The organism is Sphingosinicella humi (assembly GCF_003129465.1).
GTDB classification, from domain to species: Bacteria; Pseudomonadota; Alphaproteobacteria; order Sphingomonadales; family Sphingomonadaceae; genus Allosphingosinicella; species Allosphingosinicella humi.
This window is the reverse complement of the sequence record NZ_QFFF01000001.1, coordinates 278,463-334,937: the sequence shown is the minus strand read 5'-3', so window position 1 is coordinate 334,937 and position 56,475 is coordinate 278,463. Positions and strand designations below refer to the sequence as shown.

Genomic DNA, 56,475 nt, shown 5'->3' with positions numbered 1-56,475 from the left:
GCATCCTGCACCCCGGCAAAGGCGGAGTAGGATTTGGAGCCCACCAGCGAGACCGGGATGGCGAGGTTGTTCACCACGTGCAGCAGCGCGATCGTGATGATGAAACTGAGGTAGAACCAGTTGGCGACGTAGATGTGCGGCTCGTTGCGCTTGGCGAGCGTGCCGACGAAGACGACGAGATAGGCGACCCAGACGATGGTCAGCCACAGGTCCACATACCATTCGGGCTCGGCATATTCGCGCGCGCCGGTGATGCCGAGCATATAGCCGGTGGCGGCGAGCACGATGAAAAGCTGGTAGCCCCAGAAGACGAAGCGGGCGAGGCCGGGAAAGGCGAGCCGCGTCCGGCAGGTACGCTGGACGACGTAGAAGCTCGACGCGATCAGGATATTGCCGCCGAAGGCAAAGATGACGCCCGAGGTATGAAGCGGCCTCAGGCGACCGAAGCTGGTGAACTCGCTGCCGAGATTGAGAACGGGGAAGGCGAGCTGGAGGGCGATGAACAGGCCGGCGGCGAGACCGACGATGCACCAGCCGACCGTCGCCGCGACGCCCCAGCGGACGGGATCGTCGTCGTAGCGGCTTTCGTCCGGCCGCGCGCCTGGCAGGCCGAGCGAGAAGGCGCCATAGTCGGCGCGCCCCAAGGTTGCGGCCATGGCCGCGAGCGCCGCCAGCGCGACGATGCCCATGTGCACCGCAAAGCCGAAATCGGCCGCCACGACGGCCGCCATCAGCGCCAGCAGCGCAGCGAGCAGCCAACCGCCGCCCTTGAATATCAGAGTGTCCATCGTGCTCCCTGCCGTCGCTCGTCGCGCCGCCCTGACGGGGCGGCCGGGACCCTTCTTTGATCCAGATCAAAAATGTGTCGGCGGCGCCCCTTGCGGATGGCCGCTCCTTCGCCGGGCGATTAGATTTCTGACAGAAAAGCGAAATTCAGGACTTCCACCTAAGGACAATCCCGGAGGCGCATTCGGACGCCACGCGTGCGAAACACGCCAGCCGAATTGTTGAAGGAGGCCGTCGTGAGGCCAGAGATACTGGCGCGCTACGCCGACCGGCCGCTGCCCCGCTACACCAGTTACCCGACCGCGCCGCATTTCGGCGCCGACGTGAACGCGGACCGCTACGGCGAGTGGCTGGCGGGGTTATCCGCGGATACGGCCGTTTCGCTCTATCTTCACGTGCCCTTCTGCCGGTCGATGTGCTGGTATTGCGGGTGTCACACAACCATCACTGCCCGCGACGAGCCGATCGCGCGCTACCTCGACGCGCTGCACCGCGAAATCGACCTGGTTGCCGACGCCATCTCCGGGAAGCTCCCGGCCCGGCACATCCATTTCGGCGGCGGCACGCCGACGTTGATGAAGCCGGAACAATTCGTGGCGCTGATGGACGCGCTGCGGAGCCGCTTCGGAATTGGGCCGGACAGCGAGGTGGCGATCGAGATCGATCCTCGCACGCTCGAGCCCGAGATGGTCGAGGCGCTAGCGAAGGGCGGGGTCACCCGCGCCAGCCTGGGCGTCCAGAGCTTCGATCCCGTCGTCCAGCGCGCGATCAACCGCGTCCAGACGTGGGAGCAGACGGCGGTCGCGACCCGGGGGCTGCGGGCGGCGGGCATCGGAGCGGTCAATTTCGACCTCATCTACGGCCTTCCTCACCAGAGCGTCGCATCTTGTCTTGAGACCGTGGAGCAGGCGGTCTCGCTGGCGCCGGACCGGTTCGCCGTCTTCGGCTACGCCCATGTGCCGAGCTTCAAGCTCCACCAGCGCAAGATCGAGGAGGCCGCCCTGCCGGACGGCGCCGCCCGCCACGCCCAGGCGGAGGCGATCGCGGCCGCGCTCGTCGATGCCGGCTATGTCCGCATCGGCCTCGACCATTTCGCCCGCCCGGACGACAGCCTCGCCCTCGCATCCGCGCGCGGGGCCCTCCATCGCAATTTCCAGGGCTACACCACCGACGACTGCGACACGTTGATAGGCTTCGGCGCTTCCTCGATCGGCCGGCTGCCGCAGGGCTATGTCCAGAACGCGGTGCTCATCGGCGATTATCAGCGCCGCATCGCCGAAGGCACGCCGGCGGTGAGCAAAGGCCGCGCCTTCGCGCCCGAGGATCGGCTGCGCGCCGCGGTGATCGAGCGGATCATGTGCGATTACCGCGTCGACCTCGATGCGGTCTGCGCCCGTTTCGATGCCGACCCCGACCGGCTAGCGCGAAGCGCGGACGGCCTCGAGGCGCTGATCGCTGACGACATCGCCCATCGCCGCGACAATGTCATCGCTATCGCCGACGAGGCCCGACCCCTTGTGCGGGTCCTCGCCGCCACCTTCGATCAATATCTCGGACAGGCCCCCGCCCGGCATTCGAGGGCCATATAGACGCCGGATCCGGATAAGCGCCGCCGCGGTCTTCAGACCATCATCGTGCCGATATCGATGAACCGTTGATGCCAGGAAAGCGCCTCCTTCAACAGGCTCGGTGACTGTTGCCCATAGGAGCCCTCCCGGGCGCGTCGATAATAGTCGGCGAGCATGGGTCGGTAGTCCGGATGGGCGCAGTTGGCGATGATCAGCTTCGCCCGCTCCTTCGGCGAGAGCCCTCGCAAGTCGGCCAGGCCCTGCTCGGTGACGATCACCATCACGTCCTGCATGATGTGGTCGACATGGCTGGCCTGCGGCACGATGGCCGAAATCTTGCCGCCCTTGGCCGTCGAGGGAGTCATGAAGATCGAGACATAGGCATTGCGCGCGAAGTCGCCGGAGCCGCCGATGCCGTTCTGGATGCGTGAGCCCATGATGTGGGTCGAATTGACGTTGCCGTAGATGTCGGCCTCGATGAGGCCGTTCATGGCGATGCAGCCCAGGCGCCGGATGAGCTCGGGATGGTTGCTGATCTCCTGCGGACGCAGGATCATCCTGTCGCGGAAGCGGGGCATGTCCGCGTTGAGCTCGGCCGCCGCTTCCGGGCTCAGCGAGAAGGAGGTGGCCGAGGCAATCCGCAGCTTGCCGGACTTGAGGAGATCGAGCATTCCATCCTGTATGACCTCGGTATAGGCGGTCATGTCGTCGAACGGCGCCTCGACGAGGCCGGTCAGCACCGCGTTGGCGATGTTGCCGACGCCGGACTGGATGGGGAGGAGCGAGGCGGGAAGGCGCCCCCTGGCCACCTCGTGACTGAGGAAGTCGAGCAGGTGGCCGGCGATCGCGCGGGCGGCATCATCAGGCGGGTTGAAGGGCAGGTTCCTGTCCGGTGCCTCGGTTTCGACGATCGCCACGATCTTGTCAGGATCGCAGCGAAAGCCGGTCTCGCCGATCCGGTCGTCAGGCCGCACGAGAGGAATGGGCACGCGGTTCGGCGGCAGCGCCGTGCCGTAATAGATGTCGTGCATCCCTTCGAGAGCAGCATTCTGCCACCGGTTCACCTCGAGGATCACCTTCTCCGCGCGGTCGAGCCAGGTCTTGTTGTTGCCGACGGACGAGGAAGGAATGAGCGTCCCGTCTTCGCGGATGCCGGTCACCTCGATGACGGCGATGTCGAGCGAACCGAGAAAACCCTGCCAGGCCATGGGCGCCACCTGCGAGAGGTGCATGTCGAAATATTCCATTTCGGCCCGGTTGATCTGTTCGCGCGCCACCGGGTCCGAATTGTAGGGGAGGCGGAACTCGATGCCCTTCGCCTTGGCCAGAGCGCCGTCGAGCTCCGGCCCCGTCGACGCGCCGGTCCACACGCGGATGCGAAACGGGTTGCCCGCCTGATGCTCGGCTTCGATCCGGGCAGCCAAAGCGAGCGGAACGGCCTTGGGATAGCCCGACCCCGTGAAACCGCTGAGGCCGACGGTGCTTCCCGGCGGGATCAGCGCTGCCGCTTCTTCCGCGCTGGTGACCTTCGCTTCGAGCGTGGCGCTCGCGATCCGCCTGTCCATTTCAACTCTCGCCCATTGCCGTTCGGAGATGATGGAACGTCGTGGGCGAGCGTCGGTTCGTTCATGATCGGAAAAGAATCAGGAAGGGTGGTTCATGGTCGACAGTTCATCCCTCACGCCCCAAGCCGGCGAGACGAGCCTGACCACGTGGAAGAACTTCAAGTTCCGCGTCCGGCCCGCGACGCCGGAGGACGAGCCGCTCCTCGCCGAATTCTTCACGCATGTGTCGCCCGACGACCGGCGCTTCCGCTTTCTTTCGAGCGTCGCGAAGGTGAGCGACGCCATGCTCGAGCAACTGGTCTCGGTCGATCACGAGGGGAGCGAGAATTTCCTCGCCTTCGATGATGAGACGCTGATCGGGACCGCGATGCTCGCGCCCGATCCGAACCTTCAGCGCGCGGAAGTCGCCATCTCACTTCGCGCTGATTACAAGGACATGGGGATCGGCTGGGCCTTGCTCGACCATCTCGCCCGAACCGCACAGGCGCGCGGGATCAAGCGGATCGAATCGGTCGAAAGTCGCGAAAATCGGCAGGCGCTTGCAGTGGAGGCCGACATGGGATTCCGGGCCGAAGCCTATCCGGGAGATGCCAGCCTCGTCCTCGTCAGCAAGGACCTGGCCGGCTGATCGTCGCCCCCTGCTTTTCTTGTGCTGTGCCAGCCTCTTACAATGGTTATAGAAGCCATGGGATGGGGAGGGGCGAAGCAGAGGCTCCTCTCATAAACGGGGGTAATCGATGAAATATGGCTTGCTCATCTTCGGCCTGGTCGCGGCCCCGCTAACGGCCGCCGGTCCCGTGGGCCCCAATGCCGGGCCGATGCTGGGCGAAGGCAGCCTGTCGGACAGTGACGGCAACACGGGCAATTGGGCTGTCGAAGCCGTGCTAAGGGATGGGAATTTCGAGGGCAGCGGCCGCGCCGTCATCGGCGATGCGGTTGTCGAGGGCCCGCTGACGAAGAGCGCGTCATATCTTGAGAATGGCAAATGCTACTTCAAGTTCGAGCAAGGCCGAAACCGGGTCGAGATCGGAGGGCCATGCACCACGACCAGCATCGAGGGGCGCCTGGGCGGGTTCGTCGCGGGCGACAGCAAGGTGGGGACGATCAAGGGCAGTCTCGCCTTCGGAGCGTCGGGCGAGGCGGCGCCAGCGACGGCGGGCATCCTTCCGACCGCGAAGCTCAGCTGCGCCTGGATGGAGCGCATGGGAGGAAACGTGGCCGGGGACCTCCCCAACTACGAACTGCGCATTTCGAACATGGTGACGCTCACCCTTGCGTCGGACGGAAGCTACAAGACCAACAAGGCCAGTGGCCGGTTCCTCCGCGAAGGCGACAGCATCAGGTTGACGAGTGGCGCCTTCGCAGGCGCGCGTGGCCGCCTGGAGCGCGACAGGTCGGGCGAACCCGCCGTCTACTTCGACATCGACGACAATCGCGGACCTGACGGAGTGCACATCGTAGACCCCGCCCGCACCTCATGCACAAGGCCGCGCTAGGCGCGAGCCTTCACCCGCACTTTACCGGCTATCCTTCGGCTTCACTTGCGCTGCGTTGCTGGCCACAATTCCTCGCTGGCCGCGACGCTGCTAGGACCAAGGCAGTGATGAGGCTGGCCTATCTTGCAGGTGGAGCGATCTCGCTCCTGCTGGGTCTGGTGGGAGCGTTTGTCCCGCTGCTGCCCACCGTGCCGTTCGTGATCCTGGCGGCGTTCTGCTTCGCGCGCAGTAGCCCGAGGCTGGAGACATGGCTGGTCGGGCATCGACGCTTCGGTCCTCACATCCAGGCCTGGCGGAGCCGCGGCGCCATCAGCCCGGCAGGAAAGCGCGCCGCCCTGTTCGCCTTTGCACTTAGCGCCCTGTTGGGGCTCATGCTGCTGGCCTTGCCATGGTCCCTGATCCCGCTGCTCGTCGCCCTAGTAGGCGGACGCTGGATTTGGACGCGCCCCAGCCAGTGAAAAGGTCGGCGCTACAGGGGCAGGGGATAGGCGGTCGTGCTCTTCACCCGTTCCATCGCGAAATGGGAGGTGACGTTTTTCAGCGGGACGCGCTCGATCAGCGTGCGGTAGAAATCGTCATAAGCGGCCATGTTCGGAACGGCGATGCGCAGCATGTAATCGACCTCGCCGGCCATGCGGTACACCTCCATCACCTGCGTCAGGGCCGAGACCGTCTCGGCGAAGCGGGACAGCCACTCGGCGGAGTGGTCGCCGGTTTCGATCGACACGAAGATGGAGAGGCCGACGCCGATCGCGTCCGGATCGACGATCGCCACCCGCCGTTCGATGACGCCGCTTTCCTCGAGCCGCTGGATGCGGCGCCAGCAGGGCGTCTGCGACAGGTTCACGCGGCTTGCTACCTCCGCCACCGACAGCGACGCATCCTGCTGAAGGATGGCGAGGATCTTGAGATCGGTGCGATCCAGCTTCGACTTTGGCTTCATATTGGAAAATTCTTCTAGCCCGCACCCTAGAATCAAAGGAAATAGAAGAAAATTCTCCTGGCGCCAATCGGTAGAACGATGGCCGGCCTCAGCTGAGTGTGCTGCCGGAGGGATCGAGGATGGTGCCGCGTGTCCGACTCGAACGGACGACCTACCGCTTACAAGGCGGTTGCTCTACCAGCTGAGCTAACGCGGCTTGGCCTTTCCATGCTTTACAAGACGCCGAAGGTCCAGCCCTCGGTTCGCGCTATATTGGGGGTGAGGGCAGGCGGGTTCCAGTAGGCGGCATCGCCGGCGATACGGCGAAGGCCGGCGGCGGCGATCAACACATCGGTTTCATGGTCGTTGGGGTCATGGGCCAGCGCCGCAGGGCGGCTGCCGAGGGCGGTCAGCGCCTGGTTCAGCGCATCAAGGCTGCGGACCTTGCGGCCGCTGAGCCCGGCGAGGCGGATGAAGACGCGGGTGTAGATTTCGACGACGAGACTGCCCGAGGCGGGGAAGGGGTCCATGGGCCAGATCGGGACTCGTCCTTCCAGGCGGTGGAGGAGGCGCATGCCGGCGAAGCTGGCCTTGGCCACCTGCGCGGCTCCGATGGCGTCGTAGAGGGTTGAGGCCTTGCCGCCGCCGCCCGCGTTGAAGGCGTGTTCGCAGACGCGGTGGTGGAGGAAGTCGGCCTTCACTCCGTCGGCGGCGCCGAAATAGAAATGGCGTCGATGATGCTGCTCGAGGAAGCTGGCGGCGCCGAGATCCTCGTCCTCGCAAAGGCTGTCGACATAGGCCCAGAAAGCCTTGGCTTCCTCCGGCGCCGTGTCGCCCGGCAGATAGGCGCCGCGCTCAATGATCGGCGGGGCGTAGCTGAAATCGAAGCCGTAGAGGGTCGGGGCTTCCTCCGCCGTTTCCATCAGCCATTCCAGCACGTGCGTCCGCGACCAGGGACTATTCCGCTCGATTAGCCGCGGCGCGGCGTCACCGTCCTCGCAGACGGCAACGGCAATGCCCTTGTGCCGACGCCCCTTGGCGCCCGACCAGTCGATGGCGGCGAAGCGTTGAATGTGGGTCATGTGCTATACGTCATCCCGGCGAAGGCCGGGATCTCCGGACGAGATGTCACGGCCCTTCTCCACGAGACCCCGGCCTTCGCCGGGATGACGCCCTGCCTCACACTAGCGGCGGCTGGTCGTCGCTGGGGGGCTTGGGGGTGCGCGGGCGCGCCGGGGCTTTGGGCGGCTGGTTGCGCTCCGTCCATTCCTCCAGCAGCTTGTGCGCGGTCGGTCGGCCGCCGAGGCCGAAGGCGAGGGCGCAGGCGACCGCCGCCGAGCCGATGATCGAGGCGAAGGCGATGATCACGATCTCGTTGGCAAGACCCATGAACCGGAGGCCCATGGCGACGGCGAGGGCGATGATAGACCATTTGAGGATGGCCGGAAGCCAACCTTCCGTGCCGGCACCGCTCACCAGCCGCGAGACGATGCGGGCGATGATCACGCCCGCCAGGATGATGCCGGTGCCGAACAGGATCTTGGTGCCGAGCTCCAGCGTCTGCGCCAGCATGATCGCGATGATCGGGGAGTTGAGCAGCTCGGCGGCCTTGATCGCGAAGAAGATGAGGATCGCGATCATCACGATCGTGCCCACGGTGCGCGAGGGCGTCGTGCTGTCCGACGAGAAGCCGAGCGCGTTCACCGAGCGGTCGAAGCCCATGGAGGGAAGGATCTGCTCGATCGCCTGCTTGGCAAGCTTGCCGAGGAAATAGCCGATGGCGAGCAGGATCACCGCGCCGAGCACGTTGGGGATCGCATCGAGGATGGTCCGCAACATCTCGGTGGCGGGGCCGGAGATGGAGGAGATCTGAAGTGCCTCCAAAGCGGCGATGGCGAAGGGGATGATGACGAGGAAGAAGGCGATGAGGCCGGCCGAGCGACTGATCGAGGCCCTTCCGGTCACCGCCGGCGGCGCCTCGGCGGGCTGAGCGGGGACGGTGCCGGCGCCGTCGATGAGGCCGGTCTTTCGCAGCCATCCATCGGCGTTGGCGGCGAGCAGCGAGCCTTCGACCACGCGCTGCACGATCCGAGCGATGACGAGGCCCAGGAAGAAGAGCAGGCCGCCGGCGACGAGATTGGGGATGAAGGCGAAGGTGTTGGTGGTGAGCTCGCGCACCGGATCGAGGACCTGGCTGAGGCCGAGCGGCTGCAGCGCGAGGAGGATGCCGACCAGCAGGATCAGCCAGAAGGCGATGTCGCCGATGAGGCTGCCGACCGTCTTGCCGGGCTGCGCCTCGCTATGGCGCTTGAGGGCCGGGATGCGATCGACCATCTTGGCGATCGCCCATTTGGCGGCGCGCGCCAATATCCAGGCGATGAGGAGGATGGCGATCGCGCCGATGATGCGCGGCAGCCATTCCAGCGCCTGGTCCTGCCAATAGGAGCGCTCCGGATAGGTCTCGTACATCCTCATTCCCCCTTGCATGATGTCGTAGGCATAATTCGTGCCGCTGCCGAAAGAAATGCCTTAGCCGCGCCCTGGTTCCTCCGCCCGATCATTCGAGGGCGGCGAGCAGGTCGCGGGTGAAGCTGTCGAGATCGAAGCCGGTGCCCGGCCCGTCATAGCCGCGGCGGACGATGACGATGTTTCGCGAGGGGACGATGACCAGATACTGACCCCTATTGCCGCGGCCGATATAGGCGTCCTCCGGCAAGCCGCTGCCCTTGGGGAAGGTCCAGAAGCCGGCGCCATAGCCATAGCCGCCGGCGGGCGGCTGCGCCGACCCCAGGCGGGAGACGTAATCGCCCCAGCCCGGCGGCAGGATGCGCTCGCCGTTCCAGACGCCGTCATTCAGGTAGAGGAGGCCGAGGCGGACGAGGTCGCGGGCAGTGGTCCAGACCTGGCTGGAAAGGATGAAATTCCCCTTCCAGTCGGTCTCCGGGACGGTGCGCGTCATGCCGATGCGCCAGAAGAGGTCCGTCATCGGAAAGGCGAGCTTTGCCTCGCCCTCCAGCTTCGCGCGCAAACCCCGGATGGCGAGCAGGGTGTCGTTGTTGGCATAGCGCCAGCGCGTACCGGGCGCCGCCTCCAGCGGCCAGGCGACCGCCTGTTCGGTGACGGCGGTGCCGCCGAAATAGAGCGCGTCGGTGCGGTTGCCGGCATGATCCGAATGGAGGCCGCTGGCCATGCGCAGCAGCTGGTCGGTGGTGATGGCGGCGCGGGGATCGCCGGGGCTCTGCCACTCCGGGACCGGCGCGGGCGCCTCGACGTCGATCAGGCCCTGCTGGACGGCGGCGCCGATCAGAGTGGCGGAGATGCTCTTCGCGACCGACCAGGTGCGCTGCGACATGTGCATGTCGAAATCGTGGCGATAGCGCTCGGCGACGATCTTGCCGTTCTGGACCACGAGCACCGCCGTCGTTTCGCTGCCCTGTCCATAGGTGCGGCGGTCGAAGGCATCGTCGACGGCTTCGGCAAGCGCCTTGGCGTCGCCCTTCGGCTTCGCCGCCGCCTTCTGATCACCGTGGGGCCAGGGGAGGCGGTCCGAGCGGTCGATCGCCGGATCCACCGACAGCCGGGGCAGCAGCGAGGCGCTGGCGGGATCGGCGCCTATCGGGAGCTGGGCGCAGCCGAGATGCGGGCGCCAGGCGGCGACGCGCGGCGGCAGCGTCTCGTCGAAGGCGACTCTGACGGTCCTGGCTTGGCGGTCGATGTCGGCCTTCAGCTCGGGGAAAAGCGGCTCAAGGCTCGCATAGGTACGCTGGAGGTCGTCGCGCTCGACCTGCTCCACCGTCTGGCCCGCGTTGAACAGATCGCTGCAGAGAAAGGAGGCCTTGTAGCCGGCGGCCAGCGCGCGGGTGTAGCGGTCGCCGTCCTGCGCCGCTGCCGGCGTTGTCGCCAAGGCAGCGGCGAGGAGAAGCTTACTTGCGCATTTCAGCGCGACGCTCCTCCCACCAGGCGATGCGTTCGGCGATGCGCTTTTCGAAGCCGCGGTCGACGGGGGCGTAGAAGGTCTGCGGCTCCATTTCCTCGGGCCAGTAATTGTCGCCGGAAAAGCCCTCCGGAGCGTCGTGATCATATTGGTACCCCCTGCCGTAGCCGACCTGCTTCATGAGCTTGGTCGGCGCGTTCAAGATGTTCTTGGGCGGCTTCAGCGAGCCCGTGTCCTTCGCCGTCCGCCAGGCTCCTTTCTGAGCCATGTAGACCGCGTTCGATTTGGGCGCGGTCGCGAGATAGAGGCAGGCCTGGACGATGGCGAGCTCGCCCTCCGGAGAGCCGAGGAAATCATAGGCGTCCTTGGCCGCGAGGCACTGGACCAGGGCCTGGGGATCGGCGAGGCCGATATCCTCGGTGGCGGCGCGGGTCAGGCGGCGCAGGACGTAGAGCGGCTCCTCGCCGGCGACCAGCATGCGCGCGAGATAGTAGAGCGCCGCCTGCGGGTCCGAGCCGCGTATCGCTTTGTGGAGGGCGGAGATGAGGTTGTAATGGCCCTCCCGGTCCTTGTCGAAATCACCCCCACCCGGTCTACTCACTTGACGGCGCAAAACCGTCTCGAGGCCCGAAGGAACCCTATTTCGCAGTCCTTCTGGTGCCTTGACGCAGTGAGAAATAACCCTCAAGGTTTATACCCAAGATAAGGAAGCCTGGTGCGCTCAGTTCGTGGACGAGTAGCGACATACGTTATCGCACGGGATAGGGCGCGCGAGAACCGCCTTACTGCGGTCGTCCTCATCAATGGCGAAATATTTCAACCCTTCGGGGAATATCTCGCGGAGCGTAGCCTCAGCCTCAGCAGGGAAAGGGCGTACGCTCAAGCCATCGTTCGTCTCATCGAGTTCATGGCTGCCCGAGCTGCTGATTTCGCAGAGGAAAGGAACCGCCATCAGCTTTTCACGAGCTTCTCACATGCTCTGCACCGAGGCACCTTGGGCGCGGGAGAAGAAGACCCGCACGGGCTATACTGGCTGCCCTGCAGCTCTGACACCGTTGAGAGTCTCACCGTGGCGGCATGCGAATTCTCGGACTGGCTCGTCGACAAGTACAAGACGAGGCCGCTGAACCCATATCGCCAGGCTTCACATGCAGAGCGCATCGCGTTCTGGCGTAGCTGGAACAAGATGCGCTCCGCAGCTCTGCTTGCACATACCAAGGATCGCGCCGTGGCGGAGGCAAATGCGTCCGTGGCTCGGCGGTTTGCCCTTCCATCAAGAGCTCCAGCTGTCGCGGGCCGGCCAAAATTTTTTCCACACGAGCGATTTGGAGACCTCATAGGGTCCGGCTTCATCAATCCAGGAAAGTCGAAGTCTACTATACCTTGGGTGAAATATAATATCCGTGATCAGATGATATGTATCCTGATGTACGGCGCTAGCGTCCGCGTCTCGGAAGCGTGTCATATGTTCGTCGGCGACGTCTATGAGGACCCATTTGATAAGACGATGTCTCACGTTAGAATGTATCACCCCTCTGAAGGTGAAATAGAATGGATCGATCCAAGGACTGGGAAGTACATTTCGACTAATCGAGCAACATTCCTGAAGGTGATGTATGACAGGAGTCCACTCCATTGGGATGATAAAAGTGGATGGAAGGGAATGCTACTAAAGAGGCACGGGAAGTTCAGGCCTCTGCTTTGGCTTCCTGCGGAGTACGGAAGGCTATTCCTTCAACTTTACCGGCTGTATGTACGATACGTTCGTCCAGCCAATGTTAACCACCCGTGGTTGTTCGTCACCAAAGAGGGTGAGCCGATGAACCCAGAGGCCATTCGTCGTAGCATGGCTGCCGCCTGCCGGAGAATTGGTCTTCGAAGCCGCGAAGCCGACGGCACCACGCCGCATGGGCTTCGTCACGGCTACGGTCAGCGGATGCAGGATCTCGTCGACGCTGGTCTGATTGACAAGAAGATTTTCCAAGTGGGCATGGGGCAGACTTCGATACTGTCGCAGGAGGTCTACAATGACCGAGAGGCCCATCTCGTGCAACGTCGCCTTGCCGAGGTTGGCGCGGCAATTCCTGTAGCTTCGATACCTTAGGGGGCGGCGATCAATCAGCGCTCTTTTCATGACGCAGAACTAGTACCGTTGCGGGTTGAGCAGACTGGCAACCTAATCGGGGTCAACCCGAGCCTCAATCAGTTCTGGCTCAGTAAGTCATTCGATCCGTCAGTTGTTCGTAGAGCGTTCGAGGCCTGGGACGACTACCAAAGGTTTGTGGATCGGCCGGGCTACTCGATGTCTGCCACCGGCCGCGCCCTAGTTGCGAGAGCGCGTGCCGCCGAGACGCGGGAAGAATTTGCAACCGTCCTTGACGACATCGCTCTCTCCTTTCGTCGGGCCAAGGTAGGAGCGGACAAGGGGAGGCTGAGTGAGTACCTCCTCGAGCTGTGGAGAGAGGGCTTGATAGTCTGGCCTCGGGATCCAAGCGCGATCGTCGGCGTCGTTCGACTAGGTAGCTTAGCCTGGATCAGCTCGGGTCGGTGCATGCCGCACATCAAGGCGATCCTTGATGACTTCAAAGCGCATGACGACAAGGCAAGTGGAACGAACAAGAGTCCGCTTAACCGGTATCGCGGGCTGATAGACGTCCTGATTTCGACACAAGGAGTGCAGGAGGTCGGTGACCTCACCCCGGAGGTTTATCGACTCTGCCTTGAAGGCCGAAAAATTAATACCAACACGCACCGGAGTCTTCCACGGCTCATAATCGCGGCCATGACTCGCGCGTATGGCCAAACGGCGGTCACGTCGACCGTGACCGACTACGTTGGCTGGGTAAGGCCCGTCTCGAAAAAGCAGGACGTCAGATTCGAATGGGTCGTCAAGCGCGAACCGGAAATGGAGGCGTGGCGGTCCGCATCTGAAGAGTGGTTCGCGCAGCGGCAGCGGAGCCGAAATGGAGCACTCAGCGCTCTCACGGTTTTTCTGGAGCATCTCCTCGACGACTCGCGTCTGCCGAGAGAGCCGATCGAATACTTGAGGGGCACCACGTGGGCGCGTTCAGATATCAAGCCCTTCAGAGCGGAAGTTGAGCGGAATACCCGCAACGCTCACTCGTTTCTGGAATGGCTAATCGTCACTCGTTGCGTGGAAGAAGGCGAGGACGGTCACCCGTATATTCTGCCCGGCTTTCGTAATCCGATTATCATTTCCGGCGAAAGGCGCCAGAACCTACCGGAAACATATCGCGAGGCGATGCCTACAAAATATGTCACCCTGCTGAAGGAAATCCTGACGGCAGATGATGCAGCTACGCCTAAGGTAATCGGAAGATCTAAACTCGGTTGGAAGGGCGGCGACTGGCTCAATTGGTTTGATGAGCAACTCGGCTGCTATGTGGAAGTTTGGTCGCCAGTCCGTAATTCAGCCATATTGCTCAAGCTAGAGACGCCGCTTCGTACATTCCAAGTGAGGATGTTGAACTCTGGCGAGGCAGATCGTTCGCGCTTCAACATCGCTACCGGAAAGTGGGAAGAGAACTCCCATGAGTTAGCCGGCGAAGCGGATCCCCCAAAGGGGGTCATTCGTCGCCGTGGTGATGACCTATGTCTATATATCAACACAAATAAGACGGCGGACGTGGGCCGGAGAGATCAGGAGCGGGGCTACGAAATACCTTGGAATCATGAGCCTGTCGTCAGACTGCTCGATGAACTCAGGCAGTGGCAGGAAAAATACAACCCAGTCTCTCACCAAACACAATGGCAAGACCTCGCCGCGAGGGAGCTCATGATCCGCCACACGGCAGAAGCTCTCGCTGCACGTGGGGCGGAAACTTTCCTCTTCCGCGACCCATGCTCCGAACATCGGGATCAGCCGGTGACCGACGGCCGGCTTCGGAGCTATTGGATCAAGCTGCTCACCGAGCTCGAGCGTCGACTGCGCGACATGGGCATCGAGGACAAACTGATCCTCTCGCGCAGAGCTGATGGTGCTCCTTCTGCAGTCGCCTACGACCTGCACTCCCTTCGCGTCACGTGGATTACCGCCATGGCGGAGAAGGGTGTCGATCTGGCCATTCTGATGAAGGTGGCGGGCCACTGCACCGCAATCATGACGGCCTATTATCAGAAGCATTCAATCGGCCATATCTCGCGTGTTCTGAACTCTGCCTCCGCTGAGATGCAAGCTAGGCAACAGGAGGGCTGGGAGGCACATCTAAAATCCAAGGCATACGATGAGTTGAAATCGGCAATCGCCTATAACGATGTCGATGCGGTTGATGCTGCAGCGAAGGGTGCACGGGCGTCCTGGGTCCGCATTGACTACGGCATTTGCCCAGTCGGTTGCATGCGGTGTCACGAAGGAGGCCCACTCCTCCACCGTCGGGCGGACGGCTACACCGTCCACGGGCCGGTGCCGGGCCCAGGCAGCAAGAATTGCGTGCGGTGCCGGTTTTTCATGTCTGGCCCTGCCTTCCTGATTGGATTGCACGCGCGGTTCAACGAAGTGGGCTTCAGGTTCCGCGAGGCCTCCCGCCGCTACAAAGAAGCTCAGCGTGAGTTTGAGCAATTGGACCACCTCCGTGTTCAGGCAGCCCAAACTGGCTCTATTTTCGACAAGGTAAAACAATGGGATACTGCTTCGGCGGTCCTCGACCAGCGCACGAACGAGGCTGATGATTGGGCGCTCACATGGCACGCCACCTACAACCTGATTATGCAGTGCCAACAGCTCCTGCGTGGAAGTGACGGCGGCGGTGCGGAGAGAAACGTCTCACTAATCACTCTGGGCAGCGCAGAAGATTTAGAGTTTGTCGTGGAGCTGGATGACCGAGGAGAACGGGAATTCGAGCTGATCGATAACGTATGCCAGGCAGCCGTTTTCTACCAATCGATCGACGCAAGCGTTCCCAATTTGAAGCGACTGAGGATGTTCGACGCCTTCCTGGCCCGGGCTGGCCTCGAGGCGCTCTTCCTTCATATCTCTGAGGAAGATGGACTAAGGATCGCCAACGAATTGGCAAAATTCATGTACACACAATTTGGTCGGGATGAGACAAACGCCCTCATGGCTGGCGAACGATTGCTCCAATCATTAGGTTATGAGGAGCAAACAGCATTTCGGGCTAAGCTGGAGGGGCTTACCGGCACCCGGCTGTCGAGGCGCGGACAGAATCTCCTCATCGAGCAGACAGCTACGGAGGCTGCGGAGTGACGAGACGCGCGGTGGTGCCCGCCATACTTGAGGTGCTGGAGCCGTGGCTGGAAGGCATCGAAAAGGAATATGCGGCGCAGCCGCCGACCGAACTACGGCCGACGCTCCCGTTGACACCTGACGGCAAGGTGAACGTCGTCGCGATTGTCCGAGAGTTGAAACTTAAGCCCGCTGATCAGAAGTGGTTCCATACGAAGCCCGAAATCCGCGATCTTGTAAATTCGTTCGCAGAGAGCCAAGGCGTAAAACCGATTGGCAGCAGAACCCAGCTGGATCAGGTAGACGACGTTGTAAGGCAGAAAGTCAAACGCCTTGGCGGTGACGCGCGGAGAGCTCAATCCGATCTGACAGAGGCCCAGCGCCAAATTGAGTTCCTCACGGCAAAACTCGAGAAGGTCGTCGTTGAGCGGGATCGCTACAGATCGGCTCTCCGCGAAATCTACTCGTCCGGCGATCTTCCCGCTCCCGTGATCGACGAAGTCATCGAATGAGCCGCCTCACATTCGACTACGGCAAACTCGACGGCCGCCGATTGCGCGCGACTTTCCTAGAATCTTTCCCCGGTATTGGACCCGTAAGGGCTGAGAAACTGCTGGATCGCTTCGGGACGGGGCTGCCGGAGATACTCGCCAGCGAAGAGCTCGTACTTCAGGAGCTTATACCCGCCTTAGACGAGACGCGTGGCGTAGTTGCCACGCGGATTGGCTACGCCATGCACGCACGCTGGCCGCGTGAGGCAGCCGGGTATGCTGCTCACGAATGGCTCGAAGGGCACGGGATACATGAGGTAGGTCTTGCGCGAAAAATCGTTGGTATCTGCGGCCCGAACGCCATCGAGATCCTGGCCGACAATCCATATGTCCTCGCCAGAACCGTGCCTTGGCTGAAGGTCGACAAGCTCGGGTTGCAGGTACTCACAACTAGAATGCCACTTGCTGAAGCGCGAGCATCACCCGAGCGGCTGCAAGGTTGTGTCGATCGCTTCATGTCAAATTGCACGCAGCGCGGGCACACTGCTGTCGGTGGCATTGAGCTTAGGAAGGGCCTCGCAGGCCTCCTATGTGTCCACCCGCAGTCTGAGTTGGTGGAGCGCGCGGTTCGATTTGCGGTCCACAGACGCCGGCTTATCATGTGCGGTGAGCTGTTTCGCTCTCCTGGCTTTGCCTGGATGGAGGGGAAGATCGCAGTACGCATCTCTCGTTGGTCAACAGAAGGCGCGATCCTCGGATCAGCGATTGATCGTGCCTTGGCTCATGTTGAAAGAACGATGCCGCACTCGCTCCACCAAGAGCAGCGGCAGGCCGTAATAGCCACATTAAGCCGCCGCTTCTCTATCATGTGCGGAGGGGCTGGAACGGGCAAAACCTCCACCATTCGTGCGATAGCGAACACTTGGGCGGAGTTGGGCGGGCGAGTTCTCCTGGCTACATTGTCCGGAAAGGCAGCACTCAGGCTCGGGCAGGCCACGTCGCGGCTTGCAAGAACCATTCACCGACTACTGCGAGAACTGGATGAACGCGACGAGCGGATTGAGGAAGGGAAAGCCGCGCCGGAGGGATTGTCACTGCTAGACGCGACGACGCTGCTCGTCATTGACGAAGCCAGCATGGTGGACGTCGGTCAATGGATGCACATCACGGACCGCGTGGAAGCGTCAGGTGCTCGCCTACTGATAACGGGCGATGTGGCGCAGCTGCCGCCAATTGGCCCGGGCACCATCTTTCACACGCTCGCGCAGGAAAAATCTCGAGTAGCGCAGCTCGAGACGATCCATCGACAAACCGGGGAAAGCGGCATTCCTGAGGTCTCGCTGGCGATCCGAAAGCGAATTGAGCCAGCACTGAAGAGGTACTCTGGCGCGGCAGACGGAGTGTCACACATCGGGTGTGGCCTACCAGACATTGATCGGGAAGTTGTTCGGGTTGTGGCTGACCTCGGGGGGTTCACCTCCGACCGTCATGACCTCCTGGTCATCGCTGCCCTGAACAGGACCGTAGACCGCCTCAACAGCCACTTCCATGACCGCCACAAGGCGGGAAAGCCAGAAGTGAAGGGGCACTTGGGATCTTGGTTCTGCGTCGGTGACCCGGTGGTTCACCTGGAGAACGATTATCAGAAGGCGCTGTTCAACGGCATGCTAGGTCATGTTGTAGAGGCCGACGTAGAACGCCGTGGATTGACCGTTCGGTTCGAGGAACGGCTGGTTTCGTTCGACGCTAAGGCCACTGTCCGGCTAGCGCTGGCATACGCGCTCACCTGCCATAAGCTTCAAGGTAGCCAGGCAGCGCGCGTCGTGATCGTGGTGGAGCCATCCACGCTCTTGGATCCGACCTGGCTGTATACAGCTATCACACGTGCGGAGAAGCAGGCCGTCCTTGTCGGCCCCCCTGAGGCGTTGGCGGACGCCCTACGTAGGCCACCGGCGTTCAGGGGGCGGGTTACGGCGTTTGCTCACGACCTATTCCGCACATCATCGATGGACAAGTAACATGCCTCCTAAGCCCTCCGTCGCCAGCTTTCCGCCTACTGATGCAGAGAAGTGCTTTGCCCGCTTACTAGAGGGCTCGAAGGGATCGAGGAGGAGTAATTTAGAGACGTTGTGGAAAGCGCTGAGCCAGCTACGTGACGAGGGAGTTACCGACTTTAGCATCTCTGCAGTCGGCAAACGCTCGCAGGATTTGGGAGGTGTGCAAGAACAATCGATTAGAAATAAAAATGGTGCCGTTTACCGTGAGCTAATCGACGCATTCGCTGGTGAACGCGGAAAAACGCAATCCAAGTCGGCTGCTCCACAAGGAAATCAGATAGATAGGCTCATCGACGAAATAACGGACCTCGGTGTGCGGACGTTATTCAAAATGGAGCGCGAGGAGGCACGAAGGCTCAAATCTGAAAACGACATGCTTCGCCTGGCCTTCAGGCGCCTCTCAATCGACACCTCCGAGCAGGGAGCTCGAGACGCGGGGCCGGCGTCGATCGCGCTCAAGGAAGATCAAGTTTCGAAGACACAAATCGGTTCCGTAAGCATCGTGGATCGGCGCGCCGTCGATACATTTCTGTCCTCCGACTGGCTCGAAGCAAGAGGGTGGCGGATCGACCCCGACGGATCGATCTATGATGAGACGACAAATTGGCTCGTCGCACCGGCGGGATTTGCGGACGTTCTGCGGCGGATGCTCTGACCCGAGCAAGCAATCCTAAGGGCACGTGGCCGTTGCGTCGGCCGTCTCACTTTGCACGTCGCCTGTTTCGCTGAGTGTAAGTTGAGGTGAAAGGTGAGTTTCTGCTTCCGGCGATAGAAAGCTTCAAATGATGCCTTTCAAAGGGTAATCTGCGCCATGGATCGCTCGCGGAACATTCTACAGGCAATCAGCGATGGCGACCGTCGCCGTTTCCTTGAGATACTCGAGCACGGCGTGCGTTCTGCCACTCGCATGGCGTCGGAAGAGTCACACGCTCTGGGACTTGAGGTAGCCGATGGCCATGCTTGCAGAAAGGCGAGTTTGATGGAACAAAGTGGCTCAGGCTGGGATCTCAACGATAGCAAAGCACAGCTCGGTGCGCCTGCGCTGCTTGCGTTCTTCCAACTCGTCACAGTCTGGCGCCTGACCGAGAAGGAGCAGATGAAGCTGCTCGGACTTACGTCCCGATCAACACTGCAGAGATGGAAGGCTGGTCAGGTCTCGGAGGTGAATCACGATACCGTCAAACGCATCTCGTACCTGCTCGGGATCTTCAAAGCCATAAACACCCTGCTGCCGGAGCAGAAGAGGGCGGACGCTTGGATCCGCGCTCCGAATACGGCACCACTGTTCGGCGGTCGCAGCGCTCTGGATCGCATGACATCCGGAGACGTGGGCGACCTCTCCCTGGTCCGACAGTATCTCGAAAGCCAGCTCAGCTGAGACTCGAAAGGCTCAGCCGTGGCTCGCAGCCGCCGTCCCGACTGAGGCCCGATATTTCCGCTATACACCCATTGTGGCCTTTAACGGGCCGGCGCCGCTTCCCAGATGCTGACAGTCCGCTTCATGTTCGTCGGCTGCACAACGATGACTTCGGAATAGTGCCGACTTGATGGAGCTTGGCCGCGTTAAGCCAGTGCTGCCGCAACATTCGGCGACGTTCAAGCCGGCAGAGCGTAGCGCTTCTCACGTGTCTTGAAGGGGTCTCGACCACCTTCCAGCAGCTTGACTGTCTGTGCTCGGATTGCCTCCTCCGTTCCGACATCCTCAAGCGCACCTGCCGAATACGAGATCTTGGGGTGGCGGGCGCCCTCCGGCCGTTCGGCGCGAGCGACCAGAACCTGATCGGCGTCCGTGGTGACGACCAAGTTCGGATTATGCGAGACGAGGATCACCTGCCGCGTGAGCTTCGCCTTGCGGAGGAAAGGCACGAGCGCCTCGTAGATGGACGAGTTGTCGAGGTTGCCCTCTGGCTGGTCGATGATGAGGGGGCGGCGGTCTTGTCGGTCCATCGCCAAATAAAGGACCAGCAGGACGATCCCGCGCGTGCCGGGCGAGAGCCGCTCCAGATCCGTGCCGCGATACTTCAAACCATAGTCGAGCGTGATGTGGTCGGTGGAAAACAGCCAGTCGTAGACACGCTCGAGGGTCGCATGACCTAGCAGCTGGTCGCTGATCGCCGATGGCTTCCCCATCTGAGTGATTAGCCAGTCGAGGGACGTCCTGATTGCCTGCCTGTCGGCAGACCGCCAAGCTTCGAACAACGTGCGTCGGACGTCACGCAGGATCTCATCGTTCGCGAGCGCCACACCGTTCCTGCGCTTGTCGAACATGTCCCGACCGACCTCGATCCACTCGGCCGGAGCCGCGCTGAGTCTCACCTGAAGCTCAAAGCCAGCCTCGGCGCCGTCGCCGTCTGCGGGGATCACCTTCTCCAACGGCGCATACAGCTTCGCCAACTCGGCGCGCTCCTCATCGAGAAGATTGAAATAGGAGAGGTAGGTCGTCCAGCGCTCTTCGATCTTTGCGGCCATGTCATCCTTCACCGGACCATCGAGATTGGCGATCTCGGTTTCGAGGCGGCGCTGATCGCCCTCCATCCGTGCACGTTGTTTCTGTAACTCGATCAGGCGCTTCCTCTGCTGCTCGTCGGTCGCGAGCTTGCCGTTTAGCTTCTCCAGTCTGTGGTCCAAGTCGGCAACGGTTTCGCCAGCGGGATCAGGATTTTCGGGCAGCCCCGAAAGCGAGGCGACGTCTTGCCGCGTCCGAGCCTCTATCGGCCCGAACGGATTGAGCCCATCCGCCTGGATCACCGGCCGTAACCGGTCGGCTTCCGCCTCGGTGAAGCCGACCTCGATCAGCGCCGGCCGAATGTCCAGGAAGGCCCGCTCGGTTGCGGCGATGAAGTCGACCGCTTTAGCCCTCGCGGTCGCAAGCCTAGCAAGCCGCCGGTTTGCGCTGGCCAACTGTGAGCCCTTGTCCTTGCGGATCGCCGTCAGCCGCTCGATCTCAGCGGCCACGGCCGGGTCGACGCTCACCTGCAGGGCGGGGAGCTGGGCGTCGATGGCGGTCAGGTCGTCCTTGATGCGCTGCAGCAGCATCTCCTTCTCGGAACGGCCGGTCAGCCGCTCTTCGATCGCGAGAATCTCACGATTGAGGGTCGAGACTCGCGCGGTTACCTCGCGCTTCTTCTGCGTGACGTGATCGGTCCGCAGTCGACGCAAGCCTGCGAAGTCAGACGAATCAAGGCGGTCGCCCTCTTCGATGTAGCCGAACACGACGTCTTCGATTTCGCGAATAAGGCGGCTTCCGGAAACGTCGGTCGAGCACAGCTCCTCGACGAAGTCCTGCGATAGGTAGCGCACCCTAGCGAGGTCGGCGGCCCGACCGTCTCCTACGCGGCGGCTCGTCACGGTCCCGTCCGCCCAGGTGACCGCCACCGTCAGATCGTCGATGGTGGGCGAGGCCTTGCTGATGAAGGATGCCGGCGAGCCCTCACTCTTCCAGGCTGCGGTCGTGAACGCGATCAACTCGGCGAGCGCGGTCTTTCCTGCACCTTTTTCGCCGATAATCGTCACCAGCCCAGAATTAAGATGGATGATCTCGTCCGCGAACCATTCGGGGGCGCCGGCGAGCGCCACATGATCGATGATCTTGCTGGAGTCGGTTGGCGCTGGCGGCGTAGGTCCAATTGCGACGCGGTGTTCCGGCTCGTGAAGCAGCTGCCGCAGACCCTCAAACGTTGGCTTGGCCTTGATCCAACAGTACCGGTCGTCGTCCGGCTGAAAAAGCTTGTCCTCGTCATGCGCGTCGGAGCCGTGGATGCAAGGCTTCAGCGATCCGTTCTTCTCCTTCACCTCGTCCGGATCGTCCGACCCGTGACCGAGGAAGTAGAGCCGGTCTGCAGGATTGCCCGAGAAGACCATGTCTGCGCAGCGGTATAGCTCCTCCCTTACCGCCGCGAACCCGGCGTCCTTGGATAGGCCGGAGGGACCGTCCTTCCCGTTCGCGACGACGACGATCCCATTGCGACGTATCCAGCGGCCTTGATTGTCGAGCCAGCGCCGGATCTCCGCGAAGTCGGGCTTGAAGGCATTCACGCCCGCCTTGAAGGCGCCCCAAGGATCAGTTTGGCTACCGTCGACGGCGCGGCCGAGCCGGCGGAGGCCCTCAGTCGAGCAGGGATAGTCGATGTCGTTGTACCGAAAGGTGAGAAGACCGAGAGCCTGTTCGATCTCGGCAGTCGCGTCCGGCGCGTCCGGGTCCACCAGGATGTGCAGGTTGATGGCCTTTCCCTTCCCTGTTTCGGGATGGGTGCGGAATTCTATGTTGGGAATGACGAGGTCGAAGCTCGACAACCTTCCTTCGGCTCTGGCGGCGACGACCTTCTTGTAACCTTCGATGCTGCAGTAGTCGGTGACGCCAAGCACCGAGATGCCTTTGCCCTTCGCCTCGAGCGCGTCCAGATAGCTAGGCCAGTCTGCATAGTGGTTGGCGAGCGCGCTTTCGGGCGTGTGGACGTGCAGGTCCCAGCGTCGCCACTCCGATCCCCGATCACTCATTTCGCCCCCTTAAGTCCAAGCATGGCGATTTTTGACGCCGGATAATGATGGATACAAGATGCCACCGGCAGGTGAAGTGAGCGGGACTGTTCGATCGTGGGGCCACCATATAACCTAGGCACCTTGGGCAAGCTCGCCCGGGCACCGCTAGGAACGTCAGCCAAACGTGATCGAGGAGATCAATGTTCGACGGCGCTATTCGGGCAAAAAGCCAAGCGAAAAGACCATTGGTCGTAGCTTATCGCACAACGCGGTGTAGGCAATCTTGATCGGTTCGAAGTTGGTCAATTCGGTATCGCCGTGGGCTTCGAGTGCGCGGCGCACCTGATACCAGCCGGCGTCGGGGCGGCCGAGCTTCAACTCCTCCTTGATCCTTCGGGGGAACTGTGTCGCGTGAAACCGCCGAAATAGGCCACGACCCTCGGCGAGAACGGCCTTAGCCTCTGGCGTGAAGGTGAGGTTCGCGATGTATCGGACCATGAAGTCCGACTCGAAGCGCCCGCTCGCCCCTACCTCAGCCTCGGTGAAAGGGATGAAATGATTCACCAGCGACCAGTCGCACCCGTTCCACTGGAGTCCGTCCGCCCCGGCGGTGAGATTGCTGTTATTGAACAGCATCCAGACGAGGCAATCGGACTTGAACTCCTCGCTCAGCGGCCGCGACGGCTGGAGAAATTGGTCGCGGTCGTTGAGCCACGTCGGCTTGATGAGACGCCGGACGGCAAAGACGACGGCGGCTTGCCAAAGGTTTTCGGGAGTGACGAAGTACCCGCGAGCGCTGCCATAGCCGGACGAGAACAGCATGGTTTTGGCCGTGGCGTTCTGAAGATCATTGCCTGCGCAATTTAGCCAGCCGATGGCTCCATCCGACCAGCGATCTCCACGCAAATCCTTGGTGGCTGTAGCTGGCGTAATGGCGCTCTTCAGCGGGAGAACCTTGAGCGAGTTCGAGGGAGGCCTTGGCACCCAATCCGTCAGCAATCGAAGGCCGTCGTAGTTGAGGAATGTCTTCTCGCCGACAAGGTTGCCCATTTTGTCGAGCATGTTCGCCGTGACATGACCGATAGGAACGTCCTTGCTCGTATCCCAGATTAGAAAACCGATAGGAAAGTCGCCCTTGAGGCCCTCAAATGAACGGCTGTGAACTGCGAAGCCACCCAGATACTCGGCTCTCCATACCTGCCGAAACTCATTGAGTGTCGGCGTGCTAATATATTTTACCTTGCTAAAGATCGCGAGCTTGCAGTTCGGTAGCTCTCGGTCGATCCGCGCGATGAACTGCATAAACAGCTCATTGGTCGCTTTGCCGTAGGCCGCCATGCCGGCCCGGGCAAAGAGCGTATTGGCGACTCCAAGCTTGTTCTGGCTAACTGCCAGTGGGACCGCCAATCCACCCCCGGTTGCCTCCGCGTACGGCGGGTTGATCAGTACTAAGATCGGCTTCGCGCCCTTCTTGCCCTCCTTCGCCTCGGCGATCGCTTGGCGCAGCGAGGGCGGCAGCTTGTTGGACAGGCTGTAGTCGATCTCTCCGAAATCGGTGATGTCGTCGTTGAGGTAATCGTACTGGAATATCTCCGCCCCGGCGAAGGCCGGATTGGACTTCATGATCGTCACGTCCGCCTGGTCCAGCGTAGACATGAACACGTTGCGCAGGTTGCTGTGCTTGGCCTCCAGATTGCCGACGCCGGCGCACATGTCCCAGACGATGTAGCGGTCTTGCCAATTGTCCCCCAGCGTCGCCTTCAATTCGTCATAGGCTTTGTCGACGATGTGGAGCGGAGTGTAATAGGCGCCTTTGAACTTCTGCTCGTCGGTGGGGAGCAGGCTGTCGCGCCGTTCAAGCAAATAGTGGCGGTGTTTGGCTTCCGGCGGACGGTGATAGATCGCCCAGAAGTTGCGGTATCCGCGCTGGGAAGCCAGCTCGTAAGTCTTGCCCCCCAGCAGGAACGTCGGACCGGCGGCCGTCATCAGCAGCCGCGCGGGCAGGTTGCTCATCGCCTCGTGCGCGCCATCGTGCATGATGTCGGCGAAGAACAGCACCGCGTAATCGGCGGGATCGACCGCGCCCAATTCGCTGCCGACCATGTCCACCCAGCGATCGAAAACCTGGCGCAGATTGTCCGGCGTGATCGGCGTGCGTATAATCCGGCGTTCGCGGATCGCGTCCTTCACCGCCTTGATGAAGGCGGCCTCATCATGCGTGATCTCATATTCGACGATATGCGCCTGGACATAGGGAGCGACCTGCGCGGCCAGTTCTTTGCCCGCGCCGGACCCCGATCTGGGCCAGACGATGCTCTTATCATTGAGCAGCGCCAGCGCTTTCTCCGTCGGCATGATCGCCGCCTTGTCGCGGTCTATCACCGCCAAAAAGGCAGGGATGGCTTCGCCCCGCTTGCGCGCCGCACGGACGTAGAAGAACAGCTGCGCGAACATTACGATAGGCGGCGTGGAAACCGCCTTCGCCTCGAACCACACCTCCTCGGTCTGAATATCGACCAGCCCCTTGAAATAGGACTTTAGCCCGAGCGCCTTTATGTAGGCGTCCTTGACATCCTCTTCTGTCCGGGTGCGTGCGAGATCGTCCGCAAGACTCATAGAGTAGGTTCCTGATAGATGTGAGCTTCGAGGTGCGGCATTAGCTTGGGAGGTATCGCCCATCGCCGGCGATGTCATCATGAGCGTAACGAGCGGCCGGAACCCGCCAGCTCATGCCGCTCCGGTGAGCGTCACTTGGGGTCGTTCAGCGGGGTGGGCGAACGAGCTGCAAACGGACATTGCGACGTCCGCAGCATTGCGGGCCGACTTCTGCGATTACGGCCGATTTTTCCGCTGCTTGGCTGCGTGGTGAAGTCGGAGAGGCGCGTGGACGTCAACGATCGCAGGCGGAGCATTCCGGCCTCCGGCCATTCCGTCCAACACTGCATTCGGCGGCGCGCGGTCTAGAATGTTTTGGCCGCCGTTGCGGGCCGCAAACGCCCGCCTGATGCCTAGAAACGGCAATTCCAGGTCGCGCGGGCGGCAGCACTGGCCATACCGCCTGTCGGACCCACAGCTGCATAGCTCGTCGGGCTTGAACTGGACCAGCCGGTAGTAGGGGTCGCATCTGCCAGCTTCGTCCGGCATCGCGTATTGGCGCCCCGCCCAGCGGTCAAACACCGCTAAGTGCAGGTGCCGTAGCGCCCAAACGCTGTAGAGATCTAGCAGGGTCCGGAGGTCGCCGCCTGGTGCCCAAGCTTTGTCAAACTCGGGGTGGTAGGCGCAAACCGAGCCATCGCCCATGTTGGTGTGTCGAGGCCCGATCCATTCGACCTGTCCAGCTTGTTCCCAGAACGCCCATCCTCGCGGCTCAACGTCCGGAGTATCGGGTAGAGCGATAAGGAATATGGCTTCCCGCGCCAGTCCGTCCAAAATGCGGCTTCGCGCGAGAAGCCATACCCCGTCGTCGTCGGGGAGGAGAGATGCATTGGGGTAGGCCCGCTGCACATCCTCTAGTTGCCGGGCGTACTCGCCGGCGAGGCCGACGACCCGTGGTCCGGCACCGGGCGGCCGTGATCGACCGGACGGCCCTTGCCGTCGGGCGGACCCTTGCCGTGACCGGGCTGCGGGTCTTCCCGCTCCTTGTCGTTGCTCATCACTTTTCTCCTGGACTGCCGTTGAAGCGGGTCCTGGATCGAGGATCACAATGCCCCCGTCTTTCACCCGAACGGGCTGACGCGCGTCCAAACCGTCGCCGACCCGTCGCAACTCAGACCGTGCATCGTCGCTCAACAACACTTCCATTCTGTCTGTCGATGTGCGAATCTGTGTCACCAGCACGGATGATGCATGTTAGAAGGCGATGTGTCAACGCGTGCTGATCGCACAACTGGGTGAAAATGGACAAATTTGAGGAAAAGCTCGTCAAAGCGGTCCGCGCTAAGCGCGACCGCGAAGGTCTCAGCATCAGGGCGTTATCGGGAATCGTAGGGATCAGCTTCTCGACCTTAGCTCGCATCGAGCGTGGGGAAGGCTCGCCCGACAACAACTCTAAGATTAGGTTGCTAGAGTGGCTTGGTCCCGATGCAGAGGAGCATGAGCTTGGCTTCGATCGTGTGGCTTTCGTCCATTTTCGAGCGGGAAAGAATGCCTCCTCAGGAACGGTCCAGACATTGCTGCGCGCTGCAGTATGCCTTCGGGAGCACTACGCGGACGGTGACCCTTCGGAGCCGAGCAATCCGCTGATTGACGGTGATGTAGTCCCGATGTCGAAGGAGGAGCTTGAGGCGACTGCCGAGGACTTCCGCAGAGACCTGGGCTTAGGGAAGAATGACCCCTTGGATCCGTTCTGCCTCATCGTCGCGCCTGTCACGGTCGAGCGGCTGCGGTCGTCAACTTGTGTGGATTCCAAGACCCGCGAGACGCTGGCCGGACCGGCTTGCAATGAATGGTCCGCCATGAGTGTGCCACTAAACGCGGCGCAGGACAGGTGGGTGGTATTCCTGAATGATTGTCACACGCTGGAGAGACAGCGCGTGACGCTGTTGGAAGAATATTGGCACATACTGTCCGGCCACAAGCTTACGAAGATCGCAAAAATCGCGGGTTCATTCGGTCGCACGTATGACAGTTCTGAAGAGCACGACGCGTATTTTCTAGCCTCAGCTACGCTCCTTCCGCGAGATGCTGTCAAGCGCATGGTGAGACAAGGCAAGAGCGCCGCAGAAATCGCGTCTTTCTATGGCACCTCACCAGAGTTGGTCGAATATCGAATCAAAAGGCTTGGCCTTTGGCGGGAGCATGTTGGCACTAAGGTGAGCCTGAGATCGCCTTAGAACCTCGCATCGCTTTCAGTGGAGTCGCGCTTGCTGTCGGCCATGATCCCCGGGCGACATCCTTTTTCAGTTACGTTGATCATGCAGGGGCCTCTTGGTGAGTTTCGAGTCTCCCCTTCTCAACGCTACTGTTCGTCGTCGCTTCTAGCCGCCTCGACCGGACAGGCCCGTTTCGGCCATAGCCAAACTTTGGGCAGGAATGCCCGCTTTGCGCCCATAGCGGCCGCTCGGATACGGGTCGCTGACGCCGAAAAGCAGACGTTGTGAACCGGTCACAGTTCCGCTTCCGACCAACGCGGAACGTCAGCGAAGCGTGTGGTGTCCCAGCGTGTCTGTCCGAGAGCAAGCGGCCCGACCGATTGGGCGAGCCGCTCTTTGGCGTTCGGTCGATTCTAACTTGACCTAGTAGGCGAACGCCATCGTCGTGGCGATGACGATTACCATCGCCGTTAGCGTGAGTTGGCCGGCGACATGTCGCCAATCGGAGGCGAACGTAGGGTCAATCAGTGGTTCCTAAGTGTGCACGGTGCAGGTCCTTAGTGTCATAGAGCAGTCGCCTTCTGATCGCGGGAGGTATCTCTTGACGGCGGGGTCGGCGTATTCCGGCGGATAATTGCCTCCCCCTCGCGCATGGTCGCGCAAGTTTGCTCGGAGTTCCGACCATCCTCATGCTCGAAAACGACCTTGTAAGGTTGATCGGCATCGCCAGTCTGAACGATATGGCCACTGCGGGCGTGCTTGTGATCGCCTTCGCATGCCCGATCTCGATTAGCGGACGCATTACCGACCTCCTCCGCCGCTGAGCGAAAGGCCGTAAAATGCCTGGTTCTGGATGTAGGGGATGGGCGAATCATCTGTCTCCACTAGAGCGGGAGAACGAACGGTCTCTCAGTCGCATCTAGCTCAGAAAGATGGTGCGATGCTTATTATATGGGACTCATCCTTGCCGAAGGCTATGCCAGACCAAGATAAAGATTGGCCTTCGTGTCCGGGGTTCACCCTTTGCGTTCGTTCAATACGCGCGCCACGGCGCCGAGCGAAGCGCAAAGTCTCGACAGGCGGTGCCGTAGCGCTTCATCGATCTTCTTCGGGCGCATCCATATCACGCCGCTAGCGTCTGACATCGCGGAAGCCAGCGCTCAGGCGCATCATAATCTGGGCGCCTTTAATGAGTTCCGGATCAGCTTTCTTGCCGCCGTCGAGTTCGAGAAAATACCGGGAGGTCCATTCAGCGGCCGTGTCCTCGCATCTGTCGGCGAGGTGATGGAGGTCCTGCTCAGTCATTTATCTCTCCCTTCCTACAGACCCTCGCTATCCGGGGTTCGTTTGGGGTCCAGCAGGCCTGCGTCGGCTTACGCGCAGAGAGCGGTCTGCCGATTGTCGCAATCTGGCTGACGACTTCTCATCACGCTTCTGCCTGACGAGAAGATCAAAAACGCCGGGCTCCCGAAAATAGCCTCGGTCCAAGTGGCTGCATTCCGGGTCGGCGACGTGCCTACCGAAAAAGCGATGGAACATCTCAGCCGCCGCTTCGGCCTGCGGACGCGGCGCGTTCGGCGGCGGCCACGGCGTCATCGAGACTGGTGTATCTAAAGCCGTTCCAATGGAAATAGTCGACCGGAACACATTCGATGTGGTGACGAGCCATCGCAGCCGCAGCATCTACCGACGATCTTTCGCGCGCCCGGCTCATGTCCGCCACTCGGTTGCGCGGCTTGACCGGGGGCTCTCCTCACCCGTCTTGGGTATGTCCCCAGGCTCAGACGGACGCCAGATATTCTGGGACCGCGATGGACCTAGCCCGCCCGACGAGGCCTTGGCGCTGTAGCGCCCGGCCAGCTCGTAGTGGATCAGGCGGGCTTCGGCGCTCGTTGCCTCGCGCGCCATCATCGATGCGACACTGCTCCTGCGGAGCCAATAATTCCTGTCCATGGGAGGACCTTTCCTGGGCAAGCGGGAGCACCAGCGGGTCTCTCAGTCACAGGATGCTTGCAAAGCGGTTCAGGTGATAAAGACCTTATAACACATCCAAACGTAGGTAGCACGTGATGCCTCGCCGATTGTCGCGTCCGGCTAGGCAGAGGACGGGATGGCGAACGCATGTGGTGGCGATCGGAGCGTCTGCGCAGCAATTTTGCTGCGGTGCAGCAACAATCACTGATAAAGAAGCGTTGAAGCGGCTGAGCAGGTCCCGGACCTCTTTGGAGAAGAAACAATGTCGCTGGCGAAAACCCTGGCCCGCTTGAAGCGAGGCCGAGCAGCCTTCGCGTTCGCGCATCCCGTCTCGCCGGTGGAAGAGGTAAACAGCGGCGGGCTTCGGGAGCTCGCAGGCTTCAGGAATCCCGGCAATTTAAGAAGTCTCTTCTACGTGCCGGAGGCTCTCGAGGCGCAGGCGCCACTGCTGGTGGTTTTGCATGGCTGCACCCAAAGCGCGAGGAGCTACGATCGGGGAGCTGGCTGGTCGCGGCTGGCTGACCGGCATGGTTTTGCACTGCTCTATCCGGAGCAGAAGCGCGAGAACAATCCGAATCTGTGTTTCAACTGGTATCAGCGGGGCGACACGACGCGCGGCAGCGGGGAAGCCGCTTCGATCGCCGGCATGATCGAGGCCATGAAGTCGCGCTTTCCGATCGACGGCGAACGAGTGTTCGTCACCGGCCTCTCGGCCGGCGGGGCCATGACATCGGTGATGCTGGCCACATATCCGGAACTGTTCGCCGCTCCGGCTGCGCCTCGAATCTGGCTGAAGCGTTCGAGCTCATGGCCGGACGTGGTTTCGCAAATGGGGCCGAACTCGCGAACAAGGTTCGCGCTGCGTCGCCTCATTCCGATCCATGGCCGCGAGTGTCGATCTGGCAGGGTAGCGCGGATCGCGTCGTGTCCCCGGCCAACGCGGACGCACTGGTGACGCAGTGGACCAGCCTGCATGGAGTGAGTGAGAGTCCCCACCGCCGAGAGATCGTCGACGGGCATGTCCGCCGGGTGTGGCAGGGACCGGAGGGCCAGGACTTGATAGAGCATTTTGCCGTAAGAGGCATGGACCACGGCACCCCGTTGATGCCCGGCTCTGGACAGGGTCAATCCGGAGAAGCTGGCCCGCACATGCTCGATGTCGGGCTGAGTTCAACCGACCGGATTGCCGCCTTTTTCGGCATCGCGCCCGAAGGGGCAGTGCGAACGATTCAAGGTGGTCGGGCGGAGCGGCGATCTACGCCAAATGGCGGGACGTCTATACGGACGGACTTCGCGCCGAAGGAGCACCCAGAGCGTCCTGTGCCAGTCGCCGGGGTCCAGAAGACCATTGAGGATGCCCTGCGCTCTGCCGGACTATTGAGCGCCGCCGGACCGGACAAATAGAATACGCCCCGGACCTTGGCCGGCTCGACAACCAATATGACGGCGTTTCTCCTCGACCCTGTTGCTGTAACGCGTTCCGTACTTCGGGTGCGGGGCGACTGAGGGATCTGTTATAGTCGCCTGGAGAGGGAGCTTGCATCACCGGGATCGGCGAACCTTTTTCAGCTGAGTGGCAGAGATGACGCAGGAACTGGCAGTGCTCAACGGCGGTTACCTTGCGACGGAGGCCGGCTAGCGAGTCGGAGACAAGCCTTCAAAAGGCCTCGATGTTGGGGCCGCATACGCTGGCCAAGGAGCCTGCTAATGGCCATATCAAAATACGTCTCGGTTTTGAGCGCCTGGCGGCTCACGCCGATCCACCACTGAAACGCATCTAACCGCATGGCCGGGGAGCCATTTTTCAGCCTGTCCCCTCATCACATGGGAATGGCGGTGCTGGGTGCCGCGACTATTCTCGCCTTCTGGATTCCGCGCCTATTTTCTGGTCGCGAACCTGCAGCATCGGCGCTTTTGATACTTGGGGGCCTGCTCTCCTTTGTGCTGGTACCTGGGATGCCGGCGCGGCTTGATCCCCGTTCTGCGCCCCGCCTCTGGGAACTGGCCAGTGAATTAACTGTGATCGTCGCTCTGTTCGGAACGGGACTCAAGATCGACGACCTCTCAAGTTATCACCGCTGGCGACCGACGATTAGACTACTCGCAATCTTGATGCCTCTCACAATCGCAGCCGTGGCGCTCCTTGGCTGGTGGCTGGCCGGCATGACCTTGGCCGGGGCGCTCCTCCTCGGCGCAGCTCTGGCTCCCACCGATCCCGTCCTTGCAGGTAACGTACAGGTCGGTAGGCCAGCCGAGGGGGGCGAGCACCCGGTTCGGTTTTCGCTCACCGCCGAGGCGGGACTTAACGACGGCCTCACTTTTCCCTTCGTCTATTTGGGCCTCATCATCGCAGCCGAAGGGTTCGCCCCTCACACTTGGGGCTATGATTGGGTGGCGAGGGATCTGCTTTACCGAACTGCTGTGGGAATAGCCTCGGGTGCCGCAATCGGATGGGTGCTTGGAAGGGTCATGTTCATTGTGCCGCGAGGAAATGTTCTTGCGGACACAGGGTCGGGGGTGATCGCGCTTGCGGGAGTTCTCTTCTGCTACGGTTTGACCGAACTGGTTGAAGGCTACGGCTTCATTGCCGCCTTCGTGGCGGGGCTTACCCTCCGCCGTACCGAGCTGCAGCACAAATTCCATTCCCGATTGCACGACTTTAATGAATCGATTGAGCAGGCGCTGACAGCCTTGCTCCTGATCATGATCGGCGGCGCCCTCCCGGCGCTGTGGCCCGAACTCGAATGGCCCTACGTGGCAATCGGCCTGGCTCTGATCCTTGTGATACGCCCACTTGGTGGATGGCTGGCCCTCGCGGGCGCGGGTTTGCCCAGGCGGGAACGGGCCGTGATAGCTTTCTACGGCGTCCGGGGCATCGGATCGATCTACTATGTCAGCTACGCCACGGGACATCTAGAATTTACCAATGAGGGAAGACTGTGGGCGACCGTCGCCTTCACCATTCTCGCGTCGACAATCGTTCACGGTCTGACGGCTGGCGCTCTCGTAGACTGGGCTACCAAGAACGACCCGCAGGGGCGGCCCACCGGGTGACCAGCTCCGGCATCGTGCAAGTGCAGATTGTACTCAACGATCTTCCACTGCGCGAAAGCATGGCAGTATGCGGCGCCTACTCGAAGGCGACCTGCGCCTGGTAATCGCGGAAGGAGACCTCATATGCATGATATCGCTCCCATGTCTTGGGCACAGGGCGACTGAGAGATATTCCGTGCTCCCGCTCAAGGAAGGAGCCATGATGAATACTCTTCCCCAGACTTCCTCGGACGTGCAAAGGTCATTCAAGGCTTCCGTCGACCGCATGGGCAGGGCGTTATCAGCCGACGTTGCGAATGGCGTCGTCGGAGCGCATCATAACACCTATCAGCATCGCTTGAGGGTGCTGAGGCAGATGACGGCAAAGTTGAACTCTCCAGCGCGGATCGCCGGTGTGAACATCTCGCTTCATCAGTTGCCTACGCCTCTATCAAACTAGCCTGTGACTGATCGAGTGCACCCTCGGCCACCTTTCGCACCCCGAAGCGTTAGTTTCGCGGCTGTCCGAACGTAAGCTCGCGAGGCCAGGAGGTTGGGAATGGTAGGAGCGAGCCAAGCGACTGGCATGATGCGGCTGATCAGCGCTCGTGTGGACGACACCCCGGTTTTCGACCGTCGCGGGCGCAAGCTGGGGACCCTGTACAGCTTTCATATCGAACGCCATCACGGAAAGGTGGAATATGCTGTCATCTCGTTCGGCGGCTTGCTCGGGCTCGGTCAGAGCTACCATCCGATCCCCTTCGGCCTCCTTCAGGTGAACCAAGACAGGGGGGGCTACACCATCGCAGTTGACAAGACAGTCCTAGACGGCGGGCCGAGTTATCGCCCTGACACCGCCCCTCAATGGGATAATGGTTACGCCCGCCGCATCGACAATTATTACGCGGAACGCCTGTGAGCTAAAGGGACTATCACCTCGCTTGAGTGTGCCGCTTTCGCGTGACGTCATCCGAAAGCGGAAATTCAGCTTACGGCCAAGTCTAATCATCAAGCCACTTTCCAGCGTGAGCTATCTTTCTGCGAAAAAGCCGCTATATGGGAATCGCTGAACGTCGCCTGCGACGGATAACGGGCCGCTCCGGCTCCCCCTTTGTCCCTTTCGAGCTTCAAGACGCCGGGATGTGCCGCTGTTGGCGCATGCCCGTCATACATGGGACAAGGATATCCTCATGATCACCGGAACCGTAAAATTCTTCAACAACGACAAGGGCTATGGCTTCATTGCGCCGGAAGATGGCAGCAGCGATGCTTTCGTCCACATCTCGGCCGTCGAGCGCGCTGGCATGGTAACCCTCAACAAGGACCAACGCGTGTCCTATGAGCTCGAGACCGACCAGCGCGGCAAGACGTCTGCCGTGAACCTGCAGGACGCCTAATGTGAGTGGCGGACGCCAAGGCGTCCGCCAATTGCCTGTTCGAGAGCAGGATCCCCGCATTTCCTGGGCTACTCGGCGGGTCGTGCCTTCCCGACCCAATGATCCGCCCGATCCTAAAAGGTCGTCATGTCCACAGCTCCCGTCGCCCCGTTCCTGATCGTTCCGGATCACGCGACACACGCTTCAACTCCCAAAACTACCCGATCGTGACGTCGAGGCTGCAGCCGGAGACATTCAAGAGCGCGATGGCTGATCGTGCGCATGCCAAGCTTGAGTTCGGCGCTGAGGCTGGGCAGTTCGCGTCCAAGTAGCGTCGCCAAGGAGCTTGCATGAACGAGCGGGAACATGATCTGACGGCGCAGCAGATGCTGGAGGCTCAGCAAGCCCTCGATGTCGCGGCCTTCAACGGCATCTTGAGCCTCGCTATCATTCTACGAAAGCGAAACCTCCTCGCCGATGCGGAGACTAAGAGCCTGCACGACATCATGAGCAAGCCGCTCGCGCTGCCGGGCAATGCGAACAATCCGGTCGTTCAGGATGCCCAGCAGAATCTCGATCAGCTATTCGCGCTGCTCATGGAGCGTGGCTGAACCCCAAGAGGGGCCGTCGCACCGAACGCCTGCTCCGTGCCGCAATCGAAGCCCAGCGCTCCAGCCCGAGCCATGTTCTGCCGGGAGGCTGCGAAGCCTGATCGTGGCACCGCTCCGTCTTTATTTGGGCGCTGCGTCTGTCGCATCCAGCCGCCGCTTCCTATATCCTTAGAGCAAGGCAGAGGAGGCGAAATGCCCCTTCCCACTAATAAACAGGTCCTGAGCAACCTGTATCGGATGAAGCGCGATTGCCGCGCCTTCATGGACGAAGCCCAGAGGCGCGGAGATCAGCGGGAAGCCGACGAGTTCAAGGAACACATGGAACGGGTGGAATCCATGATCGAAATGGAAGGCGGCGACCCCGACGCATAGTGGCAAGATGCCGGACCGGTTTTCGGTTTAGGGCTGAATGCAATATCGGGGGGACAGGCTGCAGCCGTTGACGAGGCACTGCGGTTGTTGTCCTGACGTTACCGCAATTTGGCGATCTTCACCCCGTCCTGCTTGGCGCGGTCCTGGACGGATTCCTCGCTCCGCGTCAGCGCCTTGGCGATCGCCTTGAGGCCCATGCCCTTGCCGGCCAGAAGTTTGAGCTTGGCAACCTCGTCCCCCGTCCAGGGCTGCCGATGCCGGACGAACCTTTCAGCCATTCGGCTTCACCGTTGCGCCCTTCTGCGATGGCTTGGCGGCAATCGTCTTCTTGATCTCCTTCTTCGGCTTTCGCGCTTCCTTGTTGCTGCGGACCTGACCCTTGGCCATCTCTATTCTCCTTTTCCTGCGCCCGCCGAGCGTACGCCTGGGAGCCGGGCTTGCCCGGGCCAAGCTCGCTGAACACGATCCGGCCCTACGAGAGGTCGTAGGAGGTCATCTCGACATGGACCCCCATCGCCCCCCACGGATTTTGGGAATCGGCGCATCTTTCCCCCGGGTAGGCAATGATACGCGGTGCGGACATTTCTGTTGGGACGGCGCGAGCTTCGTAATGGGTCGGATGGGACACGGCGCACCTCCGGCGCTATTCGGCAGTCTTGCTGACTTCGCGCACGGCCGCGCGCAAGTCGGCCATGCCGAAGGGCTTTTGAACGATCACGGCGCGTGGGCACCGCTCCTGCACCATTACGGCTGTGCCGGTGATATAGAGGAATGGCGTTGGGTTCTCATCACAGATGCGTTGGACAGCATCAATGCCACACCCGGACGCGAGCTGAACATCCGATGTGATGAGGTCAGGGTAGCGCGCGCGAGCGGCGGCTACTGCTCCGTCCTCGTCCTCGGCAAATGAAAACGATGTGAACCCGAGATCCCGAAGGCGGTCCTCGATCAGCTGGGCTGTGAGGAACTCGTCCTCGATGATCAGCGCGTGCATGTGAAAATCAGAGCCATCTCGCTTCCTGCGAACGAGGCGGGAGCGCGGAGGCGTCTCAGCCGCCGAGGCCTCATTCTTGCTCGGCGATGAGGGTCAATGGCTGACAAGCATGATCGTTCCCACCGGCAGAAAATAGCCTCAACAATAGCAGCGCCTGGCCTACCGATGCGCGCCATCTGCCGGCCGGAAATTGGAATTCCGGTGGCTCCAGGAAGGGTACTAGCGCCGGAGGGCTCTTGCGCGCTCCATGCGATCAGCCTCTTTTCTAGCTCCACGGCTAGTTCGGAAAGGGAGGACCCGACGTCGGCATGATACTCGCGTGCATATTCGCGGCATTTAAATGCGCGCAAGCGCAGCGCGGCAATCTCCGACCTGGCCGTAGAACCATCGCGAGCGGTGCCGATATTTCTCATGCCCTGCAGCTCTACCTGTCAGGCGATTGTCATCTCAGCCCGAATCTCCGCTGCATCCAGGTATCGCGCTAACGCAGCATATCGCGCAGCGAAGCCTAAATAGGTGCTCCGCATCTCAGGCCGGCGACATTCGTTTGCCCGTGAGCGGCAAAGGGCCTCGCGATCCCGAAAATAGGCCGCCGAGTGGCGGTCCCCTGAAATAATCGGCTCCAGCGCCCCCCCTTCATTCTCCCACCCGGCTATCGCGCCCACTCTATTGAAGGTATCGTTCATTGAACCACTCCTCGACAATGGCTCGGCGCTGCTTCAGCTTCGATCCGGGCGCGTGGATGCGCCGCTGCTCCTAATGAGCCGACATTTACCCTTGGAATGACCTCTCCTGTGGCAAGCGGGAGCACATGTGTCTCTCAGTCACAGGATGCTTGCGAAGTGGTTCAGGTGATGACGCCTTTTAACACAGATTGATCGGCAGAACACACGCAAACTCGCGTATTCAAATGAGCTGCGGTAGGATCTTGAGGTGAATGCCGACTACTGTCGCGAGCGCCCCCAAGCTCTGACACATGTCCGCCTTCGCCTGGTGACTGGCAAAAAGCGGACGGTCAGTATCCGGCCAGTACCGGTCCCGAGCGTTGCAGTCTTACCAGTGAATGCCAGCGTCGACGGCCGCGAGGAGGTCCCGGACTTCCGCCGTTCGCCCTGCCATCACCAATTGCTCAGCCGTCCGCCCGCTGAAGCCTGGAAGCGGCTCCTTTTCGAACCAGTGTCGGGCTCTCTCGACTGAGCCGAAGCGTGGTTCGACCAAAGCAAGAATGGCCGCTGCGTCAGCTGTCATATCTTCCATCTCCTTGCTTATCGCCGAAGCTGGTGTGGGATGAAAGCGAAACAGAATTCGCCGATAGCGGAACATCAACAAGCGGCCATTCTGCGTCATTGATGGTCCCCTCGCCGGCGCATAGCGCGGCGTATTCCTACTTGCCCTCCCGCCGCTGCTTAAGGTTGGACCAGTAATCTAATCGCTTGCGGAGCTCTCGCTCGAACCCCCGTTCATTCGGGCTGAAGAAGCGGCCCCGGCGAGTGCCTTGCAACTGGTCGGGCAGGAATTCCTGCCCACCATATGCATCCGGCTCATCGTGGTCATACCGGTAACCGTGGCTATACCCGAGTTCCTTCATCAGCTCGGTTGGAGCATTCAGCACGTTTAGCGGAGGAGGAAGATGGGAGGTTTTTTCGGCAACATCGAGCGCCGCTGAGAACGCGAGATATGCCGCGTTCGATTTCGGTGCGGTAGCGACATAGCAGATGGCTTGCGCCAGGAAGAGTTTACCTTCGGGCCAGCCTACACGTTCAAAAGCCTGCCACGCCGCGATCACCTGCACCAGCGCTTCTGGATCAGCGGTTCCCACGTCTTCCGAAGCGGCGCACACCAAACGCCGGAAGACGGTATTGCCATCCTCGCCTGCTGCCATCATGCGCGCGGCGTAGTATAACGCGGCGTCGGCATCTGAACCTCTCAGAGATTTGTGGAACGCGCTAAGGAGGTCGTAATGCCCGTCACCTGCTTTGTCGTGCGTAGCTACACGGCGTTGAACAACCCGGCCCATGGCAGCCGTGTCGAGCGTCTCATCTCGTTGGAGGCGGAATATCTGCTCAGCGAGATTGAGCAGGTACCGACCGTCGCCCCCTGCAAGATCAATCATTGCCGTGCGAGCTTCAGAGGTGAGTGGAAGCCGCCTTCGCATGTGGGCTTCAGCTCGTTGCAGAAGACCCTCAAGCGCCGCCGGGTCGAGCGGACGAAGGACGAAAACTTGGCAGCGAGACAATAAAGCGCCGTTTAGCTCGAAGGAGGGGTTTTCGGTCGTCGCGCCTACCAGGGTAATAGTGCCGTCCTCGACTACAGGGAGGAAGGCGTCCTGCTGCGCGCGGTTGAAGCGATGGATCTCATCGCAGAAGAGCAGCGTCCCACGTCCTGCCTTGCGCTGGTCGCGAGCGGCTTCGAACACGCGGCGGAGGTCTGCGACCCCACTCTGGATCGCCGAGATCGCCTCAAACCTCAGCTTGCTCGCATCCGCGAGCAGGCGAGCTATCGTTGTTTTGCCCGTTCCAGGCGGGCCGTAGAGGATCATGGAGACCATCATTCCACTCGCAACGATGCGACCGATCGGAGCATCCGGGGCGAGCAAATGATCCTGACCGACGACGTCGGCGAGGCTTGCGGGTCGAAGAAGATCCGCAAGCGGGCGAGGTGCTTCATCCTCAAAAAGGGTCTGCATCGACATGGGATTCTTGTAGAGCCGTCTTGTCCGTGGCCATAGCCGTTTCCTGCCACGTAGAAGCTGATGGCGGTTGCCGCCACTGAGTCATAGGCTCGTTGCGCTGGCAGCTAAATTTTGCGACAGCAGAGCAGCCTCCGCAGCACGGGGGCGAGGCGTGAGAACCTCAATAGCAGTACGCCGGTCGAGAGCATCTCGGCCGGGTGGCCGTCGCGTATGTCCAAGGCGCTCTGCGTCTAAAGGCGGCGGCGCCTGGTGTACTGCACAGGGTTCTCAACACCCGGCTTTGCCGGCTCGCCTCTGGAGCCGGGAGCAGAGCATGACTTGCGTTCAGAAGAACGAGTTTCAGCAACCAGCAGCCTTGTACGGCGCGCTACACTGGCGTGGCTTGCGCGTATGGGAAAGGTGGCCATTTCGGCTCGACTGCGCGACGGTGGCCTCCGATTACGAATTGACGGTTCGTTCGATACTGGTCCGGCCGCCAGCTGACTGGCCGACTAGAGGTTCCCCCGACTTCGGACCCGGCTTGTCCGAGGAGCAATTCAACGGGCTGGCATTGGAGCCAAAAGAAGCAGCACATGAACTTAATCGACTTTTCGGTGGTGGAGCTGTGGCGATCAACCAGGTCCACATCACCGCTATCAGCAATCTGTATCGCGCGGCCAACGTTCGCCAAACATGGACCTATGACGACTGGTTTTTCCCGTTGAAGCACCTTGATGTGATGCTTGGTCGGCACTCGGTTATCAACTTCAGGTGCCGTCTTCCTTATGGCGCCGGAGGTCGCGAGGCTGTGCATGCACAAGCGATCGCATTCATCGAACTCCATAGGGCGCACCGAGCAGTAGTTAGATGCCTGGACCCCCTTCGTTCGGAACAGCCCTAGGGAACCGCTGTGAGCGAGGAGGACGCGCGCATCGAACTTGAACAATGGCTACTCGCTTAGCCGAGACCTGCAAACGTGTGCGACATCAAACGCACCGGCAGCGGAAGAATCTACGTGGTCTACGTGACCGCTGCATTCAGACGAGCCGCTGCTTACGCTGACCAGGAAAAATAGGCGCGCGCCCGAAGTGCGGGCCTCTCGCCGTCAAGCTTACAACGGAGACTCCCTGGCCGCCGAGACATTTCTGAGAACCAAACATCGGGCACTAGGCGGCGGCGTGTCACCGCTTGTTCCGGCTGTGGCATGGGGACGCAGGTGCTGAGGAGGTGACCCGGCTGATCTCGAATATGTCCAGCGAAAGCACCTGAGGCGCCTCTTGCGGCGATATGCTTCACGACCGGCTGAAAGGATGGCGAGAAGGGGATGAGTATATCAGTTCGAGTATATAACCTTACCTAAGCGACGAGAAAGGAAGGAAGAGTTGCCGATTGGGGGTTACTCTTGTCGTAGACGGCGACGCGGCGGTGCAGGAGAGCCGACAGGCCGGCGGGATCGAGCGGTTCGGTGACCTCGATCGAGAAGAGCGTTTCGGCCTGATTGAGTAGGAAGCGGCCGTCGCCGTCTGCGGTGGCGATCAGGGCATTGCGCGCCTCGGGCGTCAGGGGCAGGGGGCGCTCCATCAGCGCCTCGGCACGGTCCAGCAACTGCCCCAGCGCCGACGCGTCCAGCCGGTTCAGGATCAGCACTTGCGCGCGGGAGAGGAGGGCGGCGTTGAGCTCGAAGGACGGGTTCTCCGTCGTGGCGCCGACCAGAACGACCGTGCCGTCCTCGACATAGGGGAGAAAGCCGTCCCGCTGGGCGCGGTTGAAGCGGTGGATCTCGTCTACGAAGAGCAAAGTCTGCCGGCCCATGCGGGCATGTTCGCGCGCCTCGGCGAAGACCTTCTTGAGATCGGCGACGCCCGAGAAGACCGCCGAGATCGCGACGAAGCGCATGCCGACGGCGTCGGCCAGCAATCGGGCGATCGTCGTCTTGCCGGTGCCGGGCGGTCCCCACAGGATCATGGAGGCGAGCTTGCCCGCCGCCACCATTCGCCCGATCGCGCCGCCGGGCCCGGTCAGGTGATCCTGCCCGACCACCTCGTCCAGCGAGCGCGGACGCAGCCGGTCGGCCAGCGGCGCGCCGGCGGGCGGCGACACGGACTCGCGGGATTGCTCAGGTTCGTCGGCAAAAAGATCGGCCACATCCACCCTCTAGCGTCGAATTTCACGGCGGGGAAACGCTTGAGCCGAAGGATTGACGAAGATGTGTCTAAGATATATCTCAGCTATATTACACTGGCAGGAGTCGTGCGATGAGCATGCGTGTAAACTGGGGCGGATGCGGGCCTCGGGGCGGCAGCGGAATCCCGGAGGCGCTGATCGGCCTCGCCGCGGCCGGCCGCGGATGGCAGGGGTCCTGGGGCCCCTGGAGCTTCGAATGGGGCGGCGGCGGAGGCCGCGGCGGACGCCACGGGCGGCGCGGTCGCGCCCGGCGGATGTTCGAATCCGGCGAATTGCGCTTGGTGCTGTTGAAGCTGATCGCCGAGCAGCCGCGCCACGGCTACGACCTCATCCGCGCCGTCGAGGAGATGACCGGCGGCGAATATGCGCCGAGCCCCGGCGTCGTCTATCCGACGTTGACCATGCTGCTGGACATGGGCCTCATTGAGGAGGCGGAGGCCGAAGGCGCGCGCAAGGCCTTTTCTATCACCCCCGACGGGAAGGCCGAGCTGGCGGAGAAGGCCGAGGAAGTGGAGGCGCTGTTCGAGCGGCTCGCGGACCTCAAACCCGACCGGGAGCATCATGGCCGGGCGCCGATCAAGCGGGCCGTCGGCAATCTTCTTTCGGCCATCTGGCATCGCGTGGCCGAGGAGGAGATGGACGACGAGACGCTGCACCGGATCGCCGCCATCCTGGATGAGGCGGCGCAGAAGATCGAACGGCTGAAATAGAGTCAGGGCACCGGGCTGGGCCGCTGGCGGCCCCCGCCGGCGCGCTGACGGACGATGCGCAGATAGGCGTCGACCAGCGCCTGGTTGACCTCGTCCCAGCCATAATGGCTGCTGACCCCCGCGCCGGCCCGCCCCGCGGCCAGCCGGGCCTCCTTGTCGGTGCAATAATGGGCCAGCGCGTCGGCGAAGGCGTCGATGGCACCGGGGCGGATCAGCCGGCCGGTGACGCCGTCGGTGACGAGGCTTTCGCTGCCGGTGGCGATGGCGGCGACGACGGGTAGGCCCGCCGCCATGGCTTCCAATGTCACATTGCCGAACGTTTCCGTAACCGATGGGTTGAACAACATGTCCATCGAGGCGACGGCGCGGCCGAGGTCGGGGCCTTTCTGAAAGCCGACGAACGTCGCTTGCGGCAGCCTCTGCTCGAACCAGGTACGGGCTGGCCCCTCGCCGACGACCAGCACCTTGTGCCTGACCTGCCGCCTTTCGAGATGCTCGATCGTGTCGGAAAAGACGTCGAGCCCTTTTTCCATCACCAGCCGGCCGACGAAGCCGATCGCCGGCATGTCGTCATCGATGCCCAGGCTCCGACGCCAGGCGAGGTCGCGTCGGCCGGGGTTGAAGACATCGCGATCGATGCCGCGCGTCCAGATGCCGACATCGTAGTTCATGCGCTGCTCGCGCAGCAGCTGTGCCATCGATTCGGACGGCGCGAATATGGCGTCGCAGCGCCGGTAGAAACGGCGCAGGCCCGCCTCGACCAACGGCTCGAGGAAGGCGAGGCCGTAATAGCGGGGATAGGTCTCGAAGCGGGTATGAACCGAGGCGATCACCGGCAGGTCCATCTTGCGCGCGAGCGTGACGGCGCGATGGCCCAGCATCTCCGGGCTGGCGACGTGGAAGATGTTCGGCCTGAAAGCCTTGATGTCGCGTTTCACCGAGGGAGGAATCAGGATCGGCGCATGATATTCCGATCGGCCCGGCACCGGCACCGACGGGATGCTGATCAAATCGCCATTGGGCGGGAAGGCGGGCTTCTCCACCGTCGGTGAATAGATGCGCACCGCCGCCTTTTGGCGCAGCAGATATTCAACCAGGCGGTTCAGCGCCTGATTCGCCCCATCTCGGACATAGTTGTAGTTGCCGCTGAAGAGGGCAACGCGCAGTTCGGCTGCTTCCATCGCGGCCCCGATAGCGGCTCGTCGGCAAAACGCCAATGCCGGTGGAAAAGTGGACCGGCGCGGCGAGCGCGCGCTAAGAGGGCGCCATGGCCCATATGCTGACCGACCCCGCGGCTCCGGCCGCCGCGACGATCACCTTCGATCAGTTTCTCGCCGTCGACATCCGCGTCGGGACGGTCGTGGCGGTCGAGCCCTTTCCGGAAGCCCGCAAGCCGAGCTGGAAGCTGCGTATCGATTTCGGCCCCGGCATCGGCGTCAGGAAATCGAGCGCGCAGATCACCGACCATTATGGCGCCCACGATCTGATCGGCCGGCAGGTCGCCGCCGTCGTCAATTTCCCGCCGCGCCAGATTGGCCCCTTCATGTCGGAAGTGCTGACCGTCGGCTTTGCGGACGAGCAGGGTGCCGTCGTGCTGATCCGGCCAGACAAGGACGTGCCCAATGGCGCCCGACTCTTCTGAACGGGTGCGGATCAGAGGCGGCTGCCACTGCCGCTCGGTACGCTTCGAGGCGGAGGTGGAACGCGAGGCGCGGATACTCGACTGCAACTGTTCCATCTGTTCGATGACGGGCTTTCGCCATCTGATGGTCCCGCACGGCGATTTCCGCCTGTTGTCCGGCGAGGATGCGCTGGTCCGCTATCGCTTCGGAACGGGCACTGCGGAGCATCTCTTCTGCGGCACCTGCGGCGTAAAGAGCTTCTATCAGCCCCGCTCGCACCCCGACGCGTGGAGCGTCAATCTGAACACGCTCGACGATATCGAGGCGCTGACGATCATCGCGCAGCCGTTCGACGGTCGCGATTGGGAGCGGGCGCAAGCCGCGCTGGACTGACACCCTGTTCCTGCCGTATTTCCCCTGCGACACACCCGCTCAAAAAGGGTGGTCGGGGGAGGTGCGATGGCGACGGCGGTGGCGGACGACTTTGTCGTGGATCCCAAGCGAGACCGGCTGGTCATTGCCGCCTCTTCGCTCGGCACCGTCTTCGAATGGTATGATTTCTTCATCTACGGCACGCTCGCCGCGATCATCGGGCGGCTGTTCTTCCCGGCGGGGAACGAGACGCTCCAGTTCCTGCTGGCGCTGGCCTCCTTCGCCGTGGGCTTCGGTTTTCGGCCGCTGGGCGCTGTATTGTTCGGTTATCTGGGCGACCGGATGGGCCGCAAATATACATTCCTTATCACGATCACCTTGATGGGGCTCGCCACCGCGGGCGTCGGTCTGGTGCCGAGCTACGCCACGATCGGGGCGGCGGCGCCGATCATCCTCATCCTGCTTCGAATATGCCAGGGACTGGCGCTGGGGGGCGAATATGGCGGCGCCGCCATCTACGTCGCCGAGCACGCGCCGCGGAACAAGCGCGGCCACTATACCGGCTATATCCAGGCCAGCGTCGCAGGCGGCTTCGTGCTCAGCCTGATAGTGGTGCTCGGCTCCAAGCTGTTCGTCACCGACGCGCAATGGGCGGAGTGGGGCTGGCGGATACCGTTCCTCTTCTCGCTGCTGCTCCTCGCCATTTCCCTTTGGATGCGGATGAAGCTCAATGAGAGTCCGGTCTTCCAGGCGATGAAGGCGAAGGGAGCGCTCGCCCGCAATCCGCTGAAGGAAAGCTTCTCCACCCGCCGCAACGTGAAGCTGATCCTGGTTGCCATGCTCGGCATCGCCGCGGGGCTCACCGTCATCTGGTACACGGCGATGTTCCAGGTGCTCTACTTCCTCCAGAATTCGCTGAAGGTGGAGGACACGACCGCGCAGCTTCTGGTCGGCGCGGGCGCTGCGACCGGGCTGTTCTGGTTCGTCTTCTTCGGCAAGCTGTCGGACAGGATCGGGCGGAGAAAGCCGATCGTGATCGGCTATGCCGCGACCCTGCTGTTGCTCTTCCCGCTGTTCCATATCATTGCCGATGCGGCCAATCCGGCGCTGGCGGAGGCGTCGCGGCGGGCGCCTATCGTCGTCGCCGGGCCGGACTGCAGCTACAATCCCTTCGCCACAAAGGGGCAGGCCACCACCTGCGGCCAGCTGCTCGATTACTTCTCCAAGAAGGGCGTGCACTACACCAAGGCCGACGCGCCGAGGACTGGCGTTAGCATTGGCGGCGTGCCGGTGGCCGGAACCAGCCCGGCCACGCTGGACGCGGCCCTCGCGCGGGCCGGCTACAGCTTCGAGAAGGTGGAGCCCGCCGCTGGCGACATCCTCATCATCCTGCTGGCCATATTGGGGCTGAGCGCGCTGTCGGGCGCCACCTTCGGCCCCGTGGCGGCTCTGTTGACCGAGCTGTTCCCCAGCCGCATCCGCTACAGCTCCATGTCGATTCCCTATCATGTCGGCACGGGCTATTTCGGGGGCTTCCTGCCGTTCATCAGCCAGACCATCATCGCACGGACCGGTGATCCCTTTTCGGGTCTCTGGTACACCATTGCCGTCGTGGCGATGGCGCTGGTCGTGACCTTCATCTGGCTGCCGGAGACGGCCGGGAAGACGTTGGACTAGGGGCCGAAGGATCGCTATCGGCGCGAAGGTGATCCAGCCCCACAGCCCGCTTCGCCTCAGGATCGACAGCAGCGCCCTGGTTTCAAACTGGCGCTGGCTTGCCCGCATGAGCGGAAGCGCCGCCTGCGGCGCGGCCGTGAAGGCGGACGCCTATGGCATCGGCGCACGCCAGGCCGTCCGGCATCTGGTGGAGGAGGGGTGCCGCGATTTCTTCGTCGCCACCTGGGCCGAGGCCGAGCAGGTGCTGCCCCATGTCGGCGAGGCATCGCTTTCCGTCCTCCACGGCGTGGCGGAGGAAGATGTCGCCCACGCCGCCGCGTCGCGCGCGCGCCCCGTGCTCAACACCCCGCTCCAGGTGAAGCGTTGGCGCGAGCTGGGCCAGGGACGGCCGTGCGATGTGATGGTCGACACGGGCATGAACCGCCTCGGCCTTTCCGTCGCCGACCTCGCCGAGGGGCTGGTCGACGGCCTTCCCATTGATACACTGTACAGCCATCTCGCCTCGGCCGACGAGGACAGCCCGATGAATGCCCGCCAGCGCGCGGCCTTCCTGGCCGCGGCGGCGACGGTGCCGGCGAGGCGGCTCAGCCTCGCCAACAGCGCCGGCATCTGCCTTGGCGCCGACTATGCCTTCGACCTTACCCGGCCGGGACTCGCCCTCTATGGCGGCATCCCGCGGCGTGAGGGGGAGGGGCATGTCCGGCAGGTGATGCGGGCCGAGGCCCAGATCGTGCAGCGGCGGCGGATCGGGCCGGGCGACACGGTCGGCTACAACGCGACCTTCACCTCCGATCGAGACATGGAGCTCGCCATCCTCAATGTCGGCTACGCGGACGGCTATCTGCGCGGCTTTTCCAATAGGGGGCGGGCCAGGCTCGCCAGCGGCTTCGGTCCGGTGATCGGCCGTGTCTCGATGGACCTCACCGCCATCTCGGTCGACGCGGCGCCGGATCTGGCGGAGGGCGATTGGGTGGAGCTCGATTTTGACCTGCCGAGCGCGGCGGCCCAGTCCGGCCTTTCCCAATATGAGTTGCTGACGACGCTGGGCGCCCGCTATCAACGCGTCTGGTCATGACGGAAGGCGCTCTGAACCCGATAGTGGCATTCTTCGTGGGCATAGGGGCGTTCGCCATCGGGCTGTTCGCCACCGTCGGCCGTGTCACGATCTTCGCGTTCCGGACGATCGTCCGGGCGCTGGCGCCCCCATATTATCCGATCCGCCTGCTCGAACAGCTGATGCTCATCGGCTGGTTCTCGCTGCCGGTGGTCGGCCTCACGGCCCTCTTCACCGGGGCGGCCCTTGCCCAGCAAATCTATGTCGGCGGCTCGCGCCTCAACGCCCAGTCTGCGGTGCCGGCGATCGTCGTCATCGGCATCGTGCGCGAGCTGGGCCCGGTGCTGGTCGGCCTGATGGTGGCCGGCCGCGTCTCTTCCTCCATGGCCGCCGAGCTCGGGACGATGCGGGTCACCGAGCAACTCGACGCCCTGGCGACCCTGCGGACCGACCCCTATCGCTTTCTTATCGCGCCGCGGCTTTTCGCCTCGGTCATCGCGCTGCCCCTGCTCGTACTCATCGCCAACGCGGTCGGCATTTTCGGCGGCTATCTGCTGGCGGTGTATAAGCTCGGCTTCAAGGCCACCTCCTATCTTGAGACGTCGCGCGAATTTCTGGAAGGAAACGACCTCATCATGTCGCTGGTGAAAGCGGCCGTGTTCGGCTTCTTCGTCGCCTTGATGGGCTGCTATCACGGCTTCCGCTCCGAAGGCGGCGCCGCGGGCGTCGGCAAGGCGACGACCAACGCCGTCGTCTCGGCTCTGGTCCTCATCCTGCTAGCCAACCTGCTCATCACCATCATGGCTTTCGGATGAGCGGGGCGAAGATCATCCTCGCCGACGTTGCCAAGAGCTTCGGCGACAACGTCGTGCTCGACGGCGTCAGCCTCGAGGTCGAGAGCGGCGAGTCCCTCGCCGTCATCGGCCAATCGGGCACTGGGAAGTCGGTGCTGATCAAGTGCGTCCTCGGCCTCTTTCGGCCGGAGCGCGGCTCCATTCTCGTCGATGGCGACGAGGTAGTGGGGGCGAGCGAGGGCAAGCTGGCGCGTATTCGCAAGAAGTTCGGCATGCTGTTCCAGGGCGGGGCTTTGTTCGACTCCCTGCCCGTCTGGCGCAACGTCACCTTCGGCCTGACCCAGGGACGGTTCCAGAATTCGGCCAGGATGCGCGCCATCGCCGAGGAGAATCTGGAGCGGGTCGGGCTTAGCCGCGACGTGCTCTACCTGCGCCCGTCGGAGCTCTCCGGGGGCATGCAGAAGCGCGTCGCCCTCGCGCGGGCCATCGCGCCCCGCCCCGAAATCCTCTTTTTCGACGAGCCCACTACCGGTCTCGACCCGATCCGCGCCGACGTGATCAACGACCTTATCGTCAGCCTTGTCGAGGAGGCTGGTATCACCGCCGTCACCATCACCCACGACATGGCGAGCGCCCGCAAGGTCGCCCATCGGGTCGCAATGCTCTACGGCGGCCGCATCATCTGGCAGGGTCCGCGCGACCGGCTCTACGACAGCGGCAACCCTTATGTGGATCAGTTCGTTCAGGGAAATGCCGAGGGGCCGATCCAGTAGGTAGGATGTCCCCGGCATGCCGGGAGACTCATGGCCACCATCGCCCATATTTCGGATGTCCATTTCGGCCGCCACGAACCAGACATCGTCGCGGCGCTGGAGACCTGGCTGCTGGAGCGGCGGCCCGAGCTGGTGGTGATCAGCGGCGACTTCACCCAGCGTGCGCGGATCGAGCAGTATAAGGCAGCGTGCCGCTTCGTCGATCGGCTGGAGGCGGGCGGGCTGGACGTGCTCGGCGTGCCCGGAAATCACGATGTGCCGCTCTACGACGTCTTCCGCCGCTTCGCTCGACCGCTCAACCGGTATCGCCGCTATATCGACGAGGATCTGTGTCCCTGGTTCGAAAGCGATCGGCTCGCCGTCCTCGGCATCAATACGGCCCGTTCGCTCACCATCAAGGACGGGCGGATCAACCATGAGCAGATGCGGACGATCCGCGAGCGTTTCCGCGCCGTGCCGGAGGAGAAGACCCGGATCCTCGTCACTCACCACCCGCTGTTCGCGATGCCGATCGGCGATGAGGCGGAGCTGACCAAGCGCGTCGGACGACATGAAGATGCATTGCTCGCCGTTGCGGATGCCGGGGTGCACATCCTCCTCGCCGGGCATTTCCACCGCAGCTATGTCCGCTCCGCGCGGGACATGGTGGAGAATGCGGGCCCCGCGCTCGTCATCCAGGCGGGGACGGCGACTTCGAACCGGCTTCGCGCCGATGAGGTGCAGAGCCTCAATTGGATCCACGCCCACCGCAACGACGAGATCGATTTGCAGGTCTTCGGCTGGGATGGCTCGGCCTTCGCCGGCGGCAGTCATGCGCGCTACAGCTTCGACGGCGAACGCTGGCACTCGCGGGCGCCGGCACCTGTGCAGGAATGAGGGCGCGCACGAATAAGGGCGGCCGGAGCCGCCCTCAGTTTGCTAAGGCTGGCGTCTAGTAGGGAACGCCATAATAGCCGTGAACCCGCTCGCCATAGGTGCGGTCGTAGGTTGGCTCCTGGCCACGCTCGTAGGACGGCGCTTCCTTCAGCCTGTCCTTGTCGAGATCGACCATATAGCCGCCCTTGTCCGTGTGATAGGTGAGCACGTCCCAGGGCAGCGGGTGATAGCGCTCGCCCATGCCGAACAGGCCGCCGAAGCTCATCACCGCGTAGCGGACGCGGCCGTCGCGCTTGCCGACCATGAAATGATGGACGGTGCCAAGCCGCTCGCCATCGCGATTGTAGACGGCCGTGCCGTCGACCTTTTCGGATGAGATGAGATCATAGGTCTCGTCCCGCGCCATCGTATCGCTGTTCGTATCGAAAGCCATCAAGCATCTCCTTTCATTGCGTTTATGGGATGCTCGACCAACGGCTCGGAGGGGTCGTCGTTCCGCCCCTGCCGCCAGCGCGGCTTCTAGGTCCGATCAGTCGCGCTCGACGCACATGGCGATACCCATTCCGCCGCCGATGCAGAGGGTGGCGAGGCCCTTCTTCGCGTCGCGTTTCTGCATCTCGTAGAGCAATGTGGTGAGCACGCGTGCGCCCGAGGCCCCGATCGGGTGGCCGATCGAAATGGCGCCGCCATTGACGTTCACCCGGTCTTCTTCCCAGCCGAGCTCCTTGCCGACGGCAAGCGCCTGGGCGGCGAAGGCCTCATTGGCTTCGATGAGGTCGAGATCGGCGATGGTCCAGCCGGCTTTCTCGAGCGCCCGGCGGGTCGAGGGAACGGGCCCAATGCCCATGATCGAAGGATCGACTCCGGTCGAGGCGAAGCTCTTGATGCGGGCGAGAATGGGCGTGCCGCGCCGCTCGGCTTCCTCGCGGCTCATCAGCACCAGCGCCGCGGCGCCGTCGTTGAGGCCCGACGCGTTGCCGGCCGTCACCGTGCCTTCCTTCTTGAAGGCGGCGCGGAGGCCGGCGAGGCTGGCCACCTCCACCCCTTCGCGAATGAACTCGTCCTGCTCGATCACCGTCTCGCCCTTGCGGGCCTTCACGGTCACGGGCGCGATCTCGTCCTTGAAGCGCCCCTCGCGGCGCGCCCGCTCGGCCTTGTTCTGGGAGGCGCAAGCGAACTCGTCCTGCTCGGCGCGGGTGATCTGATACTGCTCCGCCAGGTTCTCGGCGGTGATTCCCATGTGATAGCCGTTGAAGACGTCGGTGAGGCCGTCCTTGATCATCGTGTCGACCAGCTCGAGCCCGCCCATCTTCTGGCCGCCGCGAATGTTCTGGGCGTGGGCGGAAAGGCTCATACTCTCCTGTCCTCCCGCGACAACGATGGCGGCGTCACCGGTCATGATCGATTGCGCGGCGACGGCGACGGCGCGGAGGCCCGAGCCGCAGACCTGGTTGAGGCCCCACGCCGGGACCTCCTTCGGCACGCCCGCCGCCATCGAGGCCTGCCGGGCCGGGTTCTGGCCTTGGGCTGCGGTCAGCACCTGGCCCAGGATCACCTCAGACACTTCCTCCGGCTTGACCCCGGCCTGGCCGAGCGCCGCCTCGATGGCGACCCGGCCGAGCTCATGCGCCGGGGTCGAAGCGAAAGCGCCGAGGAAGGAGCCGACGGGGGTCCGCTTGGCGGCGGTGATGACGACTTCGGTCATGGGAATCTCCTCGAACGATGTTGCGGCGCACCTAGCACTCGGCAGCGGTGCGTGAAAGCCAGGCGGCGAGCGGCTGCCACAGCTGGGCCTCGGCGCGGCTGCCGACGATCATACCGACATGGCCCAGCGCCAGGTCGATCCGCTCCCCTCCCGGAAACGCGCTCGCCGCCGGCACGATCCGATCGGTCGTCGAGACGATGTTCAGCAGGGGGCAGCGGAGCGCGCCCGGATCGACCCGTCCGCCGCCGACCTGCCATGCGCCCCGGCCGATCGCGTCGGTCTCGACGAACCCCTCGAACAGCTCGCGCGCGGCGGCTTCGGGGAGCGGCGGGCCGTCGTTGGCCCAATCCTCCAGCCGCACGAAGGCGCGGGCCTCGGCGCTCCCGGCAGGCATGTCGGCGAAGGCCTCGAACTTGGCCACGGTCCGCGCCGGATCGAGGCTCCAGAAGGCGCTTTGCAGCACCTCCATCGGCAGCAGCCCCAGCGCTTGGACGGCTGGGTCGGCCTCGCGCCAGAGACGGGTGAGCTGAGCGCGTGCCTCGTCCGGGAAACCGGAGAAGCGCCATGGAGAGGCGATGGCGGCGACGCCGCTCACCTCGGTTCGGGCGGCGGCGGCAATCGCCATGGTACCGCCGAGGCAGTAGCCGACCAGCACGGGCGGCTCGCCCAATGCGTCAAGGAAGGGAAGGATGACCTGCTCGACATGGCCGGCGACCGAGAGGGAGCGGCGCTGGCCCACGTCCCAGCCCCAGTCGGCGAGTAGCGGCCGGAAGCCCTGGGTGGCGAGCCAGCGGAGCAGCGACTTCTCCTCGCCGAGATCGAGCACGCTGGGCGGGTTGATCAGCGAGGGGACGAACAGGATGGGAGGCCCGCTGCCGCCATAGTCGCGAAGCGTGGCGCCTGAGATGGAGGTGATCGCCGGCATCGGCGCCGGCAGGGCGTCCCTCCGCGCCTCCTGGTAGCGGCGGAGCCCCTCCAGCGCCTTCGCCATCCGCTCCGGCCTTGCTGCGGTCTCGCTGCGCAGCATTTCGAGGAAGAGCGGCAACGGGCGGGGCTTGTGTTGCGGTGCGGCAAGCTTTGGTGTTAGGGCTGAATCCTCTCGATTTTGGGGACATGGCATGGCGGCTTCGGCGCCCGGTGATACGGTCATCATCAAGAAATACGCCAATCGGCGCCTCTATAACACCGAAAGCTCGTCCTACATCACGCTCGAGCATCTCGCCGAGATGGTGCGGGCCAAGCGCGAGTTCAAAGTGGTCGACGCCAAGACCGGCGAGGACATCACCCACAATGTCCTGACCCAGATCATCATGGAGCAGGAGGCCAGCGGCAAGACGATGCTGCCCGCCAATTTCCTGCGCCAGCTGATCGCCATGTACGGCGATTCCATGCAGGGCTTGGTGCCGCAATATCTGGAGGCCTCGATGGAGGCGTTCCAGCGCAACCAGTCTCAGTTCCGCGACGCCATGACCGGCGCCTTCGCCAATCCCTTCACGGAGATGGCCAAGCGCAACATGGAGATGCTCGCCGCGGCCACCGGCGCGAAGTCGGAGAAGACGCCCGAGCCGGAGTCGGATACCAAGGCCGAGCTGGCCGAGCTCAAGGAGCAGATGGCCGCGCTCCAGCGCAAGCTCGACAAGCTGGGGGGCTGACTCCCTCTCCCGCTCGCGGGAGAGGGTTGGGGTGAGGGCCTGTCGGGCCTAGGGTCTCCGCTCACAGGCCCTCCCCCGGCCCCCTCCCGCGAGCGGGAGGGGAGGCTACTCCGGCTTCACGAACTTCAAGGTCATTCGGTCGCTCTCGCCGATGGCTTCGTATTTCGCGCGATCGGCGTCCTTGTTGGTGTAGGTCGGCGGCAAGGCCCAGACGCCGCCGGGATGGTCGTGCGTGTCCTTCGGGTTGGCGTTGATCTCGGACGCTTCGACGAAGCGGAAGCCGGCCTTCTCCGCCAATGCCTTGACGGTCGAGGCCTTCACATAGCCGCTCTGCTTCTCGCGGGCGGCGTCCGCGTCCTCGGGCAGACGATGCTCGACGACACCCAGGGTGCCGCCGGGCTTCAGTACGCGGAATGCCTCGGCGAAGACGGCGTCCGCGATCGGCGTATTGTTTTCCGAGCCCAGCCAATTGTGGACGTTGCGGAAGGTGAGGACCGCGTCGGCGCTGCCGGCGGGGACGGGGCTCGGCTGCTTGCCCGGGTCGAGTGGCGCGACAGTAACCTGCGAATAGACGGGTGCGCTCGCGATCTTCTTGGCGATGGTCTCCGCTGAGCGGCCGAGCGACGGCACTACGTAGAGCTTGCCGGAGGCGGCGAGATAAGGCGCCAGCACCTCGGTATACCAGCCGCCGCCGGGCCACAGCTCCACGACGGTGTCGCCGGGATCGACGCCGAAGAAGGCGAGCGTCTCGGCCGGGTGGCGATAGCGATCGCGGGCGACGTTGGCGGGCGTGCGCGTCGGCGCGGCAAGGGCGGCGGCGAGCGCGCTGCTCGAGTCGGCGGCCGCGGCGGGCTCGCTCGTTCCCTGATCGGCCTGCGCGTTGCAGGCGCCGGCGGGAATGACAAGCGCGCCGAGCAGGGCGGCGCGGATCAGGGACGCTTTGATTGGAGACTGGCGCATCGGGCATCTCTCCTCTTATCGGGTGCCCATCTCATGACGGACCGGAAATGACGACGCAAGCGATACTCTGGACTCTGGCCGGCGCGGCGGCCGCGCTGGCGGTGGGCTCGGGCCTGGCCGAATGGCGCCGCTCGAAACGGCGCAACCTCGACCGGCCGGGCTGCATGCCCTGGACCCTGATCCAGGTCCTCGCCGGCCTCGCCGCGATCATCGCGGCGGCGCTGGCGCTGAAGGCGTGAGCCGCAAATGTTAGGCAATGGCTAGGCCAAGAACAGGTCGGCAAGCCTGCAAAGCGCGCGCGCATTTTGTTTGCGCGGGCGCGAACGGGGCCATGGGGCACAGGCGTGGGTCTTGACGGATGTGAGAAAGAGCCTGCCGAGAGAGCGACAGACGAATCCTAATTAGAAGAGGCTTTGCCGCTGGGTTCGTCATGCCGGACTTGATCCGGCATCCACCTTTCCTTTTCGGCGCTCGCGGCTAGGCTGGGGGTATGGAGCGTAACCCGGCCGTCTACATCATGGCGAGCGGCTTTCACGGGACGCTCTATACCGGCGTGACCTCCAACCTCCTTCAGCGGGTGGCGCAGCACAGGCTCGGCGCGTTCGGCGGGTTCACGGCGGAATATTGCGTGAAGCGCCTCGTCTAGTTCGAGATGCACGGCACGATGGAGCACGCCATCCTGCGCGAGAAGCAGATCAAGAAATGCGGCGGGAGTGGAAGCTGGCGTTGATCGAAGAAGGTAATCCGACCTGGCGCGACCTCGCGGAGGACTTCGGGTTTGAGCCACTGATCGGAAGGAAGGTGGACCCCGGATCAAGTCCGGGGTGACAGCCTATGCGCTACAAACACGCTTCCAAATAAGGTTGATCGAACCCGAACTGCTTGGCCTTTTCCAGCGTGTAGGGGCGGAGGCCCATGGAGCGATATTCGCCGATGATCTTGCCGTCGGGCGACTCGTCCAGATATTCGAACTTGAACAGCTCCTGCGTGACGATGACGTCGCCTTCCATGCCGATCACCTCGGTGATGTTGGTGGTGCGGCGGGAGCCGTCGCGGAGGCGCTTCACCTGGACGATGAGGTCGACCGAGTCCGCGATCTGGCGGCTGATAGCTTCCTTCGGCACCTTGATGTCCGACATCATCACCATGTTCTCCATACGCGCCAGGCACTCGCGCGGGGAGTTGGAGTGGAGCGTACACATGGAGCCGTCGTGGCCGGTGTTCATGGCGGCGAGCAGGTCGAAGCACTCCGACCCGCGGATTTCGCCGAGGATGATGCGGTCGGGGCGCATGCGGAGCGCGTTGATGACGAGGTCGCGGATGGTGATCGCGCCCTGACCTTCGAGGTTCGGCGGACGGGTCTCGAGCGGGAGCCAGTGCGGCTGCTGAAGCCGAAGCTCGGCCGCGTCCTCGATGGTGATGACGCGCTCGCCGGGGTCGATGAGCTTGGAGAGCGCGTTCAGCATCGTCGTCTTGCCCGAGCCGGTGCCGCCCGAGACGACGATGTTCATGCGGGATGCGCCGGCGATCTTCAGCACGGTCGCCATCTTGTCCGACATGGAGCCGAAGCCCTTCATCATGTCGATGGTGATCGGCTTTTCGGAGAATTTACGGATCGAGATCGCCGTGCCCTTGAGGGACAGCGGCGGCACGATGACGTTGACGCGGCTACCGTCCTGGAGGCGGGCGTCGGCGAGCGGCGTAGTCTGGTCGACGCGGCGGCCAACCTTGTTCACGATCCGCTGGGCGATCTGGAAGAGATGCTCCTCGTCGCGGAACTGGATGGTCGCGAGCTGGAGCTTGCCCTTCTTCTCGATGAAGGTCTGATTGGGGCCGTTGACCATGATGTCGGAGACATCCGGGTCGTTCAGCAGCTCCTCCAAGGGGCCGAGGCCGAGCAGTTCGTCGACCAGTACCTTCTCCAGCGCGAACTGCTCGCGGCGGTTGAGGTTTATCTTGAGCTCGGCCAACACCTCGCCGATGATCGGACGGAACTCCTCGGCCAACTCATCCTTGCTGAGCGTGGCGGCGGCTTCGGGATCGACGCGCTCGAGGAGGCGGGGGAGGACCTGCTCCTTGATCCGGTGGATGGAGGCTTCGAAACCCTCGATCTTCGACGAAGCGGATTCGCCCGAGGCCGCAACGCGGTCGGCGAGGCGCGACATGGCGTCGCTCTTGGTCGCTTCGATCGGTGCGCCCTCGTCGGAGATCGGGAGCGATTCGAGCGGAGGAAACTGGTCGCCGCCATGCTCGGGCGGAGCCGGAGCGGGGGCCGGCGCGGGTCCGCCGCCCTTCATCGGCCGGGCGACGCCGAAAGTGGGCCGCTGTCCCGGTCCGCCGCTTCGCCGTCCAAATGCACTCATGCCGTGCGACCTCTTCGATGAATCCCTGTCCGCAAAGCTGGTGAATAGGCGGGAAACTTTGACAATTGCCTAACCCCGGGCTGCGGCGGATGATCGCGCGGGACGTGAGAGGAGGCGCGGATGCGGATGGCGGCGATGGCCCTGGCGGCGCTGCTCAGCCTAGCGGCTGCTCCGGCGGTCGAGGTAGGCGACCTCCAGTGGCTGAGCGGCTCATGGGTGAGCCGCGACGGCGACAGATGGACGGAGGAATGGTGGACGCCGCCGAGGGGCGGGATCATGATCGGCGCCGGCTTTTCCGGGCGCGGGGCGAAAGCGACGAGCTTCGAGCATATGCGGATCATGGCCGGGGAGGATGGCGCCATCGCCTTCTACGGCATGCCCGGCGGCGCGGCGACGGTGCGATTCCCGCTGGTGAACGGCGGGGAGGGGGAAGCGGTGTTCGAGAACCCCGCCCACGATTATCCGCAGCGGATCCGATACCGGCTGGAAGGGGAGACGCTGGTCGCGACGACGTCGCTGATGGACGGCAGCCGAGAGCAGAGGTGGATCTATCGGCGGATGGAGTAGCGTTCCCCGGCGGACGCCGGGGCCAGTCGCAGACGCCGTTCTGGGTCCCGGCTTTCGCCGGGAAACGATCAGGCCGGCACGTCGGCCTTTTCGGCGAGGACGGTGAGGCCCTTGTCGTTCACTTCTGCGAAGCCGCCTTCGATCGCGATGCGCTCGGGGCTCGAGCCGGCGGTCTTGTAGATGGCGACTTCGCCGTCGCGGATCGTGGACATGAAGGGGGCGTGGCCGGCGAGCACGCCGAACTCGCCCTCGCTGCCGGGGACGACGACCATGTGGACGTCCTCGCTGCGGATCAGGCGTTCGGGGGTGACGAGTTCGAAGTGAAGATCGGCCATTTTTCTGTTCCTGTTCCCTCTCCCTTCGATGGGAGAGGATACGAAGCCTTAGCGACGAAGGAGCTTAGGCGAAGTTGGTGAGGGTGACACCGATTGAGAACATATATCGGACTCTGTCACCCTCACCCAGCTACGACTAGGCGGCGGAGCCGCCAAGTCTTCGCAACCCTCTCCCATCGATGGGAGAGGGAAGTAAGTTACGCCGCTTCGGCGGCGAGGCGCTGGGCCTTTTCGACCGCCTCTTCGATGCCGCCGACCATGTAGAAGGCAGCCTCCGGAAGGTGATCGTATTCGCCGTCGACGACCGCCTTGAAGGAGCGGATCGTGTCTTCGACAGGCACGAACTTGCCCGGGATGCCGGTGAAGACCTCGGCGACGTGAAAGGGCTGGGAGAGGAAGCGCTGGATCTTGCGCGCGCGGGCGACGGTCAGCTTATCCTCTTCCGACAGCTCGTCCATGCCGAGAATGGCGATGATGTCCTGCAGCGA

The 56,475-nt window shown here is 62.8% G+C and carries 50 protein-coding genes, 1 tRNA gene and 3 pseudogenes (2 of these 54 running past the window's edge); 29 read left to right on the top strand and 25 right to left on the bottom strand.

Annotation, left to right across the window (positions count from 1 at the left end; genetic code table 11):
- On the bottom strand, positions 1-788 hold the 5' portion of the coding sequence (gene ccoN, locus DF286_RS01655; RefSeq protein ID WP_109269852.1) for a cytochrome-c oxidase, cbb3-type subunit I. It extends 925 nt beyond the left edge of the window; only the first 788 of its 1,713 coding nucleotides appear in the window; it begins with the start codon at positions 786-788; its stop codon lies beyond the left edge, outside the window.
- 234 nt (positions 789-1,022) lie between these two features.
- On the opposite strand from ccoN, the gene hemN reads away from it, so the two are divergent.
- On the top strand, positions 1,023-2,375 hold the full coding sequence (gene hemN / locus DF286_RS01650; protein WP_109269851.1) for an oxygen-independent coproporphyrinogen III oxidase: 1,353 nt from the start codon (positions 1,023-1,025) through the stop codon (positions 2,373-2,375).
- A 32-nt stretch (positions 2,376-2,407) separates the two neighbouring features.
- Here hemN and DF286_RS01645 read toward each other — a convergent pair whose 3' ends face one another.
- Positions 2,408-3,919 (bottom strand): acetyl-CoA hydrolase/transferase family protein, encoded by a 1,512-nt coding sequence (locus DF286_RS01645; RefSeq protein WP_109269850.1) that lies wholly within the window; start codon positions 3,917-3,919, stop codon positions 2,408-2,410.
- Positions 3,920-4,013: 94 nt separating this feature from the next.
- Between DF286_RS01645 and DF286_RS01640 the strand changes: the two genes are divergently transcribed.
- The 3 genes from DF286_RS01640 (at position 4,014) to DF286_RS01630 (ending at position 5,873) form a co-directional block, all read left to right on the top strand.
- Complete coding sequence (locus DF286_RS01640; protein ID WP_109269849.1) at positions 4,014-4,547, top strand: GNAT family N-acetyltransferase; 534 nt, start codon at positions 4,014-4,016, stop codon at positions 4,545-4,547.
- Positions 4,548-4,656: 109 nt separating this feature from the next.
- Positions 4,657-5,415, top strand: coding sequence for a hypothetical protein (locus tag DF286_RS01635; RefSeq protein ID WP_109269848.1), 759 nt, complete (start codon positions 4,657-4,659; stop codon positions 5,413-5,415).
- 104 nt (positions 5,416-5,519) lie between these two features.
- Entirely contained in the window at positions 5,520-5,873 is a 354-nt protein-coding gene (locus DF286_RS01630; RefSeq protein ID WP_170303915.1) for a YbaN family protein, read from the top strand.
- An 11-nt stretch (positions 5,874-5,884) separates the two neighbouring features.
- Here the strand turns inward: DF286_RS01630 and DF286_RS01625 are convergent, their stop codons facing one another.
- The 6 genes and pseudogenes from DF286_RS01625 to DF286_RS01600 form a co-directional block, all read right to left on the bottom strand.
- The gene (locus DF286_RS01625) at positions 5,885-6,358 is read right to left on the bottom strand and encodes an Lrp/AsnC family transcriptional regulator (protein ID WP_207789986.1); all 474 of its coding nucleotides are present in this window, start codon (positions 6,356-6,358) and stop codon (positions 5,885-5,887) included.
- 120 nt (positions 6,359-6,478) lie between these two features.
- Positions 6,479-6,554, bottom strand: a tRNA-Thr gene (locus DF286_RS01620).
- A 16-nt stretch (positions 6,555-6,570) separates the two neighbouring features.
- Positions 6,571-7,419 carry a hypothetical protein gene (locus tag DF286_RS01615; protein WP_109269846.1) on the bottom strand — a complete coding sequence of 283 codons (849 nt, stop codon included), beginning with the start codon at positions 7,417-7,419 and terminating at the stop codon, positions 6,571-6,573.
- Positions 7,420-7,516: 97 nt separating this feature from the next.
- Positions 7,517-8,806, bottom strand: a complete 1,290-nt coding sequence (locus DF286_RS01610) for a mechanosensitive ion channel (protein ID WP_158274592.1) — start codon at positions 8,804-8,806, stop codon at positions 7,517-7,519.
- An 88-nt stretch (positions 8,807-8,894) separates the two neighbouring features.
- Entirely contained in the window at positions 8,895-10,241 is a 1,347-nt protein-coding gene (locus DF286_RS01605) for a serine hydrolase domain-containing protein (protein ID WP_243444683.1), read from the bottom strand.
- Positions 10,242-10,260: 19 nt separating this feature from the next.
- Positions 10,261-10,905, bottom strand: a pseudogene (locus DF286_RS01600) (AAA family ATPase); the annotation flags it as partial.
- An 81-nt stretch (positions 10,906-10,986) separates the two neighbouring features.
- On the opposite strand from DF286_RS01600, the gene gmtY reads away from it, so the two are divergent.
- From gmtY to DF286_RS01570, 6 genes are all read left to right on the top strand, one after another.
- The gene (gene gmtY, locus DF286_RS01595) at positions 10,987-12,375 is read left to right on the top strand and encodes a gamma-mobile-trio recombinase GmtY (RefSeq protein ID WP_109269844.1); all 1,389 of its coding nucleotides are present in this window, start codon (positions 10,987-10,989) and stop codon (positions 12,373-12,375) included.
- Between the two features lie 447 nt (positions 12,376-12,822).
- Positions 12,823-15,495, top strand: a complete 2,673-nt coding sequence (gmtZ, locus tag DF286_RS01590; RefSeq protein ID WP_158274591.1) for a gamma-mobile-trio integrase GmtZ — start codon at positions 12,823-12,825, stop codon at positions 15,493-15,495.
- The gene (locus DF286_RS01585) at positions 15,492-15,986 is read left to right on the top strand and encodes a hypothetical protein (RefSeq protein ID WP_109269842.1); all 495 of its coding nucleotides are present in this window, start codon (positions 15,492-15,494) and stop codon (positions 15,984-15,986) included. The genes gmtZ and DF286_RS01585 overlap by 4 nt, the downstream gene beginning before the upstream one ends.
- A complete protein-coding gene (locus DF286_RS01580) occupies positions 15,983-17,983 on the top strand; it encodes an AAA family ATPase (protein WP_109269841.1) in 2,001 nt (666 codons plus the stop codon). Before DF286_RS01585 ends, DF286_RS01580 begins: the two co-directional genes overlap by 4 nt.
- Position 17,984: 1 nt before the next feature.
- The gene (gene gmtX, locus DF286_RS14915) at positions 17,985-18,677 is read left to right on the top strand and encodes a gamma-mobile-trio protein GmtX (RefSeq protein WP_279379301.1); all 693 of its coding nucleotides are present in this window, start codon (positions 17,985-17,987) and stop codon (positions 18,675-18,677) included.
- Positions 18,678-19,001: 324 nt separating this feature from the next.
- Positions 19,002-19,400 carry an MbcA/ParS/Xre antitoxin family protein gene (locus tag DF286_RS01570; protein ID WP_109271919.1) on the top strand — a complete coding sequence of 133 codons (399 nt, stop codon included), beginning with the start codon at positions 19,002-19,004 and terminating at the stop codon, positions 19,398-19,400.
- 218 nt (positions 19,401-19,618) lie between these two features.
- Here DF286_RS01570 and DF286_RS01565 read toward each other — a convergent pair whose 3' ends face one another.
- From DF286_RS01565 to DF286_RS15030, 3 genes are all read right to left on the bottom strand, one after another.
- A complete protein-coding gene (locus DF286_RS01565) occupies positions 19,619-22,519 on the bottom strand; it encodes a TrlF family AAA-like ATPase (RefSeq protein WP_109269839.1) in 2,901 nt (966 codons plus the stop codon).
- Positions 22,520-22,714: 195 nt separating this feature from the next.
- Positions 22,715-25,117, bottom strand: a complete 2,403-nt coding sequence (locus tag DF286_RS01560) for a hypothetical protein (RefSeq protein WP_109269838.1) — start codon at positions 25,115-25,117, stop codon at positions 22,715-22,717.
- 893 nt (positions 25,118-26,010) lie between these two features.
- Complete coding sequence (locus tag DF286_RS15030) at positions 26,011-26,154, bottom strand: hypothetical protein (RefSeq protein ID WP_158274590.1); 144 nt, start codon at positions 26,152-26,154, stop codon at positions 26,011-26,013.
- A 243-nt stretch (positions 26,155-26,397) separates the two neighbouring features.
- On the opposite strand from DF286_RS15030, the gene DF286_RS01550 reads away from it, so the two are divergent.
- Positions 26,398-27,333 carry a helix-turn-helix domain-containing protein gene (locus DF286_RS01550; protein ID WP_109269836.1) on the top strand — a complete coding sequence of 312 codons (936 nt, stop codon included), beginning with the start codon at positions 26,398-26,400 and terminating at the stop codon, positions 27,331-27,333.
- Positions 27,334-28,443: 1,110 nt separating this feature from the next.
- Here the strand turns inward: DF286_RS01550 and DF286_RS15025 are convergent.
- Positions 28,444-28,617, bottom strand: coding sequence for a hypothetical protein (locus tag DF286_RS15025; protein WP_158274589.1), 174 nt, complete (start codon positions 28,615-28,617; stop codon positions 28,444-28,446).
- Positions 28,618-29,548: 931 nt separating this feature from the next.
- Between DF286_RS15025 and DF286_RS15315 the strand changes: the two genes are divergently transcribed.
- The 6 genes from DF286_RS15315 to DF286_RS01505 all read left to right on the top strand — a co-directional run bounded on the left by DF286_RS15315 (position 29,549) and on the right by DF286_RS01505 (position 34,678).
- Entirely contained in the window at positions 29,549-30,241 is a 693-nt protein-coding gene (locus tag DF286_RS15315; protein ID WP_243444682.1) for an extracellular catalytic domain type 1 short-chain-length polyhydroxyalkanoate depolymerase, read from the top strand.
- A gap of 830 nt (positions 30,242-31,071) precedes the next feature.
- On the top strand, positions 31,072-32,340 hold the full coding sequence (locus DF286_RS01535; protein WP_109269834.1) for a cation:proton antiporter: 1,269 nt from the start codon (positions 31,072-31,074) through the stop codon (positions 32,338-32,340).
- Positions 32,341-32,905: 565 nt separating this feature from the next.
- Positions 32,906-33,238 carry a PRC-barrel domain-containing protein gene (locus DF286_RS01525; protein ID WP_158274588.1) on the top strand — a complete coding sequence of 111 codons (333 nt, stop codon included), beginning with the start codon at positions 32,906-32,908 and terminating at the stop codon, positions 33,236-33,238.
- A gap of 271 nt (positions 33,239-33,509) precedes the next feature.
- A complete protein-coding gene (locus tag DF286_RS01520; RefSeq protein WP_109269831.1) occupies positions 33,510-33,716 on the top strand; it encodes a cold-shock protein in 207 nt (68 codons plus the stop codon).
- A gap of 329 nt (positions 33,717-34,045) precedes the next feature.
- Entirely contained in the window at positions 34,046-34,306 is a 261-nt protein-coding gene (locus DF286_RS01510) for a hypothetical protein (protein WP_109269830.1), read from the top strand.
- Positions 34,307-34,498: 192 nt separating this feature from the next.
- Positions 34,499-34,678 carry a hypothetical protein gene (locus DF286_RS01505; protein ID WP_109269829.1) on the top strand — a complete coding sequence of 60 codons (180 nt, stop codon included), beginning with the start codon at positions 34,499-34,501 and terminating at the stop codon, positions 34,676-34,678.
- A 98-nt stretch (positions 34,679-34,776) separates the two neighbouring features.
- Here DF286_RS01505 and DF286_RS01500 read toward each other — a convergent pair whose 3' ends face one another.
- The 5 genes and pseudogenes from DF286_RS01500 to DF286_RS01480 form a co-directional block, all read right to left on the bottom strand.
- Positions 34,777-34,956: a hypothetical protein gene (locus DF286_RS01500; RefSeq protein WP_109269828.1), complete on the bottom strand. Its 180-nt coding sequence runs from the start codon at positions 34,954-34,956 to the stop codon at positions 34,777-34,779.
- Positions 34,957-35,321: 365 nt separating this feature from the next.
- Entirely contained in the window at positions 35,322-35,672 is a 351-nt protein-coding gene (locus DF286_RS01495; RefSeq protein ID WP_109269827.1) for a response regulator, read from the bottom strand.
- Between the two features lie 1,053 nt (positions 35,673-36,725).
- A complete protein-coding gene (locus DF286_RS01490) occupies positions 36,726-37,019 on the bottom strand; it encodes an antitoxin Xre/MbcA/ParS toxin-binding domain-containing protein (RefSeq protein WP_109269826.1) in 294 nt (97 codons plus the stop codon).
- Positions 37,020-37,056: 37 nt separating this feature from the next.
- Entirely contained in the window at positions 37,057-38,358 is a 1,302-nt protein-coding gene (locus DF286_RS01485) for a replication-associated recombination protein A (protein WP_109271918.1), read from the bottom strand.
- 1,350 nt (positions 38,359-39,708) lie between these two features.
- A pseudogene (locus tag DF286_RS01480) lies at positions 39,709-40,488 on the bottom strand (AAA family ATPase); the annotation flags it as partial.
- Positions 40,489-40,598: 110 nt separating this feature from the next.
- Here DF286_RS01480 and DF286_RS01475 point away from each other — a divergent pair.
- Positions 40,599-41,237 carry a PadR family transcriptional regulator gene (locus tag DF286_RS01475; protein ID WP_243444681.1) on the top strand — a complete coding sequence of 213 codons (639 nt, stop codon included), beginning with the start codon at positions 40,599-40,601 and terminating at the stop codon, positions 41,235-41,237.
- Between the two features lie 2 nt (positions 41,238-41,239).
- Here the strand turns inward: DF286_RS01475 and DF286_RS01470 are convergent, their stop codons facing one another.
- Positions 41,240-42,418: a glycosyltransferase family 4 protein gene (locus DF286_RS01470; RefSeq protein WP_109269825.1), complete on the bottom strand. Its 1,179-nt coding sequence runs from the start codon at positions 42,416-42,418 to the stop codon at positions 41,240-41,242.
- Positions 42,419-42,504: 86 nt separating this feature from the next.
- On the opposite strand from DF286_RS01470, the gene DF286_RS01465 reads away from it, so the two are divergent.
- From DF286_RS01465 to DF286_RS01435, 7 genes are all read left to right on the top strand, one after another.
- On the top strand, positions 42,505-42,879 hold the full coding sequence (locus DF286_RS01465; protein WP_109269824.1) for a tRNA-binding protein: 375 nt from the start codon (positions 42,505-42,507) through the stop codon (positions 42,877-42,879).
- Positions 42,860-43,252, top strand: a complete 393-nt coding sequence (locus DF286_RS01460; protein WP_170303914.1) for a GFA family protein — start codon at positions 42,860-42,862, stop codon at positions 43,250-43,252. The genes DF286_RS01465 and DF286_RS01460 overlap by 20 nt, the downstream gene beginning before the upstream one ends.
- 66 nt (positions 43,253-43,318) lie before the next feature.
- Positions 43,319-44,908 carry an MFS transporter gene (locus DF286_RS01455; protein ID WP_109269822.1) on the top strand — a complete coding sequence of 530 codons (1,590 nt, stop codon included), beginning with the start codon at positions 43,319-43,321 and terminating at the stop codon, positions 44,906-44,908.
- 28 nt (positions 44,909-44,936) lie between these two features.
- Positions 44,937-45,983: an alanine racemase gene (gene alr / locus DF286_RS01450; RefSeq protein WP_109269821.1), complete on the top strand. Its 1,047-nt coding sequence runs from the start codon at positions 44,937-44,939 to the stop codon at positions 45,981-45,983.
- Entirely contained in the window at positions 45,980-46,777 is a 798-nt protein-coding gene (locus tag DF286_RS01445) for an MlaE family ABC transporter permease (protein WP_109269820.1), read from the top strand. Before alr ends, DF286_RS01445 begins: the two co-directional genes overlap by 4 nt.
- Complete coding sequence (locus tag DF286_RS01440; RefSeq protein WP_109269819.1) at positions 46,774-47,529, top strand: ABC transporter ATP-binding protein; 756 nt, start codon at positions 46,774-46,776, stop codon at positions 47,527-47,529. Before DF286_RS01445 ends, DF286_RS01440 begins: the two co-directional genes overlap by 4 nt.
- A 30-nt stretch (positions 47,530-47,559) precedes the next feature.
- A complete protein-coding gene (locus DF286_RS01435) occupies positions 47,560-48,405 on the top strand; it encodes a metallophosphoesterase family protein (protein WP_109269818.1) in 846 nt (281 codons plus the stop codon).
- A gap of 55 nt (positions 48,406-48,460) precedes the next feature.
- Here DF286_RS01435 and DF286_RS01430 read toward each other — a convergent pair whose 3' ends face one another.
- From DF286_RS01430 to DF286_RS01420, 3 genes are all read right to left on the bottom strand, one after another.
- On the bottom strand, positions 48,461-48,838 hold the full coding sequence (locus DF286_RS01430; protein ID WP_109269817.1) for a PRC-barrel domain-containing protein: 378 nt from the start codon (positions 48,836-48,838) through the stop codon (positions 48,461-48,463).
- A gap of 96 nt (positions 48,839-48,934) precedes the next feature.
- Positions 48,935-50,110: an acetyl-CoA C-acetyltransferase gene (locus DF286_RS01425; protein ID WP_109269816.1), complete on the bottom strand. Its 1,176-nt coding sequence runs from the start codon at positions 50,108-50,110 to the stop codon at positions 48,935-48,937.
- A gap of 31 nt (positions 50,111-50,141) precedes the next feature.
- Complete coding sequence (locus DF286_RS01420) at positions 50,142-51,137, bottom strand: alpha/beta fold hydrolase (RefSeq protein WP_109271916.1); 996 nt, start codon at positions 51,135-51,137, stop codon at positions 50,142-50,144.
- A 91-nt stretch (positions 51,138-51,228) separates the two neighbouring features.
- Here DF286_RS01420 and phaR point away from each other — a divergent pair, with 91 nt between their 5' ends.
- Positions 51,229-51,762, top strand: a complete 534-nt coding sequence (gene phaR / locus DF286_RS01415; protein WP_109269815.1) for a polyhydroxyalkanoate synthesis repressor PhaR — start codon at positions 51,229-51,231, stop codon at positions 51,760-51,762.
- Positions 51,763-51,867: 105 nt separating this feature from the next.
- Here the strand turns inward: phaR and DF286_RS01410 are convergent, their stop codons facing one another.
- A complete protein-coding gene (locus DF286_RS01410) occupies positions 51,868-52,722 on the bottom strand; it encodes a class I SAM-dependent methyltransferase (RefSeq protein WP_109269814.1) in 855 nt (284 codons plus the stop codon).
- A 47-nt stretch (positions 52,723-52,769) separates the two neighbouring features.
- Between DF286_RS01410 and DF286_RS01405 the strand changes: the two genes are divergently transcribed.
- Complete coding sequence (locus DF286_RS01405; protein ID WP_109269813.1) at positions 52,770-52,961, top strand: hypothetical protein; 192 nt, start codon at positions 52,770-52,772, stop codon at positions 52,959-52,961.
- Between the two features lie 251 nt (positions 52,962-53,212).
- Positions 53,213-53,550 (top strand): annotated as a pseudogene (locus DF286_RS01400) (GIY-YIG nuclease family protein).
- 11 nt (positions 53,551-53,561) lie between these two features.
- On the opposite strand, the gene DF286_RS01395 reads toward DF286_RS01400, so the two are convergent.
- The gene (locus DF286_RS01395; RefSeq protein WP_109269812.1) at positions 53,562-55,085 is read right to left on the bottom strand and encodes a TadA family conjugal transfer-associated ATPase; all 1,524 of its coding nucleotides are present in this window, start codon (positions 55,083-55,085) and stop codon (positions 53,562-53,564) included.
- Between the two features lie 120 nt (positions 55,086-55,205).
- Here DF286_RS01395 and DF286_RS01390 point away from each other — a divergent pair, with 120 nt between their 5' ends.
- Positions 55,206-55,652, top strand: a complete 447-nt coding sequence (locus DF286_RS01390) for a DUF6265 family protein (RefSeq protein ID WP_170303913.1) — start codon at positions 55,206-55,208, stop codon at positions 55,650-55,652.
- 68 nt (positions 55,653-55,720) lie between these two features.
- Here the strand turns inward: DF286_RS01390 and DF286_RS01385 are convergent, their stop codons facing one another.
- Positions 55,721-55,987, bottom strand: a complete 267-nt coding sequence (locus DF286_RS01385) for an ATP synthase F1 subunit epsilon (RefSeq protein WP_109269811.1) — start codon at positions 55,985-55,987, stop codon at positions 55,721-55,723.
- Positions 55,988-56,184: 197 nt separating this feature from the next.
- On the bottom strand, positions 56,185-56,475 hold the 3' portion of the coding sequence (gene atpD / locus DF286_RS01380; RefSeq protein ID WP_109269810.1) for a F0F1 ATP synthase subunit beta. The gene runs 1,173 nt beyond the window's last position; 291 of the gene's 1,464 nt are visible here — the last part of the coding sequence; its start codon lies off the right edge, out of view; its stop codon occupies positions 56,185-56,187.

Excerpts from the sequence above, each read along its gene's own strand:
- DF286_RS01645 (WP_109269850.1), bottom strand. The coding sequence starts at position 3,919 with ATGGACAGGCGGATCGCGAGCGCCACGCTCGAAGCGAAGGTCACCAGC.
- DF286_RS01640 (WP_109269849.1), top strand. The coding sequence starts at position 4,014 with ATGGTCGACAGTTCATCCCTCACGCCCCAAGCCGGCGAGACGAGCCTG.
- DF286_RS01635 (WP_109269848.1), top strand. The coding sequence starts at position 4,657 with ATGAAATATGGCTTGCTCATCTTCGGCCTGGTCGCGGCCCCGCTAACG.
- DF286_RS01625 (WP_207789986.1), bottom strand. The coding sequence starts at position 6,358 with ATGAAGCCAAAGTCGAAGCTGGATCGCACCGATCTCAAGATCCTCGCC.
- DF286_RS01615 (WP_109269846.1), bottom strand. The coding sequence starts at position 7,419 with ATGACCCACATTCAACGCTTCGCCGCCATCGACTGGTCGGGCGCCAAG.
- DF286_RS01610 (WP_158274592.1), bottom strand. The coding sequence starts at position 8,806 with ATGTACGAGACCTATCCGGAGCGCTCCTATTGGCAGGACCAGGCGCTG.
- gmtZ (WP_158274591.1), top strand. The coding sequence starts at position 12,823 with ATGCCGCACATCAAGGCGATCCTTGATGACTTCAAAGCGCATGACGAC.
- DF286_RS01580 (WP_109269841.1), top strand. The coding sequence starts at position 15,983 with ATGAGCCGCCTCACATTCGACTACGGCAAACTCGACGGCCGCCGATTG.
- gmtX (WP_279379301.1), top strand. The coding sequence starts at position 17,985 with ATGCCTCCTAAGCCCTCCGTCGCCAGCTTTCCGCCTACTGATGCAGAG.
- DF286_RS01570 (WP_109271919.1), top strand. The coding sequence starts at position 19,002 with ATGGAACAAAGTGGCTCAGGCTGGGATCTCAACGATAGCAAAGCACAG.
- DF286_RS01565 (WP_109269839.1), bottom strand. The coding sequence starts at position 22,519 with ATGAGTGATCGGGGATCGGAGTGGCGACGCTGGGACCTGCACGTCCAC.
- DF286_RS01560 (WP_109269838.1), bottom strand. The coding sequence starts at position 25,117 with ATGAGTCTTGCGGACGATCTCGCACGCACCCGGACAGAAGAGGATGTC.
- DF286_RS15030 (WP_158274590.1), bottom strand. The coding sequence starts at position 26,154 with ATGAGCAACGACAAGGAGCGGGAAGACCCGCAGCCCGGTCACGGCAAG.
- DF286_RS01550 (WP_109269836.1), top strand. The coding sequence starts at position 26,398 with ATGGACAAATTTGAGGAAAAGCTCGTCAAAGCGGTCCGCGCTAAGCGC.
- DF286_RS15025 (WP_158274589.1), bottom strand. The coding sequence starts at position 28,617 with ATGACTGAGCAGGACCTCCATCACCTCGCCGACAGATGCGAGGACACG.
- DF286_RS15315 (WP_243444682.1), top strand. The coding sequence starts at position 29,549 with ATGTCGCTGGCGAAAACCCTGGCCCGCTTGAAGCGAGGCCGAGCAGCC.
- DF286_RS01535 (WP_109269834.1), top strand. The coding sequence starts at position 31,072 with ATGGCCGGGGAGCCATTTTTCAGCCTGTCCCCTCATCACATGGGAATG.
- DF286_RS01525 (WP_158274588.1), top strand. The coding sequence starts at position 32,906 with ATGATGCGGCTGATCAGCGCTCGTGTGGACGACACCCCGGTTTTCGAC.
- DF286_RS01520 (WP_109269831.1), top strand. The coding sequence starts at position 33,510 with ATGATCACCGGAACCGTAAAATTCTTCAACAACGACAAGGGCTATGGC.
- DF286_RS01510 (WP_109269830.1), top strand. The coding sequence starts at position 34,046 with ATGAACGAGCGGGAACATGATCTGACGGCGCAGCAGATGCTGGAGGCT.
- DF286_RS01505 (WP_109269829.1), top strand. The coding sequence starts at position 34,499 with ATGCCCCTTCCCACTAATAAACAGGTCCTGAGCAACCTGTATCGGATG.
- DF286_RS01500 (WP_109269828.1), bottom strand. The coding sequence starts at position 34,956 with ATGGCTGAAAGGTTCGTCCGGCATCGGCAGCCCTGGACGGGGGACGAG.
- DF286_RS01495 (WP_109269827.1), bottom strand. The coding sequence starts at position 35,672 with ATGCACGCGCTGATCATCGAGGACGAGTTCCTCACAGCCCAGCTGATC.
- DF286_RS01490 (WP_109269826.1), bottom strand. The coding sequence starts at position 37,019 with ATGACGCAGAATGGCCGCTTGTTGATGTTCCGCTATCGGCGAATTCTG.
- DF286_RS01485 (WP_109271918.1), bottom strand. The coding sequence starts at position 38,358 with ATGCAGACCCTTTTTGAGGATGAAGCACCTCGCCCGCTTGCGGATCTT.
- DF286_RS01475 (WP_243444681.1), top strand. The coding sequence starts at position 40,599 with ATGAGCATGCGTGTAAACTGGGGCGGATGCGGGCCTCGGGGCGGCAGC.
- DF286_RS01470 (WP_109269825.1), bottom strand. The coding sequence starts at position 42,418 with ATGGAAGCAGCCGAACTGCGCGTTGCCCTCTTCAGCGGCAACTACAAC.
- DF286_RS01465 (WP_109269824.1), top strand. The coding sequence starts at position 42,505 with ATGGCCCATATGCTGACCGACCCCGCGGCTCCGGCCGCCGCGACGATC.
- DF286_RS01460 (WP_170303914.1), top strand. The coding sequence starts at position 42,860 with ATGGCGCCCGACTCTTCTGAACGGGTGCGGATCAGAGGCGGCTGCCAC.
- DF286_RS01455 (WP_109269822.1), top strand. The coding sequence starts at position 43,319 with ATGGCGACGGCGGTGGCGGACGACTTTGTCGTGGATCCCAAGCGAGAC.
- DF286_RS01445 (WP_109269820.1), top strand. The coding sequence starts at position 45,980 with ATGACGGAAGGCGCTCTGAACCCGATAGTGGCATTCTTCGTGGGCATA.
- DF286_RS01440 (WP_109269819.1), top strand. The coding sequence starts at position 46,774 with ATGAGCGGGGCGAAGATCATCCTCGCCGACGTTGCCAAGAGCTTCGGC.
- DF286_RS01435 (WP_109269818.1), top strand. The coding sequence starts at position 47,560 with ATGGCCACCATCGCCCATATTTCGGATGTCCATTTCGGCCGCCACGAA.
- DF286_RS01430 (WP_109269817.1), bottom strand. The coding sequence starts at position 48,838 with ATGGCTTTCGATACGAACAGCGATACGATGGCGCGGGACGAGACCTAT.
- DF286_RS01425 (WP_109269816.1), bottom strand. The coding sequence starts at position 50,110 with ATGACCGAAGTCGTCATCACCGCCGCCAAGCGGACCCCCGTCGGCTCC.
- DF286_RS01420 (WP_109271916.1), bottom strand. The coding sequence starts at position 51,137 with ATGCTGCGCAGCGAGACCGCAGCAAGGCCGGAGCGGATGGCGAAGGCG.
- phaR (WP_109269815.1), top strand. The coding sequence starts at position 51,229 with ATGGCGGCTTCGGCGCCCGGTGATACGGTCATCATCAAGAAATACGCC.
- DF286_RS01410 (WP_109269814.1), bottom strand. The coding sequence starts at position 52,722 with ATGCGCCAGTCTCCAATCAAAGCGTCCCTGATCCGCGCCGCCCTGCTC.
- DF286_RS01405 (WP_109269813.1), top strand. The coding sequence starts at position 52,770 with ATGACGACGCAAGCGATACTCTGGACTCTGGCCGGCGCGGCGGCCGCG.
- DF286_RS01395 (WP_109269812.1), bottom strand. The coding sequence starts at position 55,085 with ATGAGTGCATTTGGACGGCGAAGCGGCGGACCGGGACAGCGGCCCACT.
- DF286_RS01390 (WP_170303913.1), top strand. The coding sequence starts at position 55,206 with ATGCGGATGGCGGCGATGGCCCTGGCGGCGCTGCTCAGCCTAGCGGCT.
- DF286_RS01385 (WP_109269811.1), bottom strand. The coding sequence starts at position 55,987 with ATGGCCGATCTTCACTTCGAACTCGTCACCCCCGAACGCCTGATCCGC.